This window comes from Micromonospora sp. CNZ309, assembly GCF_002846525.1.
This window is the reverse complement of sequence record NZ_PJNG01000001.1, coordinates 4,260,543-4,314,856: the sequence shown is the minus strand read 5'-3', so window position 1 is coordinate 4,314,856 and position 54,314 is coordinate 4,260,543. Positions and strand designations below refer to the sequence as shown.

63 protein-coding genes and 1 riboswitch (2 of these 64 cut by a window edge) are annotated in these 54,314 nt (G+C 72.3%); of the genes, 52 read left to right on the top strand and 11 right to left on the bottom strand.

What is annotated here, in order from left to right; all coding sequences use genetic code 11:
* From fusA to CLT72_RS17785, 36 genes are all read left to right on the top strand, one after another.
* Window positions 1–1,725 carry the 3' portion of an elongation factor G gene (fusA, locus tag CLT72_RS17960; protein WP_088998348.1) on the top strand. The gene continues 372 nt to the left of window position 1, outside the view, so only the last 1,725 of its 2,097 coding nucleotides appear in the window; the start codon falls outside the window, past its left edge; its stop codon occupies window positions 1,723–1,725.
* A 219-nt stretch (window positions 1,726–1,944) separates the two neighbouring features.
* On the top strand, window positions 1,945–3,138 hold the full coding sequence (gene tuf, locus CLT72_RS17955) for an elongation factor Tu (RefSeq protein WP_088998349.1): 1,194 nt from the start codon (window positions 1,945–1,947) through the stop codon (window positions 3,136–3,138).
* Window positions 3,139–3,488: 350 nt separating this feature from the next.
* Window positions 3,489–3,797 (top strand): 30S ribosomal protein S10, encoded by a 309-nt coding sequence (gene rpsJ / locus CLT72_RS17950; protein WP_007073037.1) that lies wholly within the window; start codon window positions 3,489–3,491, stop codon window positions 3,795–3,797.
* Between the two features lie 11 nt (window positions 3,798–3,808).
* Window positions 3,809–4,474: a 50S ribosomal protein L3 gene (rplC, locus tag CLT72_RS17945; RefSeq protein ID WP_101412801.1), complete on the top strand. Its 666-nt coding sequence runs from the start codon at window positions 3,809–3,811 to the stop codon at window positions 4,472–4,474.
* Window positions 4,471–5,121, top strand: coding sequence for a 50S ribosomal protein L4 (rplD, locus tag CLT72_RS17940; RefSeq protein WP_101412800.1), 651 nt, complete (start codon window positions 4,471–4,473; stop codon window positions 5,119–5,121). The genes rplC and rplD overlap by 4 nt, the downstream gene beginning before the upstream one ends.
* Window positions 5,118–5,420 (top strand): 50S ribosomal protein L23, encoded by a 303-nt coding sequence (gene rplW, locus CLT72_RS17935; RefSeq protein ID WP_088998352.1) that lies wholly within the window; start codon window positions 5,118–5,120, stop codon window positions 5,418–5,420. Before rplD ends, rplW begins: the two co-directional genes overlap by 4 nt.
* 12 nt (window positions 5,421–5,432) lie before the next feature.
* Window positions 5,433–6,272 carry a 50S ribosomal protein L2 gene (gene rplB, locus CLT72_RS17930; protein ID WP_088998353.1) on the top strand — a complete coding sequence of 280 codons (840 nt, stop codon included), beginning with the start codon at window positions 5,433–5,435 and terminating at the stop codon, window positions 6,270–6,272.
* A 12-nt stretch (window positions 6,273–6,284) separates the two neighbouring features.
* The gene (rpsS, locus tag CLT72_RS17925; RefSeq protein ID WP_013735950.1) at window positions 6,285–6,566 is read left to right on the top strand and encodes a 30S ribosomal protein S19; all 282 of its coding nucleotides are present in this window, start codon (window positions 6,285–6,287) and stop codon (window positions 6,564–6,566) included.
* Between the two features lie 40 nt (window positions 6,567–6,606).
* Complete coding sequence (gene rplV / locus CLT72_RS17920) at window positions 6,607–7,074, top strand: 50S ribosomal protein L22 (RefSeq protein ID WP_088998354.1); 468 nt, start codon at window positions 6,607–6,609, stop codon at window positions 7,072–7,074.
* Window positions 7,074–7,931: a 30S ribosomal protein S3 gene (gene rpsC, locus CLT72_RS17915; RefSeq protein WP_088998355.1), complete on the top strand. Its 858-nt coding sequence runs from the start codon at window positions 7,074–7,076 to the stop codon at window positions 7,929–7,931. Before rplV ends, rpsC begins: the two co-directional genes overlap by 1 nt.
* Window positions 7,932–7,934: 3 nt before the next feature.
* Complete coding sequence (gene rplP / locus CLT72_RS17910; RefSeq protein ID WP_007465292.1) at window positions 7,935–8,360, top strand: 50S ribosomal protein L16; 426 nt, start codon at window positions 7,935–7,937, stop codon at window positions 8,358–8,360.
* On the top strand, window positions 8,360–8,596 hold the full coding sequence (gene rpmC, locus CLT72_RS17905; RefSeq protein WP_007073028.1) for a 50S ribosomal protein L29: 237 nt from the start codon (window positions 8,360–8,362) through the stop codon (window positions 8,594–8,596). The genes rplP and rpmC overlap by 1 nt, the downstream gene beginning before the upstream one ends.
* On the top strand, window positions 8,593–8,868 hold the full coding sequence (gene rpsQ / locus CLT72_RS17900; RefSeq protein WP_088998356.1) for a 30S ribosomal protein S17: 276 nt from the start codon (window positions 8,593–8,595) through the stop codon (window positions 8,866–8,868). Before rpmC ends, rpsQ begins: the two co-directional genes overlap by 4 nt.
* Window positions 8,869–8,965: 97 nt before the next feature.
* The gene (gene rplN, locus CLT72_RS17895; RefSeq protein WP_007465279.1) at window positions 8,966–9,334 is read left to right on the top strand and encodes a 50S ribosomal protein L14; all 369 of its coding nucleotides are present in this window, start codon (window positions 8,966–8,968) and stop codon (window positions 9,332–9,334) included.
* Window positions 9,331–9,651 (top strand): 50S ribosomal protein L24, encoded by a 321-nt coding sequence (gene rplX / locus CLT72_RS17890; RefSeq protein ID WP_172896341.1) that lies wholly within the window; start codon window positions 9,331–9,333, stop codon window positions 9,649–9,651. The genes rplN and rplX overlap by 4 nt, the downstream gene beginning before the upstream one ends.
* Window positions 9,651–10,220: a 50S ribosomal protein L5 gene (gene rplE, locus CLT72_RS17885; protein WP_088998357.1), complete on the top strand. Its 570-nt coding sequence runs from the start codon at window positions 9,651–9,653 to the stop codon at window positions 10,218–10,220. The genes rplX and rplE overlap by 1 nt, the downstream gene beginning before the upstream one ends.
* A gap of 1 nt (window position 10,221) precedes the next feature.
* Complete coding sequence (locus CLT72_RS17880; RefSeq protein ID WP_088998358.1) at window positions 10,222–10,407, top strand: type Z 30S ribosomal protein S14; 186 nt, start codon at window positions 10,222–10,224, stop codon at window positions 10,405–10,407.
* A 116-nt stretch (window positions 10,408–10,523) separates the two neighbouring features.
* The gene (gene rpsH, locus CLT72_RS17875) at window positions 10,524–10,931 is read left to right on the top strand and encodes a 30S ribosomal protein S8 (RefSeq protein ID WP_013288624.1); all 408 of its coding nucleotides are present in this window, start codon (window positions 10,524–10,526) and stop codon (window positions 10,929–10,931) included.
* A 16-nt stretch (window positions 10,932–10,947) separates the two neighbouring features.
* A complete protein-coding gene (gene rplF, locus CLT72_RS17870; protein WP_101412799.1) occupies window positions 10,948–11,490 on the top strand; it encodes a 50S ribosomal protein L6 in 543 nt (180 codons plus the stop codon).
* Window positions 11,487–11,876 (top strand): 50S ribosomal protein L18, encoded by a 390-nt coding sequence (gene rplR / locus CLT72_RS17865; RefSeq protein ID WP_088998360.1) that lies wholly within the window; start codon window positions 11,487–11,489, stop codon window positions 11,874–11,876. The genes rplF and rplR overlap by 4 nt, the downstream gene beginning before the upstream one ends.
* A 33-nt stretch (window positions 11,877–11,909) precedes the next feature.
* A complete protein-coding gene (gene rpsE, locus CLT72_RS17860) occupies window positions 11,910–12,524 on the top strand; it encodes a 30S ribosomal protein S5 (protein WP_007073019.1) in 615 nt (204 codons plus the stop codon).
* Window positions 12,524–12,706, top strand: coding sequence for a 50S ribosomal protein L30 (gene rpmD, locus CLT72_RS17855; RefSeq protein ID WP_012015110.1), 183 nt, complete (start codon window positions 12,524–12,526; stop codon window positions 12,704–12,706). The genes rpsE and rpmD overlap by 1 nt, the downstream gene beginning before the upstream one ends.
* Entirely contained in the window at window positions 12,706–13,149 is a 444-nt protein-coding gene (rplO, locus tag CLT72_RS17850) for a 50S ribosomal protein L15 (RefSeq protein ID WP_101412798.1), read from the top strand. The genes rpmD and rplO overlap by 1 nt, the downstream gene beginning before the upstream one ends.
* Before the next feature lie 233 nt (window positions 13,150–13,382).
* Window positions 13,383–14,711, top strand: a complete 1,329-nt coding sequence (gene secY, locus CLT72_RS17845) for a preprotein translocase subunit SecY (protein ID WP_088998362.1) — start codon at window positions 13,383–13,385, stop codon at window positions 14,709–14,711.
* On the top strand, window positions 14,712–15,365 hold the full coding sequence (locus tag CLT72_RS17840) for an adenylate kinase (protein WP_091627746.1): 654 nt from the start codon (window positions 14,712–14,714) through the stop codon (window positions 15,363–15,365).
* Between the two features lie 94 nt (window positions 15,366–15,459).
* Complete coding sequence (gene map, locus CLT72_RS17835) at window positions 15,460–16,311, top strand: type I methionyl aminopeptidase (protein WP_101412797.1); 852 nt, start codon at window positions 15,460–15,462, stop codon at window positions 16,309–16,311.
* 92 nt (window positions 16,312–16,403) lie between these two features.
* A complete protein-coding gene (locus CLT72_RS17830; RefSeq protein ID WP_199184594.1) occupies window positions 16,404–17,072 on the top strand; it encodes a DUF1707 SHOCT-like domain-containing protein in 669 nt (222 codons plus the stop codon).
* Window positions 17,073–17,589: 517 nt separating this feature from the next.
* Entirely contained in the window at window positions 17,590–17,811 is a 222-nt protein-coding gene (infA, locus tag CLT72_RS17825; RefSeq protein WP_007073013.1) for a translation initiation factor IF-1, read from the top strand.
* A gap of 93 nt (window positions 17,812–17,904) precedes the next feature.
* Window positions 17,905–18,018 carry a 50S ribosomal protein L36 gene (gene rpmJ / locus CLT72_RS17820; RefSeq protein WP_012184307.1) on the top strand — a complete coding sequence of 38 codons (114 nt, stop codon included), beginning with the start codon at window positions 17,905–17,907 and terminating at the stop codon, window positions 18,016–18,018.
* A 263-nt stretch (window positions 18,019–18,281) separates the two neighbouring features.
* The gene (rpsM, locus tag CLT72_RS17815) at window positions 18,282–18,662 is read left to right on the top strand and encodes a 30S ribosomal protein S13 (RefSeq protein WP_088998365.1); all 381 of its coding nucleotides are present in this window, start codon (window positions 18,282–18,284) and stop codon (window positions 18,660–18,662) included.
* Window positions 18,663–18,679: 17 nt separating this feature from the next.
* Window positions 18,680–19,087 (top strand): 30S ribosomal protein S11, encoded by a 408-nt coding sequence (gene rpsK / locus CLT72_RS17810; RefSeq protein ID WP_014440747.1) that lies wholly within the window; start codon window positions 18,680–18,682, stop codon window positions 19,085–19,087.
* Window positions 19,088–19,100: 13 nt separating this feature from the next.
* On the top strand, window positions 19,101–19,727 hold the full coding sequence (rpsD, locus tag CLT72_RS17805) for a 30S ribosomal protein S4 (protein ID WP_088998366.1): 627 nt from the start codon (window positions 19,101–19,103) through the stop codon (window positions 19,725–19,727).
* Window positions 19,728–19,825: 98 nt separating this feature from the next.
* Window positions 19,826–20,848: a DNA-directed RNA polymerase subunit alpha gene (locus CLT72_RS17800; RefSeq protein WP_013735931.1), complete on the top strand. Its 1,023-nt coding sequence runs from the start codon at window positions 19,826–19,828 to the stop codon at window positions 20,846–20,848.
* Window positions 20,849–20,882: 34 nt separating this feature from the next.
* Complete coding sequence (gene rplQ, locus CLT72_RS17795) at window positions 20,883–21,443, top strand: 50S ribosomal protein L17 (RefSeq protein WP_101412796.1); 561 nt, start codon at window positions 20,883–20,885, stop codon at window positions 21,441–21,443.
* 70 nt (window positions 21,444–21,513) lie between these two features.
* Window positions 21,514–22,344 (top strand): tRNA pseudouridine(38-40) synthase TruA, encoded by an 831-nt coding sequence (gene truA, locus CLT72_RS17790; RefSeq protein ID WP_101412795.1) that lies wholly within the window; start codon window positions 21,514–21,516, stop codon window positions 22,342–22,344.
* 104 nt (window positions 22,345–22,448) lie between these two features.
* On the top strand, window positions 22,449–23,501 hold the full coding sequence (locus CLT72_RS17785) for a P1 family peptidase (protein ID WP_250101735.1): 1,053 nt from the start codon (window positions 22,449–22,451) through the stop codon (window positions 23,499–23,501).
* A 94-nt stretch (window positions 23,502–23,595) separates the two neighbouring features.
* Here the strand turns inward: CLT72_RS17785 and CLT72_RS17780 are convergent, their stop codons facing one another.
* Entirely contained in the window at window positions 23,596–24,648 is a 1,053-nt protein-coding gene (locus CLT72_RS17780; protein WP_250101736.1) for a hypothetical protein, read from the bottom strand.
* Window positions 24,649–24,844: 196 nt separating this feature from the next.
* On the opposite strand from CLT72_RS17780, the gene CLT72_RS17775 reads away from it, so the two are divergent.
* From CLT72_RS17775 to CLT72_RS17765, 3 genes are all read left to right on the top strand, one after another.
* Entirely contained in the window at window positions 24,845–25,450 is a 606-nt protein-coding gene (locus tag CLT72_RS17775; RefSeq protein WP_088998371.1) for a class I SAM-dependent methyltransferase, read from the top strand.
* 41 nt (window positions 25,451–25,491) lie between these two features.
* On the top strand, window positions 25,492–27,171 hold the full coding sequence (locus tag CLT72_RS17770) for an ABC-F family ATP-binding cassette domain-containing protein (protein ID WP_101412793.1): 1,680 nt from the start codon (window positions 25,492–25,494) through the stop codon (window positions 27,169–27,171).
* A gap of 293 nt (window positions 27,172–27,464) precedes the next feature.
* Window positions 27,465–28,427, top strand: a complete 963-nt coding sequence (locus CLT72_RS17765) for an aldo/keto reductase (RefSeq protein ID WP_199184592.1) — start codon at window positions 27,465–27,467, stop codon at window positions 28,425–28,427.
* Window positions 28,428–29,137: 710 nt separating this feature from the next.
* Here CLT72_RS17765 and CLT72_RS17760 read toward each other — a convergent pair.
* Window positions 29,138–30,043, bottom strand: a complete 906-nt coding sequence (locus tag CLT72_RS17760) for a DUF559 domain-containing protein (protein WP_101412791.1) — start codon at window positions 30,041–30,043, stop codon at window positions 29,138–29,140.
* A 121-nt stretch (window positions 30,044–30,164) separates the two neighbouring features.
* Window positions 30,165–30,273: riboswitch (TPP riboswitch) on the top strand.
* Between CLT72_RS17760 and thiE the strand changes: the two genes are divergently transcribed.
* From thiE to thiC, 7 genes are all read left to right on the top strand, one after another.
* A complete protein-coding gene (gene thiE, locus CLT72_RS17755) occupies window positions 30,268–30,894 on the top strand; it encodes a thiamine phosphate synthase (protein ID WP_101412790.1) in 627 nt (208 codons plus the stop codon). (Overlaps the previous riboswitch by 6 nt.)
* Window positions 30,888–32,108, top strand: a complete 1,221-nt coding sequence (gene thiO, locus CLT72_RS17750; RefSeq protein ID WP_101412789.1) for a glycine oxidase ThiO — start codon at window positions 30,888–30,890, stop codon at window positions 32,106–32,108. The genes thiE and thiO overlap by 7 nt, the downstream gene beginning before the upstream one ends.
* A complete protein-coding gene (gene thiS / locus CLT72_RS17745; RefSeq protein ID WP_101412788.1) occupies window positions 32,099–32,299 on the top strand; it encodes a sulfur carrier protein ThiS in 201 nt (66 codons plus the stop codon). Before thiO ends, thiS begins: the two co-directional genes overlap by 10 nt.
* 4 nt (window positions 32,300–32,303) lie before the next feature.
* A complete protein-coding gene (locus CLT72_RS17740) occupies window positions 32,304–33,074 on the top strand; it encodes a thiazole synthase (protein WP_101412787.1) in 771 nt (256 codons plus the stop codon).
* Window positions 33,075–33,145: 71 nt separating this feature from the next.
* On the top strand, window positions 33,146–33,808 hold the full coding sequence (locus CLT72_RS17735; RefSeq protein WP_350820918.1) for a thiamine phosphate synthase: 663 nt from the start codon (window positions 33,146–33,148) through the stop codon (window positions 33,806–33,808).
* Window positions 33,805–34,593, top strand: coding sequence for a bifunctional hydroxymethylpyrimidine kinase/phosphomethylpyrimidine kinase (thiD, locus tag CLT72_RS17730; RefSeq protein WP_101412786.1), 789 nt, complete (start codon window positions 33,805–33,807; stop codon window positions 34,591–34,593). Before CLT72_RS17735 ends, thiD begins: the two co-directional genes overlap by 4 nt.
* Window positions 34,594–34,610: 17 nt before the next feature.
* Window positions 34,611–36,203, top strand: a complete 1,593-nt coding sequence (gene thiC / locus CLT72_RS17725) for a phosphomethylpyrimidine synthase ThiC (protein WP_101412785.1) — start codon at window positions 34,611–34,613, stop codon at window positions 36,201–36,203.
* A 141-nt stretch (window positions 36,204–36,344) separates the two neighbouring features.
* On the opposite strand, the gene CLT72_RS17720 is transcribed toward thiC, so the two are convergent.
* From CLT72_RS17720 to CLT72_RS17705, 4 genes are all read right to left on the bottom strand, one after another.
* Window positions 36,345–38,636: a hypothetical protein gene (locus CLT72_RS17720; RefSeq protein ID WP_486484273.1), complete on the bottom strand. Its 2,292-nt coding sequence runs from the start codon at window positions 38,634–38,636 to the stop codon at window positions 36,345–36,347.
* Between the two features lie 75 nt (window positions 38,637–38,711).
* The gene (locus CLT72_RS17715) at window positions 38,712–39,014 is read right to left on the bottom strand and encodes a cupin domain-containing protein (RefSeq protein ID WP_088998381.1); all 303 of its coding nucleotides are present in this window, start codon (window positions 39,012–39,014) and stop codon (window positions 38,712–38,714) included.
* The gene (locus CLT72_RS17710; protein ID WP_101412784.1) at window positions 39,011–39,961 is read right to left on the bottom strand and encodes an LLM class F420-dependent oxidoreductase; all 951 of its coding nucleotides are present in this window, start codon (window positions 39,959–39,961) and stop codon (window positions 39,011–39,013) included. The genes CLT72_RS17715 and CLT72_RS17710 overlap by 4 nt, the downstream gene beginning before the upstream one ends.
* 2 nt (window positions 39,962–39,963) lie before the next feature.
* Window positions 39,964–40,749 (bottom strand): ABC transporter ATP-binding protein, encoded by a 786-nt coding sequence (locus CLT72_RS17705; protein ID WP_088998383.1) that lies wholly within the window; start codon window positions 40,747–40,749, stop codon window positions 39,964–39,966.
* A 268-nt stretch (window positions 40,750–41,017) separates the two neighbouring features.
* Here CLT72_RS17705 and CLT72_RS17700 point away from each other — a divergent pair, with 268 nt between their 5' ends.
* Both CLT72_RS17700 and CLT72_RS17695 read left to right on the top strand, forming a co-directional pair.
* Window positions 41,018–42,049 carry an ABC transporter substrate-binding protein gene (locus CLT72_RS17700; protein ID WP_101412783.1) on the top strand — a complete coding sequence of 344 codons (1,032 nt, stop codon included), beginning with the start codon at window positions 41,018–41,020 and terminating at the stop codon, window positions 42,047–42,049.
* A 145-nt stretch (window positions 42,050–42,194) separates the two neighbouring features.
* Window positions 42,195–42,992 carry an ABC transporter permease gene (locus CLT72_RS17695; RefSeq protein WP_308220801.1) on the top strand — a complete coding sequence of 266 codons (798 nt, stop codon included), beginning with the start codon at window positions 42,195–42,197 and terminating at the stop codon, window positions 42,990–42,992.
* 57 nt (window positions 42,993–43,049) lie between these two features.
* Here CLT72_RS17695 and CLT72_RS17690 read toward each other — a convergent pair whose 3' ends face one another.
* Window positions 43,050–44,231 (bottom strand): ABC transporter substrate-binding protein, encoded by a 1,182-nt coding sequence (locus CLT72_RS17690; protein ID WP_101412781.1) that lies wholly within the window; start codon window positions 44,229–44,231, stop codon window positions 43,050–43,052.
* A 446-nt stretch (window positions 44,232–44,677) separates the two neighbouring features.
* Here CLT72_RS17690 and CLT72_RS17685 point away from each other — a divergent pair, with 446 nt between their 5' ends.
* From CLT72_RS17685 to CLT72_RS17670, 4 genes are all read left to right on the top strand, one after another.
* Complete coding sequence (locus CLT72_RS17685) at window positions 44,678–47,878, top strand: sensor histidine kinase (RefSeq protein ID WP_101412780.1); 3,201 nt, start codon at window positions 44,678–44,680, stop codon at window positions 47,876–47,878.
* Window positions 47,875–48,282 (top strand): roadblock/LC7 domain-containing protein, encoded by a 408-nt coding sequence (locus tag CLT72_RS17680; protein WP_067359650.1) that lies wholly within the window; start codon window positions 47,875–47,877, stop codon window positions 48,280–48,282. Before CLT72_RS17685 ends, CLT72_RS17680 begins: the two co-directional genes overlap by 4 nt.
* An 89-nt stretch (window positions 48,283–48,371) precedes the next feature.
* Window positions 48,372–48,737, top strand: a complete 366-nt coding sequence (locus tag CLT72_RS17675; protein WP_088998388.1) for a DUF742 domain-containing protein — start codon at window positions 48,372–48,374, stop codon at window positions 48,735–48,737.
* Window positions 48,718–49,341: a GTP-binding protein gene (locus CLT72_RS17670; protein WP_101412779.1), complete on the top strand. Its 624-nt coding sequence runs from the start codon at window positions 48,718–48,720 to the stop codon at window positions 49,339–49,341. Before CLT72_RS17675 ends, CLT72_RS17670 begins: the two co-directional genes overlap by 20 nt.
* Window positions 49,342–49,369: 28 nt before the next feature.
* On the opposite strand, the gene CLT72_RS17665 is transcribed toward CLT72_RS17670, so the two are convergent.
* The 4 genes in view from CLT72_RS17665 to CLT72_RS17650 are tightly spaced (at most 34 nt apart) and all read right to left on the bottom strand, a layout consistent with a single transcriptional unit that may run on beyond the window.
* Entirely contained in the window at window positions 49,370–50,458 is a 1,089-nt protein-coding gene (locus CLT72_RS17665) for a uroporphyrinogen-III synthase (protein ID WP_101412778.1), read from the bottom strand.
* Window positions 50,459–50,812: a nitrite reductase small subunit NirD gene (gene nirD / locus CLT72_RS17660; protein WP_374208862.1), complete on the bottom strand. Its 354-nt coding sequence runs from the start codon at window positions 50,810–50,812 to the stop codon at window positions 50,459–50,461.
* A 34-nt stretch (window positions 50,813–50,846) separates the two neighbouring features.
* Window positions 50,847–53,372 (bottom strand): nitrite reductase large subunit NirB, encoded by a 2,526-nt coding sequence (nirB, locus tag CLT72_RS17655; RefSeq protein WP_101412777.1) that lies wholly within the window; start codon window positions 53,370–53,372, stop codon window positions 50,847–50,849.
* Window positions 53,369–54,314: the 3' portion of an FAD-dependent oxidoreductase gene (locus CLT72_RS17650; RefSeq protein ID WP_101412776.1), read on the bottom strand. Its footprint extends 494 nt past the window's final position; only the last 946 of its 1,440 coding nucleotides appear in the window; its start codon lies off the right edge, out of view; it ends in the stop codon at window positions 53,369–53,371. The genes nirB and CLT72_RS17650 overlap by 4 nt, the downstream gene beginning before the upstream one ends.

Sequence of the window (54,314 nt, the reverse complement as noted above, 5' to 3'; positions counted from 1 at the left end):
AAGTACAACGTCCCCCGGATGTGCTTCGTCAACAAGCTCGACCGGACCGGTGCCGACTTCTTCCGCTGCGTGCAGATGATGATCGACCGGCTGAACGCCACCCCGCTGGTGCTCCAGATCCCGATCGGCGCCGAGTCCGACTTCATCGGCGTGGTCGACCTGGTCGAGATGCGCGCCCTCACCTGGCGCGGCGAGACCCAGAAGGGTGAGGACTACGCGGTCGAGGAGATCCCGGCTGACCTCGCCGACTCCGCCGCCGAGTGGCGCGAGAAGCTGGTGGAGACCCTGGCCGACGTCGACGACGCGGTGATGGAGAAGTACCTGGAGGGCGAGGAGATCTCCGTCGAGGAGATCAAGGCCGCCATCCGTCGGGCCACCATCGGCGGCAAGGCCAACCCGGTCCTCACCGGCACCGCCTTCAAGAACAAGGGCATCCAGCCGATGCTCGACGCGGTCGTCGCGTACCTGCCGTCGCCGCTGGACATCCCGGCGATCGAGGGTACGGCCACCGACGGCGAGACCCCGATGCAGCGCAAGCCGTCGAAGTCGGAGCCCTTCTCGGGCCTCGCCTTCAAGATCCAGACGGACAAGCACCTCGGCAAGCTCACCTACGTGCGGATCTACTCCGGCACGCTCGAGTCCGGCTCCCAGGTGGTCAACTCCACCAAGGACCGCAAGGAGCGGATCGGCAAGATCTACCAGATGCACGCCAACAAGCGGGAAGAGCGCAGCTCGGCCCAGGCTGGCGACATCATCGCGGTGCAGGGTCTGAAGCAGACCACCACCGGTGACACGCTGTGCGACCCGGCGAACCCGGTCATCCTGGAGTCGATGACCTTCCCGGAGCCGGTCATCGAGGTCGCCATCGAGCCGAAGACCAAGGCCGACCAGGAGAAGCTCAGCACCGCCATCCAGCGGCTGGCCGAGGAGGACCCGACCTTCCGCGTCAAGCTGGACGACCAGACCGGTCAGACGGTCATCTCCGGCATGGGCGAGCTGCACCTGGACATCCTGGTCGACCGGATGCGCCGCGAGTTCAACGTCGAGGCCAACATCGGCAAGCCGCAGGTGGCCTACCGCGAGACCATCCGCCGCAAGGTCGAGAAGGTCGAGTACACCCACAAGAAGCAGACCGGTGGTTCCGGCCAGTACGCCCGGGTGATCATCAGCCTGGAGCCGCTGCCGCTGGGCAACGACGCACCGACCTACGAGTTCGCCAACGCGGTGACCGGTGGCCGTATCCCCCGGGAGTTCATCCCGTCGGTGGACGCGGGCGCCCAGGACGCCATGCAGTACGGCATCCTCGCCGGCTTCCCCCTGGTGGGCGTCAAGCTCACCCTGGTGGACGGCCAGTACCACGAGGTCGACTCGTCGGAAATGGCGTTCAAGATCGCCGGCTCGATGGCGATGAAGGAGGCGGCCCGCAAGGCCGACCCCGCACTCCTCGAGCCGATGATGGCCGTTGAGGTCACCACTCCTGAGGAGAACATGGGTGACGTCATCGGCGACCTCAACTCCCGCCGCGGCATCATCCAGGCGATGGAGGAGCGCAGCGGCGCCCGCGTCGTCAAGGCTCTGGTGCCGTTGTCGGAGATGTTCGGCTACGTCGGCGACCTGCGGTCGAAGACCCAGGGCCGGGCTAGCTACAGCATGCAGTTCGACTCCTACGCCGAGGTTCCGTCCTCGGTCGCGAAGGAGATCATCGCCAAGGCGACGGGTGAGTGACCCTCACCTGACGTGATCGATGATCCGGGGCGGTCGCGGGAGGGTGCTCCCCGCCCGCGACCACCTCGGTCGGGATGCGTGAGACCGGGCCTGTAGGCTTCATCGCCGCAGAACCCACCAAAGCTCTCCGGCCGTCAGGCCGGAAAGGCTGTCGACAGAGTCCTAAGCGCCGACCGGCGCGCCGGGGCGAACGAACCAAGAAGTCCACAGGAGGACCCAGTGGCGAAGGCGAAGTTCGAGCGGACTAAGCCGCACGTCAACATCGGCACCATTGGTCACATCGACCACGGTAAGACGACGCTGACGGCGGCCATCACCAAGGTCCTGCACGACCAGTACCCGGACCTGAACCCGTACACGCCGTTCGACGAGATCGACAAGGCGCCGGAGGAGAAGGCCCGCGGCATCACGATCTCCATCGCGCACGTCGAGTACCAGACCGAGGCGCGGCACTACGCGCACGTCGACTGCCCCGGTCACGCCGACTACATCAAGAACATGATCACCGGTGCCGCGCAGATGGACGGCGCGATCCTGGTGGTGGCGGCGACCGACGGCCCGATGCCGCAGACCCGCGAGCACGTGCTGCTGGCCCGCCAGGTCGGCGTGCCGTACATCGTCGTGGCGCTCAACAAGAGCGACATGGTCGACGACGAGGAGCTCCTGGAGCTCGTCGAGCTCGAGGTCCGTGAGCTGCTGTCGAACCAGGACTACCCGGGCGACGACCTGCCGGTCGTGCGGGTCTCCGCGCTGAAGGCCCTCGAGGGTGACCCCGAGTGGACCGGCAAGCTGCTGGACCTGATGACCGCAGTCGACACCGCGATCCCGCAGCCGGAGCGCGAGACCGAGAAGCCGTTCCTCATGCCCATCGAGGACGTCTTCACGATCACCGGTCGTGGCACGGTCGTCACCGGCCGCGCCGAGCGTGGCGTGCTCAAGCCGAACGAGGAGGTGGAGATCGTCGGCATCCGCGAGAAGTCGATGAAGACCACCTGCACCGGCATCGAGATGTTCCGCAAGCTGCTCGACGAGGCCCGCGCGGGCGAGAACGTCGGTCTGCTGCTGCGTGGCATCAAGCGCGAGGACGTCGAGCGCGGCATGGTCGTCATCAAGCCGGGCACCACGACCCCGCACACGGAGTTCGAGGCGACGGTCTACATCCTCTCCAAGGAGGAGGGTGGCCGCCACACCCCGTTCTTCCAGAACTACCGTCCGCAGTTCTACTTCCGGACCACGGACGTCACCGGTGTCGTCACCCTCCCCGAGGGCACCGAGATGGTCATGCCGGGTGACAACACCACCATGACGGTGAAGCTGATCCAGCCCATCGCCATGGAGGAGAACCTCAAGTTCGCGATCCGCGAGGGTGGCCGCACCGTCGGCGCCGGGTTCGTCACCAAGATCATCAAGTGAGCTAGGTAACCCCGATTAGACCCGCCGCCGGTCGTGCGGCATACTAGTCAGGTTGCGTAACGACAGTTCGCTGCCTGTGTTCGGCTTTCGCTGAACCTCCGGGTGGCAGAGCAGTCGAGCGTAGGGTGGTTGGCGGCCAGTCCGCCAACCACCCTCGCGCGGCGTTCAGGTCGCGGTAGTGCGATCGGCGCCTTGACCCACCGCGCGGTCAGAGTCGCTCCGGAGTCCCGGGGCGGAGCCTGGCCCGAGGGCGCGACACGCCCGACCGCGGGGGTCGGCGAAGTGGGCCTGTGCCAGCCGGTACAGGCGCCCGCAACACAGCGGCATCGAGAGAAGGAACAGAAGCCACCATGGCGGGACAGAAGATCCGCATCCGGCTCAAGGCCTATGACCACGAGGTCGTCGACTCCTCGGCTCGGAAGATCGTCGAGACGGTGACGCGTACCGGGGCGCAGGTCGCGGGCCCGGTGCCGCTGCCCACGGAGATCAACCGTTTCTGCGTTATCCGCTCGCCGCACAAGTACAAGGACTCGCGCGAGCACTTCGAGATGCGCACGCACAAGCGGCTGATCGACATCATCGACCCGACCCCGAAGACGGTCGACTCGCTCATGCGCCTCGACCTGCCGGCTGGCGTCGACATCGAGATCAAGCTGTAGGGACCGGACAAATGGACAGGCAAGTCAAGGGGATCCTGGGCGCAAAGCTCGGCATGACCCAGGTCTGGGACAACAACCGTGTTGTCCCGGTGACCGTGGTCGAGGCCGGCCCGTGCGTCATCAGCCAGGTTCGTAGCGCCGACAAGGACGGTTACTCCGCGGTCCAGCTGGCGTACGGCACGATCGACCCGCGCAAGGTCAAGAAGCCGATCAGCGGGCACTACGCGAAGGCCGACGTCGCGCCGCGGCGCCACATCGTCGAGCTGCGCACGAGCGACGCCGCCGACTACTCGCTGGGCCAGGAGGTCACGGTCGAGGAGTTCCCGGCGGGGATGTCGATCGACGTGACCGGCAAGACCAAGGGCAAGGGCTACGCCGGCCCGATGAAGCGGCACGGCTTCCACGGTCTGCGTGCCAGCCACGGTGTCGAGCGCAAGCACCGCTCGCCCGGCTCCATCGGCGCCTGCGCCACCCCGGGTCGTGTCTTCAAGGGCACCCGGATGGCCGGCCGGATGGGTGGCGTGCGCTACACCGTCCAGAACCTGACCGTCCAGGCGGTCGACACCGAGAACAACCTCCTGCTCGTCCGTGGCGCCATTCCCGGCCCCAAGGGCGCGCTGGTCCTGGTCCGTACCGCGGCCAAGACCAAGGCGAAGAAGGGCGGTGCGGCCAAGTGACCACCGTTGACGTCCTCACCGTCGAAGGCTCCAAGAGCGGCTCCGTCGAGCTGCCCGCCGACATCTTCGACGTCCAGGCGAACGTCGCGCTGATGCACCAGGTCGTGGTGGCTCAGCTCGCGGCTGCCCGGCAGGGCACGCACAAGGTCAAGACCCGCGGCGAGGTCGCCGGCGGCGGCAAGAAGCCGTACAAGCAGAAGGGCACCGGTCGCGCCCGGCAGGGCTCGATCCGCGCGCCGCAGTTCGCCGGCGGTGGCGTCGTGCACGGCCCCGTGCCGCGCGACTACAGCCAGCGGACCCCGAAGAAGATGAAGGCCGCCGCCCTGCGTGGCGCCCTCTCCGACCGGGCCCGCGCCGGGCAGGTGCACGTCGTCGAGGCGTTCGTCTCGGGCGAGAAGCCGTCGACGAAGGCCGCTCTGGCCACGCTGGCGAAGCTGACCGAGGCCCGTCGGGTCCTGGTCGTGCTGAGCAGCACCGACGAGCTGAACTGGGTGTCGCTGCGCAACGAGCCGCGGGTGCACCTGATCGAGGCCGGCCAGCTCAACACGTACGACGTGCTGGTGGCCGACGACGTGGTCTTCACCAAGGACGCCCTGGACGAGTTCCTGGGTGTTCCCGCCGAGACCACCGAGGAGGGTGGCAAGTGAGCACGATCGCCGACCCGCGCGACATCATCGTGGCGCCGGTCGTCTCGGAGAAGAGCTACAGCGAGCTGAACCGCAACTGGTACACCTTCCTGGTGCACCCGGACGCGAACAAGACCGAGATCAAGATCGCGATCCAGCAGATCTTCGACGTCCGCGTCCTGACGGTCAACACGCTCAACCGCCAGGGCAAGCGCAAGCGGACCAAGACCGGTTTCGGGCAGCGTAAGGCCACCAAGCGGGCGATCGTGAAGCTGGCTGACGGTGACCGTATCGAGGCCTTCGGCGGCCCGGTCAGCTGAGGGGTGTAGACAATGGCTATCCGTAAGTACAAGCCGACGACGCCGGGCCGGCGTGGCTCCAGCGTCGCCGACTTCGCTGAGATCACCCGGTCGACGCCCGAGAAGTCGCTGCTGGCTCCGCTGCCGAAGAAGGGCGGGCGTAACGCCCACGGCCGGATCACCACGCGGCACCACGGTGGCGGTCACAAGCGCCAGTACCGTCTGATCGACTTCAAGCGGGTCGACAAGGACGGCGTGCCGGCGAAGGTCGCCCACATCGAGTACGACCCGAACCGCACCGCGCGCATCGCGCTGCTGCACTACGCCGACGGCGAGAAGCGCTACATCATCGCGCCGAAGGACCTGAAGCAGGGCGACCGCGTCGAGTCCGGCCCGGGCGCCGACATCAAGCCCGGCAACAACCTGCCGCTGCGCAACATCCCGGTCGGTACCACCATCCACAACGTGGAGCTGCGTCCGGGTGGCGGCGCCAAGCTGGCCCGCTCGGCCGGCGTCGGCATCCAGCTGCTCGGCCGTGAGGGCGTGTACGCGACCCTGCGTATGCCGTCCGGCGAGATCCGGCGGGTCGACGTCCGCTGCCGCGCCAGCATCGGCGAGATCGGCAACGCCGACCAGTCGAACATCAACTGGGGCAAGGCCGGCCGCATGCGGTGGAAGGGCAAGCGCCCGACCGTCCGTGGTGTCGCGATGAACCCGGTCGACCACCCGCACGGTGGTGGTGAGGGTAAGACCTCCGGTGGTCGCCACCCGGTCAACCCGCAGGGTAAGCCCGAGGGCCGCACCCGTCGTAAGGGCCAGCCGAGTGACCGGCTGATCGTCCGCCGCCGCTACGCCACGCGTAAGCGCGGCTGAGGGAGATAAGACATGCCTCGCAGCCTGAAGAAGGGCCCGTTCATCGACGACCACCTGCTCAAGAAGGTGGAGACGCAGAACGAGAAGGGCTCGAAGAACGTCATCAAGACCTGGTCGCGGCGCTCGACGATCATCCCGGAGATGCTGGGCCACACGATCGCCGTGCACGACGGACGCAAGCACGTCCCGGTGTTCGTGACTGAGGCGATGGTCGGGCACAAGCTCGGCGAGTTCGCGCTGACCCGCACGTTCAAGGGTCACGAGAAGGACGACCGGAAGAGCCGTCGGCGCTGACGCCGCGGGCATACGGATAGAGGAACAAGGGGTTACAGCGATGCCAGGAAAGGGCGACGCTCCGGTGCTTCCGGGCGCGCGGGCGGTTGCGCGGCACGTGCGCATCTCGCCGATGAAGGCGCGCCGGGTGGTCAACCTCGTCCGCGGCCTGCCCGCGAAGGAGGCGCTCACGGTGCTGCAGTTCGCGCCGCAGGCTGCGAGCGAGCAGGTGTACAAGGTGCTCGCTAGCGCGATCGCCAACGCGGAGAACAACGAGCGGCTGGACCCCGACGCGCTGCTCGTCAGCGAGGCGTACGTCGACGAGGGCCCGACCATGAAGCGGTTCCAGCCGCGGGCGCAGGGCCGGGCGTACCGGATCCGCAAGCGCACCTGCCACATCACCGTCGCGGTCGAGGCGGTGGCGCCGGCCGCGCCGAAGAAGGCGGCCGCGAAGAAGGCGGCCCCGGCGAAGCAGGCGGAGCCGGCCGAGACGGCCGAGACGCAGAGCAAGACGGAGGGCGCCGAGTAATGGGTCAGAAGGTTCACCCGCACGGGTTCCGGCTCGGCATCTCGACCGACTGGAAGTCCCGCTGGTTCGCGGACAAGCTCTACAAGGACTACATCGGCGAGGACGTCAAGATCCGCCGCATGATGTCCAAGGGCCTCGAGCGCGCCGGCATCTCCAAGGTCGACATCGAGCGCACCCGGGACCGGGTCCGCGTCGACATCCACACCGCCCGGCCGGGCATCGTCATCGGCCGTAAGGGTGCGGAGGCCGACCGGATCCGCGGCGAGCTCGAGAAGCTGACCGGCAAGCAGGTCCAGCTGAACATCATCGAGGTGAAGAACCCCGAGTCGGACGCGCAGCTCGTCGCACAGGGTGTGGCCGAGCAGCTCTCCAGCCGGGTCAGCTTCCGTCGGGCGATGCGCAAGGCCATGCAGTCCGCGATGAAGAACCCGGTCTGCAAGGGCATCCGGGTCCAGGTCTCGGGCCGACTCGGCGGCGCCGAGATGAGCCGGACCGAGTTCTACCGCGAGGGCCGGGTCCCGCTGCACACGCTGCGGGCCAACATCGAGTACGGCTTCTTCGAGGCCCGTACGAGCTTCGGCCGGATCGGCGTGAAGGTCTGGATCTACAAGGGCGACGCGGTGCCGGGTCGCGAGACCCCGGCCGAGGCGCCGTCGCGCCCGCGCCGTGACCGTGGCGACCGTCCGGAGCGGCCGCGCCGTGGTCGGTCCGGCTCGTCCGGCACGACCGCCGGCGGGACCGAGGCCGGCAGGGCCGCCGCCGCGACGACCATCGCGCAGCAGGCCGAGACGCCGAGTGGTGACGCGGTGGATCCCGCCGCCGTCGCCGCCGCGGCAGAAACTCAGCAGGAGGGCTGACAGATGCTGATGCCGCGCAAGCCCCCGAAGGGCTTCCGCAAGCCGCACCACCCGGACCGCAGTGGCGCGTCCAAGGGTGGTAACCGGGTGGTGTTCGGCGAGTTCGGGATCCAGGCTCTCGAGCCGGCGTACGTGACCAACCGCCAGATCGAGTCGGCGCGTATCGCGATGACCCGCCACATCAAGCGTGGTGGCAAGGTCTGGATCACGATCTTCCCGGACCAGGCTCTCACCAAGAAGCCGGCCGAGACCCGGATGGGTTCCGGTAAGGGTTCGCCCGAGTGGTGGGTCGCCAACGTCAAGCCGGGGCGGGTTCTCTTCGAGATGTCCTTCCCCAACGAGCAGATCGCGCGAGAGGCGATGCGTCGCGCGATCCACAAGCTCCCGATGAAGTGCCGCATTGTTACGCGCGAAGTGGGTGAATCCTGATGGCAGCGGGCGTTAAGGCCTCCGAGCTGCGTGAGCTCTCCGAGGAGGAGCTGGTCACGAAGCTGCGTGAGGCCAAGGCGGAGCTGTTCAACCTCCGCGTGCAGGCCGCGACCGGCCAGCTGGACAACAACCGGCGGTTGCAGGTCATCCGTCGGGAGATCGCCCGGATCTACACGATCATGCGTGAGCGCGAGCTGGGTCTCTCGGCCGCGCCGACTGAGGTGACTGCATCATGAGCGAGAACACCACCGCCGCCGCGCGGGCCCGCCGCAAGGTGCGTGAGGGCCTCGTGGTCAGCGACAAGATGGAAAAGACCGTCGTCGTCGAGGTCGAGGACCGGGTCAAGCACGCGCTGTACGGCAAGATCATGCGCCGTACCAGCAAGTTGAAGGTGCACGACGAGCAGAACACCGCCGGCATCGGCGACCGGGTCCTGATCATGGAGACCCGGCCGCTGTCCGCCACGAAGCGGTGGCGGCTCGTGGAGATCCTGGAAAAGGCCAAGTAGCGAAGGCTCGAGCTCGCCCGGCGTCTGTCGGGCGCGGGTTCCGCCAGGCTCCGGCCGCCGAGCGCGGCCGGAGAACCGGCAGACATAGGAGATAGACGTGATTCAGCAGGAGTCGCGACTGCGCGTCGCCGACAACACGGGTGCCCGGGAGATCCTGTGCATCCGGGTTCTCGGTGGCTCGGGTCGGCGCTACGCGAGCATCGGCGACGTCATCGTGGCCACCGTCAAGGACGCGATCCCCGGTGCCGGTGTGAAGAAGGGCGACGTCGTCAAGGCCGTCGTCGTTCGCACCGCCAAGGAGCGGCGGCGGCCGGACGGTTCGTACATCCGCTTCGACGAGAACGCCGCCGTCATCATCAAGGACGGCGGGGACCCGCGCGGTACCCGTATCTTCGGCCCGGTGGGCCGGGAGCTGCGGGACAAGCGGTTCATGAAGATCATCTCTCTCGCGCCGGAGGTGTTGTGACCGTGAAGGTCAAGAAGGGCGACACGGTCGTCGTCATCGCCGGCAAGGACAAGGGTGCCAAGGGCAAGGTCATCGCGGCCTACCCGCGGCAGGACAAGGTCCTGGTCGAGGGCGTGAACCGGGTCAAGAAGCACACCCGCATCAGCACCACCCAGCGTGGCGCCAAGACCGGTGGCATCGTCACCCAGGAGGCCCCGATCCACGTCTCGAACGTGCAGGTCCTGGACTCCGACGGCAAGCCGACCCGCGTCGGTTACCGGATCGACGAAAACGGCCAGAAGGTCCGCATCGCGCGTAGCACCGGTAAGGACCTGTGATGACCACGGCTACCGAAACCAAGACCATGCCGCGCCTCAAGGAGCGGTACCGCAACGAGATCGTGGCGCAGCTGCAGGAGCAGCACCAGTACGGCAACCCCATGCAGGTGCCGCGGCTCGTCAAGATCGTCGTCAACATGGGTGTCGGCGAGGCCGCCCGGGACGCCAAGCTGATCGACGGCGCCGTGCGGGACCTGGCCACCATCACCGGCCAGAAGCCGCAGGTACGGCGGGCGACCAAGTCCATCGCGCAGTTCAAGCTCCGCGAGGGCATGCCGATCGGCGCGAAGGTGACCCTTCGCGGCGACCGGATGTGGGAGTTCCTGGACCGGCTGCTGTCGATCGCGCTGCCGCGTATCCGTGACTTCCGTGGCCTGGACGGGCGCAAGCTCGACGGGCACGGCAACTACACGTTCGGTCTGACCGAGCAGTCGGTGTTCCACGAGATCGACCAGGACAAGATCGATCGGCAGCGGGGCATGGACATCACGGTGGTCACGACCGCCACGACCGACGACGAGGGCCGGGCGCTGCTCAAGCTCCTGGGCTTCCCGTTCAAGGAGAACTGAGATGGCCAAGAAGGCGCTGATCCACAAGGCGGCCGCGAAGCCGAAGTTCTCGGTTCGCGCGTACACCCGCTGCCAGCGGTGCGGGCGTCCCAAGGCGGTCTACCGCAAGTTCGGTCTCTGCCGGGTCTGCATCCGGGAGATGGCCCACCGCGGTGAGCTGCCGGGCGTTTCCAAGGCTTCCTGGTAAGGGCGACCGCGTCCCGGCATCGCGCCGGGACCCTTGCACCGATCACGTATTGCTCTTCGCCGTAGGCCCGGGGCTTGAGGCCCCGGGAACCCCGGCGAGAAAGGCTGACGAAATCCATGACGATGACCGACCCGATCGCAGACATGCTCACGCGTCTGCGTAACGCCAACCAGGCGTACCACGACCGGGTGACGATGCCCTACTCGAAGATCAAGGCGAACATCGCCGAGGTCCTCAAGGCCGAGGGCTACATCGCCACCTGGTCGGTCGAGGAGCCCGAGGAGGGCGCCGTCGGCAAGCGACTGGTCGTCGAGCTGAAGTACGGCCAGAACCGGGAGCGGAGCCTGGCCGGCATCAAGCGCGTGTCCAAGCCCGGTCTGCGGGTTTACGCCAAGTCGGACGGGCTCCCGCGGGTGCTCGGCGGGCTGGGCGTGGCGATCATTTCGACGTCCCAGGGGCTGCTCACCGACCGGCAGGCCCGCAAGCGGAGCGTTGGCGGGGAAGTCCTCGCCTTCGTCTGGTAACGGGAGACAGGTAGAAATGTCGCGTATTGGACGTAAGTCGATCCCGGTGCCAGCCGGCGTCGACATCACGATCGACGGGCAGACCGTCAAGGTCAAGGGCCCGAAGGGCGAGCTCTCGCACACCCTGGCCGAGCCGATCACGATCGACCGGGCCGAGGACGGGCAGCTGAACGTCAACCGCCCGAACGACGAGCGCAAGGCCAAGGAACTGCACGGCCTCAGCCGTACCCTGGTCGCCAACATGATCGTCGGCGTCACCGAGGGCTACCGCAAGAGCCTGGAGATCGCCGGCACCGGTTACCGCGTGACCGCCAAGGGCAAGGACCTGGAGTTCGCGCTCGGGTTCTCGCACCCGGTGCACGTGCCCGCGCCGGACGGCATCACCTTCACGGTGGAGAAGCCGACGCTGTTCCACGTGGCCGGCATCGACAAGCAGCTCGTCGGTGAGGTTGCCGCCAACATCCGGAAGATCCGCCCGCCGGAGCCCTACAAGGGCAAGGGCGTGAAGTACCAGGGCGAGGTCATCCGCCGCAAGGCTGGAAAGGCAGGTAAGAAGTGAGCGCCACGCTGCTCAAGCGCCGCCGCGGCGTCGCCGCCAAGCGTGCCGTCGGGCGTGCGCGCCGGCACTTCCGGGTCCGCAAGAACGTCAGCGGCACCGCCGAGCGCCCCCGCCTCGTGGTCACCCGCTCCCTGCGGCACATCGTCGCCCAGATCGTGGACGACACCAAGGGGCACACCCTGGCGTCGGCCTCGACCCTGGACGCCTCGCTGCGCGGCACGGAGGGCGACAAGAGCGCCCTGGCCGGCAAGGTCGGCGCGCTGCTCGCCGAGCGGGCCAAGGCCGCCGGCGTCTCCAAGGTCGTCTTCGACCGCGGTGGCAACCGGTACGCGGGGCGGGTCGCCGCGCTTGCCGACGCCGCCCGCGAAGCCGGGCTCGAGTTCTAGAAACCCCGTCACGAGAGAGAAGGAAGGCTGCTGATGCCAGGTCAACAGCGCCGTGGCGGCGGGTCCGGTGGCAACGAGGGTGGTCGCCGCGACAACCGCCGTGAGGGCGGCCGCGGAAACGCGCCCGTCGAGAAGACCCCGCACCTCGAGCGGGTCGTCGCGATCAACCGCGTCGCCAAGGTCGTGAAGGGTGGTCGTCGCTTCAGCTTCACCGCCCTGGTGATCGTGGGCGACGGCGACGGCACCGTCGGTGTGGGCTACGGAAAGGCCAAGGAGGTGCCCGCGGCGATCGCCAAGGGCGTCGAGGAGGCCAAGAAGCACTTCTTCAAGGTGCCGCGTATCGCCTCCTCCATCCCGCACCCGGTGACGGGTGAGGCGGCGGCCGGCGTGGTGCTGCTCAAGCCGGCTTCCGCCGGTACGGGTGTCATCGCCGGTGGTCCGGTGCGCGCCGTGCTGGAGTGCGCGGGTATCCACGACGTGCTCTCCAAGAGCCTCGGTTCGTCGAACCCGATCAACATCGTGCACGCCACCGTGGCGGCGCTGAAGGGGCTCGAGTCCCCCGAGGCCGTCGCCGCCCGTCGTGGTCTGCCGGTCGAGGACGTCGCGCCGGCCGCCATGCTGGCGTCGCGGGCGGGGGTGGCTTCCTGATGGCTCGCCTGAAGGTCACCCAGGTCCGGTCCGAGATCGGGACCAAGCAGAACCAGCGTGACTCGCTGCGTTCGCTCGGTCTCAAGCGGATCAACGACGTGGTGGTCAAGGAGGACCGTCCGGAGATCCGCGGCATGATCTTCACGGTCAACCACCTCGTGAAGGTCGAGGAGGTCGAGTAATGACGATCAAGGTCCACCACCTGCGCCCGGCGCCCGGTGCCAAGACCGCGAAGACCCGCGTGGGTCGCGGTGAGGGCTCCAAGGGCAAGACCGCCGGTCGCGGTACCAAGGGCTCCAAGGCCCGCAAGAACATCTCGGCGGCGTTCGAGGGTGGGCAGATGCCCATCCACATGCGCCTGCCGAAGATGAAGGGCTTCAAGAACAAGTTCAAGGTGGTCTTCCAGGTGGTCAACCTGGACCGGCTCGCCGAACTGTTCCCGAACGGCGGCCAGGTCGGCCCCGTCGAGCTGGTCGAGGCCGGCGCGGTCCGTAAGGGCCACCCGGTCAAGGTCCTCGGCACCGGGGACCTGGGCGGGGTCGCTCTCCAGGTGTCGGCGCACGCGTTCAGCGCGTCGGCCAAGGAGAAGATCACCGCCGCCGGTGGCTCGGTCACCGAGCTGTAAGGGCTGTACGACCGTGGCGCCCGCTCAGTTGTCGAAACTGGGCGGGCGCCATGGTCTGCCTGGCATGTGTGCGCCGGGTAACATCGGATTCGGTTTATGTAGCCGGGCACATCTGCCCGGACCGGGATCGGGCTGTTAGAGTCCCTTCCCAGCCATGGATATCGGGCACTCGCCCGGCACCCACCCGCCCCGCCAGGGATCACCGGCGGCCCGCCTCGCGCAGGAGGAAGAAGTTGCTGTCCGCCTTTCTCAGTGCGTTCCGTACGCCTGACCTGCGCAAGAAGCTGCTGTTCACAGTAGGCATCATCGCGGTCTACCGGCTCGGGGCGACGCTGCCCAGCCCGGGTGTCTCGTACGGCAACGTCCAGAAGTGCATCGACGCCATGGAGAACGGCTCCACCGGCGTGATGAACCTGCTCAACCTCTTCTCCGGCGGAGCGCTGCTGCAGCTCTCGGTCTTCGCGCTGGGCATCATGCCCTACATCACCGCGTCGATCATCCTGCAGCTGCTGACCGTGGTGATCCCCCGGCTGGAGCAGCTCCGCAAGGAGGGCCAGTCCGGCCAGGCGAAGATCACCCAGTACACCCGCTACCTGACCCTGGGCCTGGGTGTCCTCCAGGCGTCGGCGTTCGTGGCGCTGGCCCGCTCCGGGCAGCTCTTCAACAACCAGTGCGACCAGTTCCCGATCATCCCCGAGGGGACCGGGATCCCGGACTGGCTGACCCTCAGCCTCCTGGTCATGACCATGACCGCCGGCACCGGCGTGGTGATGTGGCTCGGCGAGCTGATCACCGACCGGGGTGTCGGCAACGGCATGTCCGTCCTGATCTTCACCTCGATCGCCGCCCGGCTTCCCAGCGAGGGCTGGCAGATCAAGCAGACGGGCGGCTGGGGCAAGTTCCTGCTCGTCATCGCGCTGGTCCTGGTGGTCATCACGGCGGTCACCTTCATCGAGCAGGCGCAGCGCCGCATCCCGGTGCAGTACGCCAAGCGCATGATCGGCCGGCGGATGTACGGCGGCACCTCGACCTACATCCCGCTGAAGGTCAACCAGGCGGGTGTCATCCCGGTCATCTTCGGCTCGTCGCTGCTCTACCTGCCCCAGCTGGCGCTGCAGTTCTTCGACCAGAACGACCCGGGCAAGACCCAGACGTGGATCCAGAACAACCTGGTCGACCCGACCAGCCCGATCTACATCGCGGTCTACTTCCTGCTGATCATCTTCTTCACGTACTTCTACGTCTCGATCACGTTCAACCCGACCGAGGTCGCGGACAACATGAAGAAGTACGGCGGCTTCGTGCCGGGCATCCGCCCCGGCAAGCCGACCGCCGACTACCTCGACTTCATCCTCAGCCGGATCACGCTGCCCGGCGCCCTCTACCTGGGCATCATCTCGATCCTGCCGAACTTCTTCTTCATCTGGCTGGACAAGCAGCAGTACCTGAACTTCCCGTTCGGCGGCACCGCTGTGCTGATCATGGTCGGCGTCGGTCTGGAGACCACGAAGCAGATCGAGAGCCAACTCATGCAGCGGAACTACGAAGGGTTCCTGCGGTAGATGAGACTCGTTCTGGTTGGCCCGCCGGGTGCGGGCAAGGGCACGCAGGCCGAGTTCATCGCCGCGCACCTCTCGGTCCCGAAGATCTCGACCGGTGACATCTTCCGGTCGAACGTCTCGCAGGGCACGCCGCTCGGCGTCGAGGCGAAGCGCTACATGGACGCCGGCGAGCTGGTGCCCGACGAGGTCACCATCAACATGGTGCGGGACCGGCTCGCCGAGCCGGACGCCTCGGAGGGCTTCCTGCTCGACGGTTTCCCGCGGACCACGCCGCAGGCCGCCGCGCTGGACAAGCTCCTCGCCGACCTCGGCACCGCGCTGGATCTGGTGCTGGAGCTGGTCGTCGACGACGACGAGGTGATCCGGCGGCTCTCCGGCCGGCGTACCTGCCGGGGGTGCGGCAAGATCTGGCACGTCGAGTTCGACGCCACCTCGCGCGAGGGCATCTGCGACCGGTGCGGCGCCGAGCTGTTCCAGCGCGACGACGACAAGCCGGAGACCATCGCCACCCGCCTGCGGGAGTACGCGGACAAGACCGCCCCGCTGGTCGACTACTACGGCGCCCAGGGCAAGCTGGTGGGCATCGACGCCACCGGCCCGGTGGAGGACGTCACGGTCCGCGCCATCGACGCCCTGCGGTCGTACGGCGGCTGACGTCCCGCCGGGATCCCGGCGGATAGAGTGCGAAGAGCGGGGTACGCGCGACGTGCCCCGCTCTTCGGCATCGGCAACGAAAGGTAACGGCTCCATGCGTCGTCCCCAGCTGGACATCCAGCTGAAGACCCCTGACCAGATCGAGAAGATGCGCGCCGCCGGGCTGGTGGTCGCCGAGGCGCTGCGTCGGATGCGGGAGGCGGTCGCCCCCGGGGTCAGCACCGCCGACCTGGACGCCATCGCCGAGTCGACCATCCGCGAGGCGGGTGCCGTCCCCTCGTTCAAGGGCTACCACGGCTTCCCCGCGTCGATCTGCTCGTCCGTCAACGAGCAGGTCGTGCACGCGATCCCGTCGGCGCAGCAGGTGCTCCGCGACGGCGACCTGATCTCCATCGACTGCGGTGCCGTGCTCGACGGCTGGCACGGCGACGCCGCCATCACCGCCGGCGTGGGCGAGGTCGACCCGGCGCTGCTGAAGATGGCGTCGGTGGCCGAGGACGCCATGTGGGCGGGCATCGCGGCGGCGGCCCGCGGCGCGGCCAGCGGCAAGGGCCGGCTCACCGACATCTCGCACGCCGTGGAGGACGCGGTCCGCAAGGGCGGGCGCTACGGCATCGTCGACGGCTACGGCGGGCACGGCATCGGCACCGAGATGCACCAGGACCCGCACGTGCTCAACCACGGGCGGCCTGGCAAGGGACCGCGCCTGGTGCCGGGCATGGCGCTGGCCATCGAGCCGATGATCACGATGGGCTCGCCCCGGACGGTCGAACTCTCCGACGGCTGGACCGTGATCACCCGGGACCGGTCGATGGCGGTGCACGTCGAGCACACGATGGCGCTGCTTCCGGACGGCGTCTGGGTGCTGACCGCGCCGGACGGCGGACGCGCCCGGCTGGGCGAACTGGTCACCTCCCGCCAGCCGGCCGACTCGCCCGCGCGCTGAGCCCCGATCCGCCGCCCGTGCCGGCGCCCGAGCCGCCCGGAGCGGTCGGCGCGGCAAGCCCCGGGTGGAGGGGCGGTGGCATGCTTGCGGGCATGGAGGGACGCGACGGGATGCGGGCCGCCGACGCCGACCGCCAGGCGGTGGCGGAGCGGCTGCGGGTGGCCGTCGACGAGGGCCGGCTGGACCTGCACGAGTACGACGAGCGGTTGCAACGGGCGTACGCCTCGCGTACGTACGGCGAGTTGGACGCGCTGGTGACCGACCTGCCGGCCCCGGCGGCTCCGGCGGCGTCGGAGCTCGCCACGAGACCGGACGCCGTCCCCGCCCTGTCGGACGCCGTCCCCGCGCGGCCGGAAGGTGCCCGGTCGTCGTCGGTGACGGCCCGGTGGCTGGCCGAGGTCTGGCTGCCGTACCTGCGGGTGATCGCGATCGTGGTGACCGTCTGGGCGGTCACGTCCGCGCTCTCCACGGATCTGCTCTACTTCTGGCCCGCCTGGGTGGCCGGCCCGTGGGGAGGGGTGCTCCTGGTGCGCACGGTCGCCGGGCTCGTCGGTGGGGAGCCGCAGCGGCAGGCCGAGCAGCGGGAGCGGCGGCGCGAGCGCCGGCGGGCGAAGCGGGCGCGCAAGCGGGAGCTGGCTGCCGCCGAGGGGAACACCCGCGACCCGGAGCAGCCCCTGCCGCCGGCGGCCAGCGAGGAGCGCGTGGACCGGGAGCTGCCGGCCGCCAGCGAGGAGCGCCAAGGGCCGGTGTCGGCCGCCTAGGTCTGCTTCACGACCGTGACTGGCTGCGCCGGACCTCGACGGCTGGCGGTGTGGTCTCCGCGTCGCGATACCGCACAGGTATTTTTATGCCCAGCAGGTATCAGCCGTTGGGCGGCACTGGTTCATCGGGTCACGCGCCTTCCACAGCTTCAGGCGCCTCTCACGTCAGAACGCCGCCAGGATGCCTCCCGGACCCCACCACTTCTGAAACGCACCGTAGGGCGGAGGCGCGTACCGATAGCGGCCGTCCAGCGAAAACACCAGCGCGGCGGTCGGCGCGGAGGGGTTAATGGGCCGTTCTGTCCGATCCGACGCACCGATTTCCGGCCGGTTTGGCGACGGCCCGCAGGCGGGCGTACACTTTCTGATCGGCGCACAGCGTCCACTCCGGCATGCCCACCCTGCGCTTCGGTGGGAGTCGGAGCCGCGGCTGGCGCGGGCCATTCGATCTTGATCGGCGGTCCGTGTAAGACGTTGTGGGCCGTCCGGAGTAACCGACGTCAGGACAGCGGAGTACATGCCGAAAAAAGACGGAGCCATCGAGATCGAGGGTCGGGTCATCGAGCCCCTGCCGAACGCCATGTTCCGGGTGGAGCTCGCGAACGGCCACAAGGTGCTGGCTCACATCAGCGGCAAGATGCGGCAGCACTACATCCGTATCCTGCCGGAGGACCGGGTCGTCGTCGAACTCTCGCCGTACGACCTGACCCGCGGGCGCATCGTCTACCGCTACAAGTAAGCCTGACGACGGCCGGGACGTCCCCGTGTCCGTCTTCGACGTCCGGTGTCGCGCCTCGGCGCGTCGTCGGGCCAGATGGGAAGTAAGGCAACCGTGAAGGTCAAGCCGAGCGTCAAGAGGATCTGCAACAAGTGCCGGGTCATCCGCCGGCACGGCCGGGTCATGGTGATCTGCACCGACCCGCGCCACAAGCAGCGCCAGGGCTGAACCAGTTCCGCCCGACCGTGTGACAGCGGTCGGTCGACACCGGTCCAGGCCGCAGATCCAGACAACGAATCACATGCTCGTTCCAGCCGCGAGCGGTGCGCAGCGCGTACCTCATCGTGGTTGACCCCCGGTCGGAGGCCGGGGCCCGCTCGGGCAGCGACCGTCCCCGGTCGCCGGCGCACGACGCCGGTGGCGGAACGGTCGGTAGCGGGGTGGGACGGGTCCACACCTCCGCCAGAACATCACGAGGAGTACGCCCGCACATGGCACGTCTAGTCGGCGTCGACCTCCCCCGCGAGAAGCGGATGGAGATCGCGCTCACCTACATCTTCGGCGTGGGTCGCACCCGGGCCCTGGAGACGCTCTCTGCCACCGGCATCTCGCCGGACAAGCGCGTCCGGGACCTCACGGACGAGGAGCTGGTCCAGCTCCGCAACCACATCGAGGGCAACTACAAGGTTGAAGGCGACCTGCGCCGCGAGGTCGCCGCTGACATCCGCCGCAAGGTCGAGATCGGCTGCTACGCCGGCATCCGGCACCGCCGGGGCCTGCCCGTGCGTGGCCAGCGGACCAAGACCAACGCCCGGACCCGCAAGGGCCCGAAGCGGACCGTCGCCGGCAAGAAGAAGCCCGGCAAGAAGTAATAGGAGCGCACAGACTTATGCCACCGAAGGCTCGTGCCGGAGCCGCCGTCAAGAAGGTCCGGCGCAAGGAACGCAAGAACGTCGCCCACGGGCAGGCGCACATCAAGAGCACCTTCAACAACACCATCGTGTCCATCACGGACCCGACCGGTGCGGTCATCTCCTGGGCCTCGTCCGGCCAGGTGGGCTTCAAGGGCTCCCGCAAGTCGACTCCGTTCGCCGCGCAGCTGGCCGCCGAGGCCGCCGCTCGTCGGGCCATGGAGCACGGCATGCGCAAGGTCGACGTGTTCGTCAAGGGCCCCGGCTCCGGCCGGGAGACCGCCATCCGTTCGCTGCAGGCCGCCGGTCTCGAGGTCGGACAGATCTCCGACGTCACCCCGCAGCCGCACAACGGGTGCCGTCCGCCCAAGCGTCGTCGGGTCTGAGAGGTAGAGAGAGATGGCTCGTTACACCGGTGCTGACTGCCGCCGTTGCCGGCGGGAGAAGATGAAGCTGTTCCTCAAGGGCAGCAAGTGCGATGGCCCGAAGTGCCCGTTCGAGTCCCGGCCGTTCCCGCCCGGACAGCACGGCCGTGGCCGCACGAAGGAGACGGAGTACCTGCTCCAGCTCCGTGAGAAGCAGAAGGCCCGCCGCGTGTACGGCGTGCTGGAGAAGCAGTTCCGCGGCTACTACGAAGAGGCCGTCGGCAAGAAGGCCAAGACCGGTGAGGTTCTCCTTCAGATCCTCGAGTCGCGGCTGGACAACGTGGTCTACCGGGCCGGCTACGCCAAGTCCCGCGACATGGCCCGCCAGCTGGTCAAGCACGGCCACTTCACCGTGAACGGCAAGAAGGTCGACATCCCGTCGTACCGCGTCAAGGAGCACGACATCATCGAGGTCCGGGGCAAGAGCAAGGAGCTCACCCCGTTCATCGTGGCGCAGGCCGAGGCCGGCTCGAAGTCGGTTCCGGCGTGGCTGGAGGCTATCCCCAGCCAGATGAAGGTGCTCGTGCACTCGCTCCCGGCCCGCCAGGTCATCGACACGCAGGTCCAGGAGCAGCTGATCGTCGAGCTCTACTCCAAGTAGTCGGAGCTCGTTGCGGTGGCCCGTCCTTCCGGGGCGGGCCACCGGAACAGTTTGTCGTGGGCGTCATATGGCGGGCGCCCCGGAAGAGAAGAGAAGACATGCTCATCAGCCAGCGACCGACTCTCTCCGAGGAGTCGATCAACGAGACCCGGTCCCGGTTCACCATCGAGCCGCTGGAGCCGGGCTTCGGCTACACCCTGGGCAACTCGCTGCGGCGTACGCTGCTGTCGTCGATCCCGGGTGCGGCGGTCACCTCGATCAAGATCGACGGCGTGCTGCACGAGTTCACCACGATCCCCGGTGTCAAGGAGGACGTGGTCGAGCTCGTCATGAACATCAAGGAGCTCTGCGTCAGCTCCGAGCACGACGAGCCGGTCAGCATGTACCTGCGCAAGCAGGGCCCGGGCGACGTGACGGCGGGCGACATCCAGCCGCCGGCCGGCGTCTCGGTGCACAACCCGGACCTGAAGCTCGCCACCCTCAACGGCAAGGGCCGGCTCGACATGGAGCTGACCGTCGAGCGGGGTCGCGGCTACGTCACGGCTGCCCAGAACAAGCAGGCCGGCGCCGAGATCGGCCGGATCCCGGTCGACTCGATCTACTCGCCGGTGCTGAAGGTGACGTACCGCGTCGAGGCGACCCGTGTCGAGCAGCGGACCGACTTCGACCGGCTGATCATCGACGTCGAGACCAAGCCGTCGATGGGCCCGCGTACCGCGCTGGCCTCCGCCGGCTCGACGCTGGTGGAGCTGTTCGGCCTGGCCCGGGAGCTGGACGAGACCGCCGAGGGCATCGACATCGGGCCGTCCCCGCAGGACGCCCAGCTCGCGGCCGACCTGGCGCTGCCGATCGAGGAGCTGGACCTGACCGTCCGCTCCTACAACTGCCTCAAGCGCGAGGGCATCAACTCCGTTGGTGAGCTCATCGGGCGTACCGAGGCCGACCTCCTCGACATCCGCAACTTCGGTCAGAAGTCGATCGACGAGGTCAAGATGAAGCTCGCCGGGATGGGTCTGGGGCTGAAGGACTCGGCCCCGAACTTCGACCCGGCGCACGTCGTGGACGCCTTCGGCGAGGCCGACTACGACACCGACGACTATCGCGAGACCGAGCAGCTCTAGTCCGCGCTGCCGCCACACCTGAGGAGCACCAAGCATGCCCACGCCCACCAAGGGCCCCCGCCTCGGCGGCAGCCCCGCGCACGAGCGGCTGATGCTGGCCAACCTGGCCACCGCGCTGTTCCAGCACGGCAAGATCAAGACCACCGAGACGAAGGCCCGGCGGCTGCGTCCGCTGGCCGAGCAGCTCATCACCAAGGCCAAGCGCGGCGACCTGGCGTCCCGCCGGCGGGTGCTGGGCGTCGTCAAGGACAAGGACGTGGTCTACGCCCTGTTCGACCAGATCGCCCCCCGGTTCGCCACCCGCAACGGTGGCTACACCCGGATCGTGAAGACCGGTCCGCGCAAGGGTGACAACGCGCCGATGGCGATCATCGAGCTGGTCGAGGAGCTTCAGGTCGCCGAGCCGAAGGCGAACAAGAAGACCGCTGCCCGCAAGGCCGCGCAGCAGGACAAGGTCGAGGCGCTCGCCCCGGCCGAGGAGGCCCCGAAGCCGGACTCGGGCGACCAGGACGCCGAGGCGCCCGTGTCGGCGTCCGGCGACACCGCCGCCGCCCGCGAGGACAGCGACGAGGCCGGCGAGAACGACAAGGCCTGATCCAGGCCACCGTCGGGCCCGGCACCCCCACGTGGGGTGCCGGGCCCGACCCCGTGAGGCGGAGGTACGAGTGGACGAGCGCACCCGGCTGCGGCTGGACGTCGCGTACGACGGGTCGGGGTTCTCCGGCTGGGCGGCCCAGCCGACGCGGCGTACGGTCGCCGGGGTGCTCGTGGAGAACCTCGACCTGGTGCTCGGCGCGGGAACGGCGACCGGGCTGACCGTGGCGGGCCGCACAGACGCCGGGGTGCACGCCACGGGGCAGGTCTGTCACGTCGACCTGCCGAGCGCCGTGTGGCGCGAGCAGGACGGGCGGCTGCTGCGCCGACTGGCCCGACTGCTCCCCACCGACGTGCGGGTACGCGCGATGACCGAGGTGCCCGCCGACTTCGACGCCCGGTTCTCGGCCACCTTCCGCCGCTACGAGTACCGCGTGACCGACGCGCCGTGGGGCGCCGAGCCGCTGCGCCGGCACGAGATCCTGGCCTGGCCGAAGCCGCTGGACCTGACCGCGTTGAACGCCGCCGCCGCCGGGCTGGTGGGGGAGCACGACTTCGCCGCGTACTGCCGGCGCAAGGAGCACGCCACCACGCTGCGCGAGGTGACCCGGCTGGACTGGCGGCGGGACCCCGACGGCATCCTCGTGGCCACCGTGCAGGCCGACGCGTTCTGCCAGGCGATGGTGCGCAGCCTCGTCGGCGCCATGCTGGTCGCCGGGGACGGGCGCCGGCCGGTCGAGTGGCCGGGCAGCCTGCTGGCCCGCCGGGAACGCTCCAGCGAGGTGACCGTCGCGCCGGCGCACGGGCTGACCCTGGTCGCCGTCGGCTACCCCGGGGACCCGGCCGAGTACGCCCGCCGCGCCGAGGCGACCCGCCGGCTGCGCGTACCCGTGGAGGGCTGACCGCCCGGGGCCCGCCTCCCGGCCGCCGGGCCGGGCCCGGCCGGCGCCCGCACGGGCCGCGCGCCGGCCCGGCAGCGCATCGTCGACCTGAAGGAGTGGAAGCAGTGCAGGAGCCTCGCCGTTGCCGGGAACTCGGCATCGTCGTCGGAGCGATGCCGACGGGACCGCTGAACGCCGTGACCGACGTGCCCGGGGTCCGGGTGGGGCACACCACGCTGGTCGAGAGCGACGGCATCCGCAGCGGGGTGACGGCGATCGTGCCGGACCAGTTGACCGACCGCCGGTCGCTGCCGGCGGGCCTGTTCGTGGGCAACGGGCACGGCAAGATGGTCGGCGCGACCCAGGTCGCCGAGCTGGGCGAGATCGAGACCCCCGTGGTGCTGACCGCGACGCTGTCGACGTTCCGGGCTGCGGACGCGCTGCTCACCTACATGCTCGCGCAGCCGGGCCGGGAGACGGTCGGGTCGCTGAACCCGGTGGTGGCGGAGACCAACGACGGGTACCTGTCCGACATCCGGGCGCGGCCGGTGCGGGCGGAGCACGTCCTCGCCGCGCTGTCGGAGGCCAGCGGCGGGCTGCCCGCGGAGGGCGCCGTCGGCGCCGGTACGGGCACGGCCGCGCTCGGCTTCAAGGCGGGCATCGGCACGTCCTCGCGGCGCGCCGCGACCTCACGCGGCACGGTCACCGTCGGTGTGCTGGTGCAGGCCAACTTCTCCGGCGTGCTACAGGTTCTCGGGGTGCCGGTCCGGCCCGAGCAGGTGGGGGTGCCGACCCTGGCGCGCCCCGGCCGGCCCGAGCACCCGGGCAACTCCTGCGTCATCGTGGTCGCCACGGACGGCCGCCTCGACGCGCGCCAGCTGGGTCGCGTCGCCCGCCGGGCCATCTTCGCCATGGCGCGCGTCGGCTCGGACTTCGCCGGTGGCAGTGGCGACTACGCCCTGGCGTTCTCCACCGCGGACACGCAGACCCCGACGGCGCCGGAGTCCGACCTGGAACCGGTCTTCGCGGCGGTGCTGGAGGCCGTCGAGGAGGCGCTGCTGAACTCGCTGTTCATGGCGCGTACCACCGTCGGCGTCGAGGGGCGGGTCAAGTACGCCGTCCCGCACGACCGGATGCTCGACCTGCTCCGGGCGCACCGGGTCGAACTGCGGGCGTGAGCCGGGTCCGACGCGGGGGCGCGGCGACTGACCGGCCGTACGCCCGAGCGGGTGCGCGGCCGTGGGCCACGCACCCGTTCCCGTCGTGATCCGGTCAGTCTTCCCCGTCCTGGGTGCCGGTGTCGCCCGCGCCCTCGTCGGTCGGCTGGCCGGCCGTGCCGCCGGCGGCACGGCGCTCCAGCACGCCCCGGTTGAGGTGCAGCTCGATCATGTCGAAGAGGATCTCTCGGGCCTTCGTGTCGCCGGACCTGATCGTCTCGCCGTCGCTGCGGGCCACCACCGCGTACGCGAGATAGTGGCCGCGCACCTGCCAGCCGACGCGGGCCGGCGCGGTGGCGATCGCCGTGCTGTCCTCGTTGGCCGCCATGCCCCGGAACCGGCCCTCCCGCTCGTCGAGCAGCAGCCGGATGCGGTCGCGGGCGCGTTCGGCGTTGGCCCGGTCGGTCAGGTTGAACAACCCGGTGGTGACGAGATGGTCGCCGTCGGACGTCCGCAGCGTGGCCCGGACCACCTGGGTGCAGCCGAGGCGGACCAGCAGGTCGGCGACCTCACCGGTGGCCGCCACCGCGCAGCTGGCGCTGGACTGCGTCTTCAACACCCGGTAGGCGGGCTCGCCGTCGGCGACGACGAGCTGCCTGCCGGGGAAGAGCTCCTTGGCGGTCAGCGGCGCCTGGTCGGTGTCCCGGGAGTCGAGGGCCTGCGGCTCGACCCCGGCGGACTCGGCCACCTCCGGCTGGGCCGTGGGCGTGGCCTGCGGGTTCTTGCCGCGCTCGGCCAGCAGGGCGGCGGCGCCGAGGCCGCAGAGCGCGAGCAGCGCGAGGACGGCCGCGCCGCCGACCACGACCTGCCACAGCCGACCGCCGCCGCCCCGCTGCCGACCCGCCGACGTGGGCGGCTCGGCAGGCCCGGCCGGCGCGAGCGGCGGGGCCGGCGGGGGCGGCCCGACCGGCGCCTGCGCCTGCACGTGGGCGGTCAGCGGCGGCGACACCTGCGCGGCGGCGCGGACCGGCTCCTGGGCGGAGGGCAGCACGAGCCGGTTGGCGCGGGGCAGCGACGGCGTCGGGAAACGGGAGGGGGAGGGCCCGGCCGGGGGAGGCGGACCGGCACCGAGCACCGACCGGTCGGACCCGGGCTCCGGGGACTCCATGAATGCGTCCTCATCGGACTCGTACCGATACACCATGCCGCCCAGAGTAGGAGGCATTGTCCCTTTAGGGGTAAATAACGGGTAAATTGCGTGCGGGGTCGTTTCGTGCCGTGCCGCCGTCGCCGCGCCTCCCGGCGTGGGCCCGGGCCGCCGGGCCCACGCCGCCGGGCCGGGCGACGGTGCGAGAATTGCCGGCGTGACCGGCGAACACTACTTCACCGCTGAACCCACGACCGCCGCCAATCCGCGCGAGGTCGAGTTCTCCGTCGCCGGCCGCGACTACACCTTGGCCTCCTCCGCCGGCGTCTTCTCCGCCGCGCGCCTCGACCCCGGCACGGCCGTGCTGCTGCGCAAGGCCGAACTGCCGTCCGCGGAAACCACCGGCGCCCTGCTCGACCTCGGCTGCGGCTTCGGCCCGATCACCTGCGTGCTCGCCAGCTCCGCGCCGTCGGCGACCGTGTGGGCCGTCGACGTCAACGAACGGGCCCGCGAACTCACCGCGGCCAACGCGGCGCGGGTCGGCGCGGCCGACCGGGTGCGCGTCGCCGCGCCGGACGACGTACCGGCCGACCTGACCCTGGCCGAGATCTGGTCCAACCCGCCGATCCACGTCGGCAAGGACGAACTGCACGGGATCCTGCTGCGCTGGCTGCCCCGGCTCGCCCCGGACGGCGTCGCCTGGCTGGTGGTGGCCCGCTACCTCGGCGGTGACTCGTTGCAGCGTTGGCTGGTCGAGCAGGGCTGGCAGGTGGGGCGGCACGCCAGCCAGAAGGGCTACCGGGTGCTGCGGGTCACCCGGTAAATGGTTGGGCCGCCCGGCCCCTGCTCGGGCAGGATGCCGACGTGGGATACGTGGACGTGGCAGCGGTCGGGCACATCCTTCCCGACGGCCGGGAACTCTTCTCCGACGTGTCGTTCCGCGTCGGGGAGGGCGCCAAGGTCGCCCTGGTCGGGCCCAACGGCGCAGGCAAGACGACGCTGCTGCGGATGGTCGCCGGCGACCTGCCGGTGAAGACCGGCGCGATCGCGCGGGCCGGCGGGCTGGGCGTCATGCGCCAGTTCATCGGGATGATCGGCGACGAGTCCACGCTGGCCGACCTGGCGCTGTCGCTGGCCCCGCCGGCGCTGCGCGACGCCGGCCGCCGCCTGGCCGAGACCGAGGCGGCCATGCGCGCGGCCGAGATCCGCGGCAAGTACAGCACCGCCGCCGGCAAGGCCCAACTGGCGTACGCGGACGCGCTCGCGGCCTGGGGCGAGGTCGGCGGGTACGACGCCGAGGTGCTCTTCGACACGGTCGCCACCATCGTGCTCGGCCTGCCCTGGGACAGCGCCCGGGAACGGGGGGTCCGGACGCTCTCCGGCGGCCAGCAGAAGCGCTTCGCCCTCGAACTGCTGCTGCGCGGCCCCGACGAGGTGCTGCTCCTCGACGAGCCGGACAACTTCCTCGACGTGCCGGGCAAGCGCTGGCTGGAGGCACGGCTGCGCGATTCCGGCAAGTCGGTGCTCTACGTCTCGCACGACCGGGAGCTGCTCGCCCAGACCGCCGACCGGGTGGTCGCCGTGGAGGGCGGCAGCGCCTGGGTGCACCCGGGCGGCTTCGCCAGCTGGCACTCCGCGCGGGTGGCCCGGCACGCCCGCCTCGACGAGCTGCGCAAGCGGTGGGACGAGGAACACCAGAAGCTGCGCGAGCTGATGCTGATGTACAAGCAGAAGGCCGCGTACAACGACGGGATGGCGTCGCGCTACCAGGCCGCGCAGACCCGGCTGCGCAAGTTCGAGGAGGCCGGGCCGCCGCCCGTACCGCCGAAGGACCAGGACATCCGGATGCGGCTGACCGGCGGGCGGACCGGCAAACGCGCGGTCATCTGCGAGCAGCTCGAGCTCGACGGCCTGACCTTCCCGTTCGACCTGGAGATCTGGTACGGCGACCGGGTCGCGGTGCTCGGCGCCAACGGCACGGGCAAGTCGCACTTCCTGCGGCTGCTGGCCCGCGGCGGCAGCGACCCCGACCCCGCCAACGGCCCCGTCGACGGCGCCGCCGCGCTCGCCCCGGTGGCCCACGACGGGGTGGCCCGGCTCGGCGCGCGGGTACGCCCGGGGCACTTCTCGCAGACCCACGATCGGCCGGAGCTGACGGCGAAGACCCTCGTCGAGATCCTCTGGCGCGGCGACGAGCACCGGGCCGGCATGGACCGGCACGCCGCGATGGCGGCGCTGAGCCGCTACGAGCTGGCCGGGCAGGGCGACCAGCGCTTCGGCACCCTCTCGGGCGGGCAGCAGGCCCGCTTCCTGGTGCTGCTGCTGGAGCTGTCCGGCGCGACGCTGCTGCTGCTCGACGAGCCCACCGACAACCTCGACCTGGCCTCGGCGGAGGCGCTGGAGGCCGGGCTGACCGCGTTCGAGGGGACCGTGGTGGCGGTGACCCACGACCGCTGGTTCACCCGCACCTTCGACCGGTTCGTGCTGTTCCGGGGCGACAACGAGGTGGTGGAGACCCCGGAGCCGGTCTGGGACGTGGCGTGATCCCCGCCGACCCCGCCGCCGTCGCCCTTCCGTCCCCGTCACCGTCGCCCTCCCCGCCGCCGTCGCCCTTCCGTCCCCGTCACCGTCGCCCTCCCCGCCGCCGTCGCCCTTCCGTCCCCGTCACCGTCGCCCTCCCCGCCGCCGTCGCCCTTCCGTCCCCGTCACCGTCGCCCTCCCCGCCGCCGTCGCCCTTCCGTCCCCGTCACCGTCGCCCTCCCCGCCGCCGGCGTGCGCGGCTGACCAGGGCGGGTCGGTTGCCAGCTCCTCGGCGTGCGGCTCGTGGCCGGCATAGGGTGGATCTCGTGACAGAGATGACCTACCGCCGGTTGGGCGACTCCGGGCTCGTGGTGTCCGTGGTCGGCGTCGGCTGCAACAACTTCGGCCGCAAGCTCGACCTCGACGGCACCCGGGCGGTGGTCGACGCCGCGCTCGACGCCGGGATCAACTTCTTCGACAGCGCCGACATCTACGGCGAGCCGCAGGGCGGCTCCGAGGAACTGCTGGGCCAGGCGCTCAGGGGCCGGCGCGACGACGTGGTGGTGGCGACCAAGTTCGGCATGGACATGAACGGCATGAACGGCCCCGACTTCGGTGCCCGGGGCGCGCGCCGCTACATCGCCCGGGCGGTGGAGGCGTCGCTGCGCCGGCTCGGCACCGACCACATCGACCTGTACCAGATGCACGAGCCCGACCCCGGCACCCCGATCGACGAGACGCTCGCCGCGCTCGACGACCTCGTGCGCGCCGGCAAGGTCCGCTACCTGGGCAACTCCAACTTCGCCGGCTGGCAGATCGCCGACGCCGACTGGGTGGCCTCGTCGAACGGCCGGTCCCGGTTCGTCAGCGCGCAGAACCACTACAGCCTGCTGGAGCGTGGCGTCGAGGCCGAGGTGGTGCCGGCGTGCGAGCGGTTCGGCCTCGGGCTGCTGCCGTTCTTCCCGCTGGCCAACGGGCTGCTCACCGGCAAGTACAAGCGCAACGAGGCCCCGCCGGCCGGCAGCCGCCTCGCCGGTGGCGGCCGGTACGCGCAACGCCTCGCCGCCGCCGACTGGGACACCATCGAGGCGATCGAGGCGTACGCCGCCGAGCGGGGGCTGTCGATGCTCCAGGTGGCCATCGGCGGGCTGGCCGCCCAGCCGGCGGTGACCTCGGTGATCGCCGGCGCCACCACGCCGGAGCAGGTACGCGCCAACGCGGAGGCGGGCACCTGGCAGCCCACCGACGAGGACCTCGACGCCCTGCGCGCGATTCTCTGAGCCACGTCGACACCGTCCCGGTACCGCAGCCCTGCGCCACCACCCGCCCACCGGCCCACCCGCCCACCGGCCCGCCCGCCCGGCCGGCCCGCCGACCCGCCGGCCCGCCCGCCCGGCCGGCCCGCCGACCCGCCGGCCCGCCCGGCCGGCCGGCCCGCCCACCCGCCGGCCCGCCCGGCCGGCCCGCCCGCCCGCCGACCCGCCCGCCCGCCGACCCGCCGGCCCGCCCACCCGCCGGCCCGGCCGGCCGAGGGTGAGCTGCGGGGTCTGCGGGCGGCTGAGTGGAACGTCACGGGTGTCACCTGGCCCCGGAGACACCCACCATGTTCCACCGACGCTGACGCTGACGCTGACGCTGACGCTGACGCTGACGCTGACGCCGACGCCGACGCTGACGCCGGTGCCGGTGCCGGCGCCAGGGGCGGGGTGCAGCCCCCTACCGCGTGCCCGTGAGTGGAACGTCATGGGTGTCAAGGGGTGGAGGAGGCACCCATGGTGTTCCACCGGGCCGGCCGACCGTTCGGCCAGGCGACCGACCGGCCGCCCGGTCTGACCTGCCACCCGGTTACCGGGCGGCGATCGGGCCGGGCGGCCACCCGGTTACCGGGCGGCCATCGGGCCGGGCGGCCGGCCATTCCGGCCTACCGGCCGAGCAGTGGTCCGGCTGGCTGGCAGATGGGCCGGCCACCCCGTGGCGTGGCGTCGATGGGTCAGGTGGAGGTGTGGCGCTCGCGGAGGGCCTGGCTCACCAGGGCGGCGGTGCGGGCCCGGTGTCGGAGCACGTCGTCGGCGGTGAAGCGGAGGACGATCCAGCCGGCCGCGCGCAGCGCGTTCAGCCGGGCGACGTCCTGACGGAAGTGGGTGCGCTCCCGGTGGTGGTCGCCGTCGTACTCGACCGCGACGCGCAGGGCCGGCCACGCCAGGTCGACCCGGCCGACGAAGCGCCCGACGGCGTCGCGTACGTCGTGCTGGGCGATCGCGGGTGGTAGCCCCGCGTCGAGCAGGAGGAGCCGGAGACGGGTCTCCATCGGGGACTCGGCCAGCGGTTCCGCCAGGGCCAGGACCTCCCGCAGCAGGGACAGCCCGGGCCAACCGGGCCGCGCGTCGGCGTACGCGCGCAGCGTGGCGAGCTTCACCACCCGACGGTGCAGCAGCGCGTCCACGGCGACCAGAGCCTCGTCCCGAGGGGTCTGGCGGCCCAGGTCGAAGGCGGTGCGCAGGGGAGTGGTGACGGGCAGGCCGCCGAAGCGCGTACGGTCGGAGTCAGGCACCACGGATCGGGTCACCCGGAGACGAGGGTGGGGGTGCATCCGTGCGGCGCGTGGCAGCAGGACGGTGACCGGCGCGTCCCGGGCCAGCAGGTCGACGCCCCACAGGTACGCGGCGCTGCGGCCGGCGATCGCCCCGCCGATCGGCAGCGCCAGTGCGACCGCGTCGCACCACATGCGGTGGTCGTCGGCGCGGTAGCCGTCGCGGTGCACGTACACGTCAGGGTGGAGCCGCCGCCAGGACGGACCGCGCAGCATCGTCCAGGTCAGGAGGCCGTCGGCGATCGCGGTGCTGGCCCGGAACGGCAGGAAGGCCAGGCGGGGCGGTACCCGGGCGGCGGAGGGCATCCGGACAGCATCGCGTGACGGGACGGCCACGCGCCGCCCGTCCCTCGGGTTCGGGCGGTCGGTGTGAAATCCGCAGCTCGACCTTGGCGGATCCGGCGATCCGTCGTACGGTGACACCCGCAAGTGACCCACGGGAGCCCGGTACACCGGGCTGAGAGGGGGGCTGTGAGCCCCCGACCGTCGAACCTGATCCGGGTAATGCCGGCGCAGGGAGGAGTGTTGCCGTGCCGTCCCTCGGACGACTGCATCTCATCACCGACACCCGCCCCGGGCGGGATCCGCTCGCCGTGCTGCGGGCCGCCCTTCCGGTGGCCCGCGCGGAACTGGTCGTGCAGGTCCGGGTGACCGACGACGCCACCGACCGGGAGGCGTACGACCTGGCCCGCCGGGTCGTCGCGCTCTGCGCCCGGTACGACGCCGCCTGCCTGGTGAACGACCGGCTGCACGTGGCGCTGGCGGTGGGTGCCGCCGGTGGGCACGTCGGCGCGGACGACCTGCCGGTCGGGGCGGCCCGCCGGGTGCTCGGCGCGACGGCGGTGCTCGGCGCGACCGCCCGCGAGCCGGGTACGGCGGCCGAGGCGGTCGCCGCCGGAGCCAGCTACCTGGGCGTGGGCCCCTGCAACGCCACCAGCACCAAGGATGGGCTGCCGGCGCCGATCGGCCCGGCCGGGGTGCGCGCCGTCGCCGCCGCCGTGGACGTGCCGGTCGTCGCGATCGGCGGGGTGACCGCCGCCGACGTACCCGCGCTGCTGGCGGCCGGGGCGTACGGGGTGGCGGTGGTGGGGGCGCTCTCCGGGGCGGCCGATCCGGCCCGGGCGACGGCGGAGCTGCTGGGAGCCCTGGGGTGCTGAACCGGCCGGACGTCGCCGTGCTGGGGGCGGGACCGGTCGGGCTGGCGATCGCCTGGCGTTGCGCGCAGCGCGGACTGCGGGTCGTCGTGCACGATCCCGCCCCGGGCTCCGGCGCGTCCCGTGTGGCCGCCGGGATGCTCGCCCCGGTCGCGGAGGCGTACTTCGGCGAGCACGAGCTGACCGGGCTGCTGACCGCCTCCGCCGCCCGCTGGCCGGCGTTCGCCGCCGAGCTGACGGCCGCCACCGGCGTGGACGTCGGCTACCGGAGCGAGGGCACGCTGATGGTCGGGCTGACCGCCGACGACCTGGCCGAGGCGCGCCGGCTGTGGGCGCACCAGCAGGGGATCGGGCTGCCGGTGACGCCGCTGCGCCCGTCGGCGCTGCGGGACCGCGAGCCGGCGCTGGCCCCCCGGGTGCGCGGCGGGGCGTTCGCCGCCACCGACCACCAGGTCGACCCGCGCCGGCTGGTGCCGGCGCTGCGCGTGGCCGCCGAGCGGGCCGGCGCCGCGCTGGTGCCCGCCGCCGTGCGTGCCCTGTCCGACGTGGACGCCCGGGTCACGGTCGTCGCGGCCGGCTGCGGCGCGGCGGCCCTGACGGGACTGCCGGTGCGACCGGTGAAGGGGCAGGTGGTCCGGCTCCGCGCGCCCGGCGGCGGCGCGCCGGGCTTCCGGCACGTCATCCGGGGGTACGCCGACGGCGAGCACGTCTATCTCGTCCCCCGCGTCGACGGGGAGGTGGTGGTGGGCGCGACCGTCGAGGAGCGCTCCGACACCGACGTCTCCGCCGGGGCGGTGCTGCGCCTGCTCCGCGCCGCCGTCGACCTGCTGCCCGAGCTGGCCGAGTACGACCTGCTGGAGACCCTCGCCGGCCTGCGCCCCGGCACCCCCGACAACGCCCCGATCCTCGGCCCGCTGCCCGGCCGGCCCGGCGTGCTCGCCGCGACCGGGCACCACCGGCACGGCATCGTGCTCACGCCGGTCACCGCCGACCTGATCGCCGACCTGGTCGTCACGGGCGCGGTGGACCCGCTGCTCGCCCCCTTCACCCCGGCCCGGTTCGCGCCGTCCGCTGCCGCCGCACCGTCCGCACCCGCCGGGCCGGTTGTCGCCGCCGCGCCGTCCGCCGTCGGGCCTGCGGGATCCGCCGGGTCGGACGCCGCGGCGGCCGGGCGGGCCGGTCCTTTCGTACCCGAGGAGGAGCACACGTGGAACTGACGGTGAACGGCGCCGGGCGCGACCTGCCCGGCGGCTCGACGGTGGCGGACCTCGTCCGCGCGGTCACCGACCAGCAGCGCGGCCTCGCCGTCGCGGTCAACGGCGAGGTGGTGCCGCGTACGGGCTGGTCGGCGACCGTGCTGCGCGACGGCGACCGCGTCGAGGTGCTCAGCGCCGCGCAGGGCGGGTGACGGGGTGAGCTTCGACCTGGGTGGCGTGAGCTTCACGTCCCGGCTGATCCTCGGCACCGGCGGCGCGGCCAACCTGCGGGTGCTGGAGGACGCGATCCGCGCCTCCGGCACCGAACTGGTCACCCTGGCGCTGCGCCGGGTCGACACCGCCCCCGGCACCGCCGGCGGACTGCTGGACCTGCTGGACCGCTGCGGCGTGCGGCTGCTGCCGAACACCGCCGGCTGCTACACGGCGGGCGAGGCCGTCAAGGTGGCGCGCCTGGCCCGGGAGGCGTTCGGCACGGACTGGGTGAAGCTGGAGGTGATCGGCGACGAACGCACGCTGCTGCCCGACGGGGTGGAGCTGCTGCGCGCCGCCGAGGAGCTCGTCGAGGACGGGTTCGTGGTGCTGCCGTACACGTCGGACGATCCGGTCCTGGCACGCCGGCTGGCCGACGTCGGCTGTGCCGCGGTGATGCCGGCGGGCGCGCCGATCGGCTCCGGCCTGGGCGTGTCGAACCCGCACCACATCCGGCTGATCCGGCAGTGCGTCGACGTGCCCGTGATCCTGGACGCCGGCATCGGCACCGCCTCCGACGCCGCGCTCGCCATGGAGCTGGGCTGCGACGCCGTGCTGCTCGCCAGCGCGGTCACCCGCGCCGCCGACCCAGTGGCGATGGCCACCGCGATGCGGTACGCGGTCGAGGCGGGCCGGCTCGCGTACGGGGCGGGTCGCATCGCCCGACGCTTCCACGCGCTCGCCTCCACCCCCGACGAGGGACGGCCGGACCTGTGACCGCCAGCCCCGGTCCCGCTATCGCGGATCCTGGCACGGAAGGGCCCCTGGAGGGGCCGTTTCCCACCAGGATCTCGGGCGGGCCGGCCGGCGTCCTGCTGCTGACCGACCGGTGGCAGGCGCGGCGGCCGCTGGCCGAGGTCGTGGCGGGGGCGGCGGCCGGGGGAGTGCGGTGGGTGGTGCTGCGGGAGAAGGACCTGCCCCGGGCCGAGCGCGCCGCCCTCGCCGTCGACCTGCGCGCGATCCTCGCCGAGGCGGGCGGCACGCTGATCGTCGCCGGCCCCGACCCGCTCGGCGGGGACGCCGTGCACCTGCCATCGGCGGGACCGTACCCGCCGCCGCGCCTCGGCCTGGTGGGCCGCTCCTGCCACGACCGGGCGGAGCTGGCGCGCCTGACCACGGAGGACTACGCCACCCTCTCGCCCGTGTACCCGACGAGCACCAAGCCCGGCTACGGTCCACCGCTACGCCCGGACGGGCTCGGCGCGCTCATCGCGGTCAGCCCCGTGCCGGTCCTGGCGCTCGGCGGAGTGCAGAGCCCGGACCAGGTGGCCGCCTGCGTCGAGGCGGGTGCCGTGGGGGTGGCGGTGCTGGGCGCCGTGATGCGCGCCGACGACCCCGAGGCGGCGGCAGCCACCCTCACGGCAGCCGCCGCCACCGCGCAGCCTTCAAACGCGACGACCACGCAGGCCCCGCGCGAGCTCCCGTACGCGACCACGGAAGAGGAACGATGACCCCGACGACCGTGCTCACCATCGCCGGCTCGGACTCCGGCGCCGGCGCCGGCATCCAGGCCGACCTGAAGGTCTTCGCGGCCCTCGGCGCGTACGGCACCAGCGTGCTCACCGCCGTCACCGCGCAGAACACGCGGGGCGTCGACGCCGTGCTGCCGCTGCCGCCGCGCACGGTCACCGAGCAGCTCGACAGCGTGCTCGCCGACTTCGCCGTCGGGGCCGCCAAGACGGGCATGCTCGGCACCCCGGCGGTCGCCGACGCGGTGGCCGACGCCGCGAAGGACGGACGGCTGCCGCACCTCGTCGTCGACCCGGTGCTCGTCGCCACCAGCGGGCACCGGCTGGGCGTGGTCGCGGCCGTCGAGCGGCTGCTGCCGTACGCCGAGGTGGCCACGCCGAACTGCGCGGAGGCCGCGGCCATCACCGGACGCCCGGTGACCACGGTCGAGGAGATGGTCGCCGCCGCCGAGGCGCTCGCGGCCGGCGGCCCGGCGCACGTGGTGGTGACCGGCGGCGACGTGGACGCCGACGGTGAGGCGGTCGACGTGCTGCACGGCAGCGGTGTCACCACCCTGCTGCGCGGGCCCCGGGTCGACACCCGGCACAACCACGGCACCGGGTGCTCGTTCTCGGCGGCGATCGCCGTGCGGCTGGCCCTCGGCGACCCGGTGCCGACGGCGGTCGCCGCCGCCAAGGAGTACGTCTTCCGCGCGCTGACCGGCGCGCGGGACTGGGAGCTGGGCGCGGGACGCGGCCCGCTGGACCACTTCGGCTGGTCCGCTTGATCACCAGGGAGGCTGTCATGCAGGCACGTCGCAAGGTGTACGTGGAGGGGTCCCGGCCGGACGTGCGGGTGCCGTTCGCCGAGGTGGAACTGGCCGGCGACAACCCGCCGCTGCGGCTCTACGACACCTCCGGACCCGGTTCCGACCCGGAGGTGGGGCTCCCGCCGCTGCGCGGGGCGTGGATCGCCGAGCGCGGCGACGTGGCCCCGGTCCGGGGCGCGGGCACCCCGCTCGCGGGCGCCGACGGGCGGCGCCCCACCCAGCTCGCGTACGCGCGGGCCGGCGTGGTGACGCCGGAGATGGAGTTCGTGGCGATCCGGGAGGGGATGGCGCCGGAGTTCGTCCGCGACGAGATCGCCGCCGGGCGGGCCGTGCTGCCGCTCAACGTCAACCACCCCGAGTGCGAGCCGGCGATCATCGGCAAGGCGTTCCTGGTCAAGGTCAACGCCAACATCGGCACCTCGGCGGTCACCTCGTCGGTCGCCGAGGAGGTGGAGAAGCTGACCTGGGCGACCCGGTGGGGCGCGGACACGGTGATGGACCTGTCGACGGGCAAGCGGATCCACGAGACGCGCGAGGCGATCGTGCGGAACTCGCCGGTGCCGATCGGCACCGTGCCGATCTACCAGGCGCTGGAGAAGGTCGGCGGCGACCCGGTGAAGCTGAGCTGGGAGGTCTTCCGGGAGACCGTGATCGAGCAGGCCGAGCAGGGCGTCGACTACATGACGGTGCACGCCGGGGTGCTGCTGCCGTACGTGCCGCTGGCGGTGGACCGGGTGACCGGCATCGTCTCGCGGGGCGGCTCGATCATGGCGGCCTGGTGCCTGGCGCACCACGAGGAGAACTTCCTCTACACCAACTTCCGCGAGCTGTGCGAGATCCTCGCGCGCTACGACGTGACGTTCTCGCTCGGCGACGGGCTGCGCCCCGGCTCGATCGCCGACGCCAACGACGCCGCTCAGTTCGCCGAGCTGCGCACCCTGGGCGAGCTGACGAAGGTCGCCTGGGAGCACGACGTCCAGGTGATGATCGAGGGGCCCGGCCACGTGCCGATGCACAAGATCAAGGAGAACGTGGACCTCCAGCAGGAGTGGTGCCACGAGGCGCCGTTCTACACCCTCGGCCCGCTGACCACGGACATCGCCCCCGCGTACGACCACATCACGTCGGCGATCGGCGCCGCGATGATCGGCATGTTCGGCACCGCCATGCTCTGCTACGTGACCCCGAAGGAGCACCTGGGGCTGCCGGACCGCGACGACGTGAAGGCCGGCGTGATCGCGTACAAGATCGCCGCCCACGCGGCCGACCTGGCCAAGGGGCACCCCGGGGCGCAGGCGTGGGACGACGCGCTGTCGAAGGCGCGGTTCGAGTTCCGCTGGGAGGACCAGTTCAACCTGTCGCTGGACCCGGAGACCGCGCGCTCGTACCACGACGCGACCCTGCCGGCGGAGCCGGCGAAGACCGCCCACTTCTGCTCGATGTGCGGCCCGAAGTTCTGCTCCATGAAGATCACCCAGGAGCTGAAGGAGTACGCGGCACGCGGCATGAAGGACAAGTCGGAGGAGTTCCTCTCCTCGGGCGGCCGCGTCTACCTGCCGCTGGCCTGAGCGCCGAGACCGCCCGTCCGAGCTGTCGGAGAAGACGTTCCGTATCCCGCACGGCAGCGGGGGTCCGGGGTGGCTCTGCCGGAAGATCGGCGACGCCCGCCCTGCCCGGTCCTCCGGGCGGGGCGGGCGTCGTCGGCCGGGTCAGTCGCGGTGGTGGCGGCCGGTGGAACGCAACGACCGCCGGCCGTTCTCCTGCTCGGGCTCGTTGTCCGGGACCGGCCTGCTCAGGCCGGTGACCCAGTCCACGTACTCCTCGTCCTGCGCCGGCAGCGGCTCGGGCTCCTGTTCGGCCGGGGCCTCCTCGGCCCGGGACCGGTTGCGGCGGAACAGGCCCAGCCGGCCCCGGCCCCGCCCGGTGGGCTGCTCGGCCTCGCCGGGCGACGCGGATCCCGGTGACGCCTCCGCCCCGGTGGCGGCGCCGTTCGTCGGGGTGCTGTCGGCGGACGCCGGGGCGGGGCCGCCCCGGCGCGCGGTGGCGAGCGCCTCCCAGCTCGCGGCGCGGGCCAGGTCGGGCATCGGGGCCCGGTGGCGGGGCCGCGGCGTGCTCTCGGCGGCGGGTTCGGCGGCGGGCCGGGCGACCTCGGCCGTGTCGGCCTGGGGCCGGGGCGGGACCGGCCACGCGGGGACGGGCGGCGGCGCGGCGCCGGCAGCGGGGACCGTCGTGCTGTTCGCGGCGGCGTCCGCGCTCGCGGGGGCGTCCGGGGCGACGGGCTTCGGGGCAGCGTCCCCGGGCTTCGGGTCCGCAGTGGCGGGCGCCGGTTCCGCAGCGGTGGGCGCCGGTTCCGGAGTGGCGGGGGTCGGGTCCGGAGCGGCGGGGGTCGGGGCCTCGGCGGTGGGCGTCGGGTCCGCAGCTTCGGATACCGCCACGGGGGCGACCTGGCGCGTGGACCGGGGCTTGCGGGTACGGCGGGGCTTGGGCGCGCTCGCCGTGGCCGGCTGCCCGGCGACCGCTCCGGCCGGCTGCCCGGCGGGCGTGGATCCATCGGCCGGCTGCGCGGCCGACGTGCCCTCGGCCGGCTGCACGGCTGGCGTCGGGGGCTCGGCCGGCTGCGCCGGGGGAGTCGTCTCCCCGGCCGGGCGTCCGGCAAGTGTCGCCTCCCGGAGGGGCTGCCCGGCGGGCGTCGCCTCGGCGGGCGCCTCGAAGGCGGGTGACGCGTCGGCGGTGGGTGTCGCTTCCGTGGTGGCCGGGACGGACGGGGCCGTCGGGGCGTGGGCGGCGGCGTCCGGCGTACGGGCGGGTTCCGGTTCGGCCGGGCGCTCGGCTGCGGCCGGGGCGTCGGAGCCGGCCGTCCACTGCGGACCCGCGCCCGTCCGGGCGGCGGGGGCCGGGGCGATTCCTCCCCCGGCGGGCCAGTCCCAGTGCGGGGGGACGGCCCGGGGCTCCCGACCGTCGCCGGTGGCGGTGGTGACCGCGCCGGAGTCCGTGCCGCCGGCCCGGTCGGTGGTGGCCAGGGTGGCACCGGCCAGGTCGACCGTCTCCGGCTCGTCCCCGGCGGCGGACGCCGGGGCGTGCGGCAGGGCCGGACCGGCCGGCAACGGACGCAGGATGTCGGTCGGCTCGATGGCTCCGGTGGGAGCGGTGCGGGCGACCAGCGGCCAGCGCAGCAGCGCGGCGGCGGCCGACCCGAGGGCGCCGGCGGCCACCGCGAGCAGCGCCGCGTAGTACGGCGTGAGCTGGTAGCGGTCGGCGGTGTCGCCGGGACCGGCGGTCAGGTAGGCGAACGCGACCAGCACCGGCCCCGCCACTCCCGTCGCGCCGCTGACCAGCGGCGGGTGGCCGCGCCAGCGGGCCAGCCCGCCAGTCGCGGCGCCCGCCAGCAGGGCCACCAGCGGCAGGACGACCAGGGCCAGCCGCTGCGCCGTGCCGGCCTCGAGCGACGCCGGCTCCGGCACCCCCAGGCGTACGGTCTCCAGCGGCCCGGACAGCAGCGACGGCGTCACCGAGACCAGGGCCAGCAGCCAGACGGCGCCCGCGACGGCCGCCATGTTCCACCCCACCGGCGGCTGGAGCAGTACGGCGAGGGCAGCGCCCGCACCGACCACCGCACCGAGGACGGCGCAGATGCCGACGGCCCAGACGGGGTCCACCGTGACGAGTTCGGCCGCCCGGGCGGGCTGCATGCACAGCGGCGCGACGACGGTGGCGCCCAGTGCGGCGGCGCCGGCGACGGCGAGCAGGCGCCCGGTGCCGGCCAGCCCTCCGTCCCGGCGGGCCAGGCGCTCGGTGAGCACCGCGCCCACCACGGCGGCGTTGGCGGCGAACCAGCCCGCCCAGACGAGCTGGGCCGGCCACTGGTTGACGGTGGCGCCGGTGAAGGTGCCGGTGAGCCGGACGACGCCGAAGCCGAAGGCGATGCCGAGCTGACCGGCCCCGGCCAGCAGGCTCACCCCGAGCGCGGTGAGCAGCAGTCTGCCCCAGGTCCGAAAGGCCATGTCCGGCACGTTACGCACCTGTTGACCAGGCCGCCACCGGCGCGCCGCGAGCGGGGGTGACCCGCCGGCCGGCGGTTACTTCAGCTCGACCAGCCGGGCCAGGTAGGTCGTGTCGCCCACGTTGGTCAGCATGTGCACGGCGCCCGGGTCCCGGTAGACGACCCCGCCGGTCGGCTCGTCGGCGTCGATGAGGGTGCCGTCGATCGTCTGCACGACGTTCTTCGCCCCCTGGATCGCCACCACGAGGTACGGGTGGTCGTGCCGGTGCAGCGGCTGCCGTTCGCCCGGCTCCAGGCGGATGTGCCAGACCCGGACCCGGTCGTTCTCGTACACGATCTCCTGGCCCACCGGCCCGAGTTCGAGGTGCGCGTCGGTCATCGGGTTCCGTCCAGTCGGGGGAGCACCTCGGCGGCGATGAGCTCCAGGTGGTCGAGGTCGGCGAAGTCGATCAGCCGCAGGTGCACCCGGGTGGCGCCGATCGCGGCGAACTCGCCGATCCGGTCGACGAGCTGCGCGGGCGAGCCGACCACCGGGTCCTCCGGCGGCAAGGCGCTCTTGACGTGCAGCGGGGCGGCGCGGCGCTGGGCCTCGGCGTCGGTGCGGCCGATCGCCACCACGATCCCGGCGGAGAGGGTGAGCGGGGCACGCCCCGACTCGGCCCGGCCGGTGCGGTCGCAGGCCTCCCGCACCCGCTCGTACGCGACGGCGGTCTCCGCGACGGTCTTGAACGGCATGTTGAACTCGTCGGCGTACCGGGCGGCGAGTTCGGGGGTGCGCTTCGGGCCGCGACCGCCGACGATGATCGGCGGGCCGGGCACCTGCACCGGCTTCGGCAGGGCGGGAGCCTGGACCAGCCGGTAGTGGTCGCCGGTGAAGCTGTACGTCTCGCCCGGCGGCGTCCGCCACAGCCCGGTGACGATCTCCAACTGCTCGGCCAGCCGGTCGAAGCGTTCGCCGACGGCCGGGAACGGGATGCCGTAGGAGGTGTGCTCCCGCTCGTACCAGCCGGCGCCGATGCCGAGTTCGACGCGGCCGCCGCTCATCTGGTCCACCTGGGCCACCATCACGGCCAGCGGGCCGGGCGGCCGGAAGGTGGCGGAGGTGACCAGGGTGCCGAGCCGGATCCGGCTGGTCTCGCGGGCCAGCGCGGCCAGCGTGAGCCAGGCGTCGGTCGGGCCGGGCAGGGCCGGTTCGTCGCCCATCGCCTGGTAGTGGTCGGCGCGGAGGAAGCCCTCGAAGCCGCCGTCCTCGGCCAGCCGGGCGAAACGGAGCTGGTCGTCGTAGCTGGCGCCCCGGTGCGGCTCGGTGAAGACGGTGACCCGCATGCTCATCGTCCTTCCGCGCCGGCTGTCGCCGGCAGGTCCCGCTCCATGAGGAGTTCGTGCAGGTCGGCGCTGACGCGGGCGACGTCGGCCAGGTGCGCGTTGCGGCCCAGGGTGCGCGGTCGCGGGATGTTCACGTCGACCACCTTGCGGATCCGGCCGGGGCGGGGGCTGAGGACGACCACCCGGTCGGCCAGCAGCACCGCCTCGTCGATCGAGTGGGTGACGAACACGATGGTGGCCCCGGAGGTCATGTGTACGCGCTGCAGCTCGCCGGAGAGCTCCTCGCGGGTCAGCGCGTCGAGCGCGGAGAACGGCTCGTCCATCAGCATCACCCGGGGCTCGCCGATCAGCGACCGGCACAGCGACACCCGCTGCTGCATGCCGCCGGAGAGTTCGTGCGGCAGCCGCTTCTCGAAGCCGGCCAGCCCGGCGAGGTCCAGCAGCTCCCGGGCCCGGTCGCGGTGCTTGGCCCGCTTCCAGCCGAAGATCTCCACGGGGAGCAGGACGTTGTCCAGGACCGTGCGCCAGGGGAGCAGGGCCGGTCGCTGGAAGAGCATCGCGATGTCCGGCCGCGGCTTGGTGATCGGCGTACCGGCCACGGTGATGCTGCCGTCGCTGACGGGGAGCAGGCCGGCGATCAGGCGCAGCAGCGTGGACTTGCCGCAACCGGAGCGGCCGAGTACGGCGACGAACTCGCCGGCGGCGACGTCGAGGTCGATGCCGCGCAGCGCCTCGACGCGGCCGCTGCGGCCGTCGAAGGTGCGGGACACCCCGGAAAGCTGGATCATCTCCGGCGGCCTCCCTGAGTGGGCGATCAGCAGTCGCGGCCCAGGGTAACCGGCCCGTGTGGACGACATGTCGTCCGGGGTGGAAGCGAGGATTTTTCCGTAACGAAACCCATACGCCTGGCATTGTCGGGGTCGGTTTCTCGTACGCTGTCCACCGCTAAGAGTCCCCTCACGACGGTTGGTGTCGGCCCAACCCCTCGGCCGGCCCACCTAGACAACCCCTCCGGTGGCGGCGCGCCGCTCCGGTCGGAAAGGACATGGTGCACTGATGAGAAGGCTGACCCGTACGGTCGCTGCCGCTGCGCTGGCCACCGCCCTTGCCCTGGTCTCCGGGTGCAGCGGCGACTCGGACTCCGGCGCCGACACCAAGAGCGGCAACGGCACGGCGTTGGAGAAGGTGACCTACCTCACCTCGTTCGGCAACTTCGGCCGTGACTCCTACGCCTGGGTCGCGAAGGAGAAGGGCTTCTTCAAGGAGGCCGGGTTCGACGTCGACATCAAGCCGGGTCAGGGCACCAACGCCGTGATCGGGACAATCGTCGGCGGGCAGGCCCAGTTCGGCCCGATCGACCTCACCGGCGGTCTGCTCCAGTTCGGCAACGGCGCGGCCAAGGACTTCGTCGCGGTCGCCGCGATCCAGCAGCGCACCATGGCCGCCATCGCCACCGTCGAGGGCAAGGGCATCGCGTCGCCGAAGGACCTGGAGGGCAAGAAGCTCGCCGACACCGAGGGCTCCGTCGTCCGCAACCTCTTCCCGACGTACGCCCGGCTGGCCGGCGTGGACGCCAGCAAGGTGCAGTGGGTGCCCGGTCAGGCGCAGGCCCTGATGGGCATGCTCGGCTCCGGCACGGTGGACGGCATCGGCCAGTTCGTCGTCGGCCAGCCGACCATCGAGACGGTGACCAAGCAGAAGGCCGTCATGCTGCCGTACAGCAACGTGATGCAGGACCTCTACGGCAACGTGCTGATCACCTCCGCCAAGATCGCCAAGGAGAAGCCGGAGATGGTCAAGCGGTTCACCGCGGCCCTGATGAAGGGCCTGGAGTACGCGCTGACCAACCCGCAGGAGGCGGGTGAGCTGCTGAAGAAGAACGTCGACGCCGCCAACCCCGCCGCGGCCGCCGCCGAGCTCCAGCTCATGGCCGGCTACGTGCGCTCCAGCAACTCCGGCACGCAGCTCGGCACGCTGGACAGCGGCCGGGTCGCCAAGAGCATCGCGATCCTCCAGGGCGCCGGTGCGCTCAAGCAGAACATCACCCCCGACCAGATCATCGACTTCAGCCTCGCGCCGAAGGCCTGATCGACGCCGACCGCGGCACGGGGGTGCGGTCCACCGGGGCGACCCGGTGGCCGCACCCCCGTCGCGTGCCGGCCCGGCCGGCAGGAGAGGAGAACCTGTGACGGAGACGACCGTTACCCGGTCCGGCCACGTCGGGAAGAAGCCCGTGGGCGCCGGCGCGCCCCCGCGCCGGTCCGGCGTACGCCCGGCGGCCGTCGGGCTGCCGCTGCTCGGTGCCGTGATCACGCTGGCCGCCTGGTGGCTGGTCACGTCCGGCCTGCAACTCGTGCACCCGGTCGCGCTGCCCCCGCCGCAGGCGGTGTGGCAGGCGATGGTGGCGGGGAACGACGTGCTGCTGCCGGCACTGGGCGTGACCACCACGATGACCGTGGTCGGCTTCCTGCTGTCGGCGGTGGCCGGGGTGCTGATCGGGATGGCCCTGGCCGGTTCCCGGCGGGTCGAGCGGATGTTCGCGCCGCTGCTGGTGGCGGTCAACGCGGTGCCGAAGATCGCCCTGGGCCCGCTGCTGGTGGTCTCGGTCGGCTGGGGCACGAAGCCGATCCTGACCATGGTGTTCCTGCTCTGCTTCTTCCCGGTCGTGCTCTCCACGGCGACCGGCCTCACCACCACCCCCAACGACCTGGCCGAGCTGGCCCGCTCGCTGAACGCCTCGTGGTGGCAGGCGTTCCGCAAGGTGCGCTTCCCCGCCGCGCTGCCGCAGATCTTCGTCGGGCTCAAGGTGGCGATGCCGCTGGCCGCGATCGGCGCGGTGATCGGCGAGTTCTATTCGGACAAGCCGGGGCTGGGCTACCAGATCCTGCAGTACAACGGCATCGGCGACACCGCGACCGCCTGGGCGGCGATCGTGTTGATCGCGCTGATGAGCATCCTGCTCTACAGCGCGCTGTCCCTGGTCGAGCGGCTCGCCCTGCCGTGGGTGCGCGCCACCACCTCGGCCCGCTGACCCGCTCGTGCAGCCCTCGGTGTGGCCCGCCGGAGAACGGCGGGCCACACCGGCCGGTCAGCTCGCGAGGCGCCAGCGCCCGTTGCGCGCCACCAGGGTGGTGAGGGCCTGCGGCATCAGGCCGGAGTGGTTGTCCGGGGTCATCCGGATGGGCCCGGAGAGACCGTCCAGCTGGGTCGTCTCCAGCACGTCCCGGATGCCGTCGCGGTCGACCTCGCCGGGCTCGCCGCCCGAGCGCAGTTCGGCGTCGGCGATGAGCTGCACCGCGTCGGCCGCGAACGACGAGGATCCGTTGTAGCTGCCGAAGCGGGCGGTGTAGTCCTGGAACCACTGCCGGCGGGCCGCCTTCGCCGGGGTCGTGGCGATCACGTCGTCGATCACCATGGTCTGGGTGAAGACCAGCGTGGCGCGCTCGGTCGCCTTGGACGCGGCACCGAGGAAGAGGTCGCCGGCTGCCGCCGCGTCGAAGAAGAGGTCGCCCTCGAACTTGGCCTGCTGAGCGGCGGTGGCGGCCAGCGTCGCCTGCTCCGCCGGGGTCCAGACGACCAGCGCGTCCGGCTTCTTCGCGATCAGGTCCTTGACCTGCTGACCGACCTCGGTGTCGGTGGTGCGCACGGCCTCTTCGCGCACCAGCTTGACGCCGGCCTTCGCGAACTCGGCGCGCAGCGCGGTCGACCCCTCGCGGCCGTAGGCGTCGTCGCTGTGCAGCACGCCCGCCTTGCGTACGCCCTTGCGGCGCATCTCGCCGGCGAGGGCGGCGGCGCTGTCGGCCGCGTTCGGGGAGAGCTTGAACACGTACCGCCGTTCGGCGACCGGGGTGGACACGGCGCTGGACGCCGCGAGCGCAATGGTGGGAATTCGCTTCTCGTTGATGGTGCGTACGGCACCGACGGCGCATTCGTTGCAGCCGCCCATGATGATGGCGCTGACTTGGGAATCAGCGCTGAAGTCACCGATGTTGCGCAGCGACTCGCTCGCGTCCGACCGGTTGTCCTTCACCCGCAGCTCGACCTTCCGGCCGTTCAGCGCACCGGAGGAGTTCAGCTGCCCGACCTTCAGTTCCAGCGCCCGCTGGTACGCCTTGCCGACCGGCGCGGCGGCACCGGAGAGTTCGAGGTCCGCGGCGATGACGATGGGACTGGTGTCCTTCTCGTCCGCCCCGAACTGGCAGCCGGTGAGCGTGGTGGCCAGCACGGCCGATGCGAGCGCGGCGGCGGTCGCGGAGCGGATGGGGCTCAACTCAGTCCTCCAGATGCGGCCCGGGCGATACCCGGTCACCGCCGGGTTGTCCGTCCTCAGTAGAGGAACGGGATCGGTCTGCCGTACGGTGTGCGCGAAGCGTGCAAAACCTTGCCAACGCCGGACCCCTGCGGTCAAGCGGAGCGTCCGAAGCGTTTCGGGACGCGTATCCCACATGGTGGGGCAGCGGGAAGTTTGCAAACGCTTACTAATACGACACGGATGACCACTCTGGAGTTACATGCCCTGTTCACGGGCATGGAGAATTGAAGGTATTAGTTGACCGGATCACGGGATGCGTGCCCTCCGACCGTTTCCTACCCCGCTGTGGCTTCCCAAACAGGATCACTTCTGATGAAATCGCGGCCGTGCCGCGTGTGGCGCAGTCCGCTGCACCGGGCGCGAGTCGGCGGGGCAGGCGTGGAAGAAACGACGGAGGCGATGTCGTGAGCACCGGACCGACGACCCTGCCCGCGAGTGGCGACACCGATCAGCCGAAGCGGCGTCGGCTGCCCCGGCTCCGCGACGTGCGGATCCGCTCCAAGCTCGCGCTGATCCTGGTCGTGCCGGTCGCCGCGGTGCTCGCGCTGGCGACGGTCCGACTCGTCGCGGTCGGCGAGAACACCTTCGACGCCAACCAGGCCCGGGCGCTGACCGCGCTCTCCGTCGACGTCTCCGCCCTGACGCAGGACCTGCACGCCGAGCGGATGGCCGCGGCGGCCTTCCTGTCGACGCCGCAGCAGAAGGCCGACGCCTACAACCTGCGGGTGCGCAGCACCGACGAGCGGGTCGCGGCGTACCGGGCCGAGCGCGGTCGCATCGATGACCTGCCGTCCGCCGTGCGCGAGCGGCTGGCGACCATCGACGAGCACCTGGAGACGCTCGCCGCCACCCGGCAGGAGGTGCTGGACCGCCAGCAGATGGCGGTCGCCGAGGCGGCACTGCGCTACGGCGTCATCATCACCGACCTGGTCGCGTACGGCGACGGGCTGGCCCAGCTGCCCGGCGACGAGCGGCTCGCGGACGCCCGGCGCGCGGTCGCCGCGTTCGCCCGCGCCAAGGCGGCCGTCGCCGAGGAGCAGTCGGTCGCCTTCACCGCCCTGATCAGCGGCCGGCTCGACGAGGAGCAGTTCTCCTCCTTCGTCGCCACGCTGACCAGCCAGCAGGAGGCGCTGGGCGCCTTCACCCTCGCCGCCGACCCGACCCAGCGGGCCCTGGTCGAGAGCACGGTCTCCGGCGACGCGGTCACCCTCGCCGACCGGGTGGCCGCCGACATCACCCGCTCGGTCGGGCAGCCCTCCCTGGTGACCGCCCAGGACGCCACCGCCGCCATCGGCGCCGTCAACGACCTGATGCGGTGGGCCGAGATCCGGCTCCAGGACCGGCTGCTCAGCCAGGCCGACCAGGCCCGCTCGGACGTCATCCGGCAGGCCATCATCGAGACGGCGCTGGTGCTGCTCACCCTCATCGTCGCCGTGACCCTCGCCGTGGTGCTGGCCCGCTCGCTCAACCACTCGCTGCGCCGGCTGCGGGAGGGCGCCCTCTCGGTGGCGAACCACGACCTGCCGGACGCGGTCAAGCGGCTGCAGAACGTCGGCAACGTCGGCGACGGCGGCGTCGAGGAGATCGTCCGGGAGGTACGCGACCCGATCCAGCTCAACAACCGCGACGAGGTGGGCCAGGTGGCGCTCGCCTTCAACGTCGTGCACCGCGAGGCGGTCCGGGTGGCGGCCGAGCAGGCCGCGCTGCGTACCAGCGTCTCGGCGATGTTCCTCAACCTCGCCCGGCGCAGTCAGACCCTGGTCGACCGCATGATCGGTGAGCTCGACGCGATCGAGCGCGGCGAGGAGGACCCGAAGCGGCTCGCGCAGCTCTTCGAGCTGGACCACCTGGCCACCCGGATGCGCCGCAACGACGAGAACCTGCTCGTCCTGGCGGGCGCCGACTCCGCCGTGCCGCGCCGCGACGACGCCCTGCTGGTGGACGTGCTGCGGGCCGCCCAGTCCGAGGTGGAGCTCTACAACCGCATCGAGTTCGGCACCGTCGACACCGACATCTCGGTCGCCGCGCACGCCGTCAACGACGTGGTCCGCCTCGTCGCCGAGCTGCTCGACAACGCCACCCGCTTCTCGCCGCCGACCACCACCGTGGTCGCCGACGGCCGCCGGATCCGCGACTACGTCCTCATCCAGGTCGAGGACCGGGGTCTCGGCCTGACCGACGACCAGCTCGACTCGCTCAACCGGCGACTGGCCGCCCCGCCGAGCGTCGACGTCGCGGCGTTCCGGCTCATGGGTCTGGCCGTGGTCAGCCGGCTGGCCTCCCGCTACGGCATCCGGGTGGAGCTGCGCCGCAACGTGGAGGGCGGCACCGTCGCCCAGGTGACGCTGCCCGCCGCGACGGTCGTGCTACCGCCCGTGCACAGCCGGGACCAGCAGATCACCCGGCCCCGGCAGCCGCTCGCGGTCGAGCAGAACCCGCTCACCCCGGCCGGCCTCGCCGAGCCGGCCGGCGCCGGGCGTACCGCCTCGGCCACCCTGACCGACCAGTGGCGCTCCGCCGCCCCGGCACCGTGGCAGGCCCCGGAGCAGGCGCGGGACACCATGGCCCCGGTGCAGGCAGGTGGCCTGCCGGCGGCACCGCCGCCCGCCCCGCCGACGCCCCCGGCCCGGCCGGCCTTCGGCGGCGTCTCGGTCGGCACGCCGACCGTCGCGTACCCCACGGTCGAGGCGCTGCCCAAGCGCGTCCCCGGCGGGGAGGCCACGGCCCCGGGTGCGCCCGGGCTGCCGGTGGGCCCGATCGCCGGTTCGCCGGCCACCGCCGGGCTGTCGGCGGGTCTCGCCGGCTCCGACCAGGGCACCGGCCGTGGCCTCGGGGCCAACCTGGCCGCTACGGCCCCGCTCGCCCCCGCCCCGGCCGCGCCGATCACCCCGCGCCCCGAGCTGCCGGCCGAGGCGCCGATCTTCCGCGAGATGGAGGCGGTGTGGTTCCGGTCGCACGGTAACGACGCCACGGCCATCTTCACCCGCCCGGACTTCAGCCAGTCGCCCGCCGCCCAGCAGGCCGCCGGAGCGCCGAGTACCGCCGCGCCGAGCGCCGCCGCGCCGGCAGCCGCCCAGCCGGCACCGGCGCCCCGCGCGCCGCGGTTGCCCACGCGTACGCCGGGCAGCACCGACACCACCGCACCGACCGCGCAGCCGGCACCGCCGACCGCGCAGCCGGCACCGCCGACCGCGCAGCCGGCACCGCCGTCGTACACCCCGCCGGCCGCGGCGCGGCCCACCACGCCGGACACACGCCCCGCGGCGCCTCCCACCCCGCCTGCTGCGCCGGTCGCGGACCCGCCGCCGGCGGCGCCCGCGACCGACACGGACGCCTGGCGGACGGCGGCAGACGAGGGCTGGTCCCGGGCCAGCCGGGCGGCGGCCCCCGCCACCGCCGGCACCACCCGCTCGGGGCTGCCCAAGCGGCAGCCGCAGGCACAGCTCGTGCCGGGCGGGATCGAGCCCCGGGGCGGCCGCGACCGCAGCCGGCGTACCCCGGACGAAGTTCGGGGCCTGTTGTCGGCCTACCACCGCGGCGTGCAGCGCGGCCGGGCGGCCGGCACGGACCAGAACAGCACCTCGACCAAGGAGACGAGTCGATGAACAGGCCAGCGGCCATGCAGGACATGAGTTGGTTGCTCACCAACTTCGCCGACAGCGTGGCGGGAATCGCCCACGTGGTGGCGGTGTCCGCCGACGGGCTGCTGCTCGCCTCCTCGCGGGATCTGCCCGCGGACCGGGCGGACCAGCTCGCCGCGATCACCTCGGGCGTGGTCAGCCTGACCGAGGGCGCCGCCCGGATGTTCAGCGCCGGCGGCGTGCTCCAGACGGTCATCGAGATGGACAGCGGCTACCTGTTCCTGATGTCGATCAGCGACGGCTCGTCGATGGCCGTGCTGGCGGCCCGCAGCTGCGACGTCGGTCAGGTGGGCTACGAGATGGCGCTGCTGGTCGAGCGGGTCGGTGCGGCGCTGGTGCCGCTGCCCCGGGACGCGGTGCGGTCCTAGCGGGACGCGACGTGCGGGCCGTACGTCGTCAGGAACGAGAAGATCCGGTGCCCGACCAGGGGCCCGGCCGGGAGAGGAGGTGATCGTCGATGGACCAACGGCGCGTGGACCCACGTGGTGCGCTGGTACGGCCGTACGCGGTCACCCGCGGCCGGACCGAGGCCCGGATGGACATCGCCCTGGAGGCGGTCCTGACGGCCAGCGCGACCCAGGCTGCGGAGGCCCGCTTCGCGGGGCACGACAAGCACCGCATCGCCACCGTCTGCGAGGGCCGGGCACAGTCGCTGGCCGAGATCTCCGCGTACACCCGGATGCCGCTGGGCGTCACCCGGGTGCTGGTCGCCGACATGGTGGCCGAGAGCCTGCTGACGCTACACACTGCCGCTCCCGCCGAGGGGTTCGAGGAGCGGATGGAAATCCTTGGAAGGGTGCTAAGTGGACTTCGCAGGCTATGACCCCGCCGGGGCCCGCCGAGACCGGGGAATCATCTCCGCGAAGATCGTGGTCGCGGGCGGCTTCGGCGTGGGCAAGACGACGCTGGTCGGCGCGATCTCGGAGATCACCCCGCTGAGAACCGAGGCGGTGATGACCGCTGCCGGCGTCGGCATCGACGACCCGTCCAAGGTGCCGGGGAAGCAGACCACCACGGTCGCCATGGACTTCGGCCGGATCACCATGGCCGAGGACCTGATCCTGTACCTCTTCGGCACGCCGGGTCAGACCCGGTTCTGGTTCATGTGGGACGAGATCATCAAGGGCGCGGTGGGGGCGGCCGTGCTGGTCGACACCCGCCGGATCACCGACGCCTTCGCGCCGCTCGACTACTTCGAGAACCGCCGGCTGCCGTACGTCGTGGCGTTGAACCGTTTCGACGGCGCGCCGCAGTACGAGCTGGAGGAGGTCCGCGAGGCGCTGGCCATCTCGCCGGACGTGCCGCTGGTGCTGACCGACGCCCGGCACCGGGACGCCGTCAAGCAGGTGCTCGTGACCGTCGTGGAGCACGCCATGCTCCGCCTGGAGGCCGAGCACGGCCGGGGCTACCCGGCGCCGGTCGGCTGAACGGGACGGCCACCGTCTCCGGGTCGCGTCAGTCGACCCGGAGACGGTAGCCGCGCTTGACGACCGTCTGCACCACGCGGGGCGCGCGTAGCCCGGCGCGCAGCCGGGCCACCGCCATCTCCACGGCGTGCTCGTCCGCGCCGCGCGGCAGCGTGCGCAGCAGGGCCGTCCGGGACAGCACCCGACCCGGCGAGCCGCACAGCGCCCGCAGCACCGCCATCGGCGCCGGCGCGAGCGGGCGCAGCTCCCCGTCGACCACGGCGGCGTGCCCGCGCAGCGTGAGCAGGTGACCGGCCACCTTCAGGGTGACCGTCCGGCGCGGCAGCTCGTCGACGATGGTCCGGACCAGGGCACCCAGGCGGGCCCTGGCCGGCGCGCTGACCGGCACCCCGCGCCGCAGCAGCGGCTCCGCGGTGACCGCGCCCACGCAGCTGGCGAGCACGTCGCCCCGGAACGAGTCGAGCACCGCGTCGCAGCGGTCCCCGGCGGCGCGCAGCAGCGCCTCGGCCGCCGGGGCCGAGGTGAAGGTGACCGCGTCGACGAGCCGGCCGGCGACCAGGTCGATCAGGCGGTGCAGCGGGGCCGGGTCGGTCGGTGGCGCCCACCGGTAGACGGGCACCTCGATCACGGTCGCCCCGGCCGCCTCCAGCGCCAGCGTGCACTCCGGCTGCCGCTCGCCGTGCAGCTGCATGGCGACCACCTGCCCGGCCACCCCGCGCCGGCACAGGTGCTCGACCACCTCGTCGCAGCTCTCCGAGTCGGGCGACCACTGGTCGTGCAGGCCGGCGGCCCGGATGGCCCCGCGCGCCTTGGGACCCCGCGCCACCACGTACGCGTCGGCGAGCACGCCGCGCAGCGGCTCGGCCAGCCCCCAGCCCTCGGCCGCCTCCAGCCAGCCGCGCATCCCGATGCCGGTGTTGGCCATGAGGACGTCCGGCGGCCGGTCCAGGCAGGCCCGGGTGGCCTCACGCAGGTCGGTGTCGTCGGCCAGCGGCACGATCCGCAGGGCCGGGGCGATCACCACCCGGGCGCCCCGCCGTTGCAGCAGCGCGGCGAGTTCGTCCCGTCGCCGGTCGGCGGTCACCCCGATGGTGAAGCCGGCCAGTTCGTCGCGCATTCACCCCTCCCGTCGCAGCCGCACCTCGACCAGGCCGTCCCGGCAGCGCACGTCGTGCCGGGGCACGGCGACGCCGGGCAGGTCGAGGCACGCGCCGGTGCGCAGGTCGTACACCTGCTTGTGCAGCGGCGACGCGACCGTCGGCGCCCCGCCCCGGCTGCCGACGATCCCGCGCGACAGCACGTACGCGCCGGCGACGGGATCGAGGTTGTCGATGGCGAAGAGCCCGTCGGCGGTGCGGAACAGCGCCACCTGCACGCCGTCGACGAGCGCGGCGACGCCCCGCTCCGGCTCCAGCCGGTCGAGCGGGCAGACCGGCACCCAGGTGCGCGTCGTCGTCATCGTGATGGTCATCGCCGTACCTCCAGCAGTCCGGGCGTCGTGGTGGTCATCGCCATACCTCCGGCATGCCGAGCGCGACCGGTTGCCGGACCCCGTCGGCCGGCGTACGGCCCGCCGGGACGGGTTGGCCCCGCTCCAGCGCGAACGTGATGGACGGGTCGGGCACGTCGGGGGCGTTGACGAAGGAGGCGAACCGGCGCAGCCGTACGGGGTCCTCCAGCACGTCGCGCCACTCGTCGGAGTACGACTCGACGTGCCGGGCCATCGCGGCGTCGAGTTCGGCGCAGAGGCCGAGCGAGTCGTCCACGACGACGGCGCGCAGGTGCTCCAGTCCGCCCTCCATCGCCTCGATCCAGGCGGCGGTGCGTTGCAGGCGGTCGGCGGTGCGGACGTAGTACATCAGGAACCTGTCGATCAGCCGGACCAGCGCCTCCGTCGACAGGTCGGTGGCGAAGAGGTCGGCGTGCCGGGGCCGGAAGCCGCCGTTGCCGCCGACGTAGAGGTTCCAGCCGGTCTCGGTGGCGATGACGCCGAAGTCCTTGCTGCGTGCCTCGGCGCACTCGCGGGCGCAGCCCGACACCGCCGACTTGATCTTGTGTGGGGCGCGCAGCCCCCGGTAGCGCAGCTCCAGGGCGACGGCCAGCCCGACCGAGTCCTGCACCCCGTACCGGCACCACGTCTCGCCGACGCAGGACTTCACCGTGCGCAGCGCCTTGCCGTACGCGTGGCCGGACTCGAAGCCGGCGTCGACCAGCCGGCGCCAGATCTGGGGCAGCTGCTCGACCCGGGCCCCGAACAGGTCGATCCGCTGCCCGCCGGTGATCTTCGTGTAGAGCCCGAAGTCGCGGGCCACCTCGCCGATCACGATGAGCTTCTCCGGGGTGATCTCCCCACCCGGGATCCGGGGCACCACCGAGTAGCTGCCGTCGCGTTGCAGGTTGGCCAGGAAGTGGTCGTTGGTGTCCTGCAACGACGCCTGTTCGCCGTCCAGCACGTGCCCGGTGCCCAGCGAGGCGAGGATCGAGGCGACCACCGGTTTGCAGATGTCGCAGCCGCGACCCCGGCCGTGCTCGGCGACGAGCTGCGAGAAGGTACGGATCCCGCGCACCCGCACGATGTCGAACAGCTCCTGCCGGCTGGCGTCGAAGTGCTCGCAGAGCGCGCTGGACTGCCGCACCCCGGCGGCGTCGAGGAGCTGCTTGAGCATCGGCACGCAGGAGCCGCAGCTCGTACCCGCCCGGGTGCACGCCTTCAGCGCCGGCACGTCCGCGCAGCCACCGGCGATCGCGTCGTCGATGTCGGCGCGGGTCACCGCATTGCAGGAGCAGACCTGGGCGGTGGCGGGCAGCGCCCCCGCGCCCCCGCCCGGCGCGCCGGCGGGGGCCAGCAGCGCCAGCGGGGGAGCGGGCAGCGGGCCGCCGACGCTGGCCCGCAGCGTCGGGTAGGCGCTCGCGTCGCCGACCAGCACCCCGCCGAGCAGGGTCTGCGCGTCGTCGGAGAGGACCAGCTTGGCGTAGACCCGGGTGGCCGGGTCGGTGAACGTCACGTCGAGGCAGCCCGGCGTGGTGCCGTGCGCGTCGCCGAACGAGGCCACGTCCACGCCGAGCAGCTTCAGCTTCGCGGCGGTGTCCGCCCCGGGGAAGGTGGCCGCCCCGCCGACCAGCCGGTCGGCGACCACCTCGGCCATCGCGTACCCGGGGGCGACCAGGCCGTGGCAGGTCCCGTCGACCGCCGCGCACTCGCCGACCGCCCAGATCCGCCCGTCGGCGCTGCGGCAGGCGTCGTCGACCAGCACCCCGCCGCGCGGGCCCAGGGCGAGACCGGCCGCCTGGGCCAGCTCGTCGCGGGGACGGATGCCGGCGGCGACCACCACCAGGTCGGCGTCGACCACGGTCCCGTCGGCCAGCTCCAGCCCGGCGACCGCGCCGTCGGGCCCGGGCCGCAGCGCGGTGGTGGCGACGCCCAGGTGGGTCGCCACGCCCAGCTCGTCGACGTAGCGGCGCAGCATCGCGCCGCCGGCAGTGTCGACCTGCACGGGCATCAGCCGGGGCGCGAACTCCACCACGCTGGCGTCGAGCCCGAGCAGCCGCAGCGCGTTCGCCGCCTCCAGCCCGAGCAGCCCGCCGCCGATGACCGCACCGGTGCGCCGGCCCCGCGCGTACTCCCGGATCGCCGCCAGGTCGTCCAGCGTGCGGTAGACGAAGACCCCGGGCAGGGTCGCGCCGGCCACCGGCGGTACGAACGCGGACGAGCCGGTGGCCAGCACCAGGGCGTCGTACGGGTGCTCGCCGGTCGCGGTGCGGACCAGCCGCCGCTCCCGGTCGATCTGCGTGGCCGGCTCGCCCAGGCGCAGCTCCACCCCGTCGTCGGGGGTGTGCAGGTTCAGCTCCTCGGCGTCGACCCCGTCGAAGAAGGCCGAGAGCCGCACCCGGTCGTACGCCGGGCGGCTCTCCTCGGCGAGGACGGTGACCCGCCACCGCCCCTGCGGGTCGCGGGCGCGCAGCGCGTCGACGAAGCGCTGCCCGACCATCCCGTTGCCGACGACCACCAACCGACTGCTTCGCTCGCTCATGACGTCACCTCCACCGATTCCACTTCCGACAGCCAGTCGACGATGCCGGCGACGGCGTCCCGGCAGCCGCCGCATCCCGTACCGGCCCGGGTCGCGGCGACCACGGCGTCGACCGTCCGGGCCCCGGAACGCCAGCAACCCACCAGCGCCCCCTTGCTGACGTCGTTGCACCGGCAGACGGTCGCCGCGTCCGGCATCAGCGCCGGGGTGGCGGCCGGCGCTGCTGTCGCCGCGCCGAACGACCGGCCGAGCAGCAGGGAACGCCGGTCGGCCGGCACCGGTTGGCCCCGGTCGAAGAGCTGGATGACCGTGCCGACCGCCGGGTTGTCGCCGAGCAGGATCGCGGCGGTCAGCCGCTCGTCGCGGATGCGCAGCCGGGCGTACGTGCCCCGGGCCGGGTCGGCGAAGGTCAGCTCCTCGCCGGTCCCGCCGTCGCCCGGGTCGCCCATGGCGGCGAGGTCGATGCCGGCCGCCTTGAGCCGGGTCACCGCCGGCCGGGGCCGGTAGCGGGCGCCCGGGTCCTCTCCGGTGAGCAGCTGCGCCACCACCCGGGCCTGCGCCCAGGCCGGGGCGACCAGCCCGGTGAGGGCACCGTCGTGCTGGGCGCAGTCGCCGATCGCCGAGATCCGCGGGTCGCTGGTGCGCAGCCGGTCGTCGACCAGCACTCCCCGCTCGACGGCCAGCCCCGCCGAGGCGGCGAGGGCGGTGTCGGGGCGTACCCCGCAGGAGAGGACCAGCAGGTCGGCGGCGAGCGAGCGGCCGTCGGCCAGGTCGAGGCGTACCCCGTCGGCGTCCGCGACCACCTTCGTGGCCGACACGGCCAGGTGGGTGGTCACCCCGAGGCCCGCGAGGGTGTCGGCCAGCACGGCCGCGCCGGCCGGGTCGAGCTGCCGTTCCATCAGGTGCGGCACCGGGTGCACCACCCCGACGGTCAGGCCCCGG

Excerpts from the sequence above, each read along its gene's own strand:
- rpsJ (WP_007073037.1), top strand. The coding sequence starts at position 3,489 with ATGGCGGGACAGAAGATCCGCATCCGGCTCAAGGCCTATGACCACGAG.
- rplC (WP_101412801.1), top strand. The coding sequence starts at position 3,809 with ATGGACAGGCAAGTCAAGGGGATCCTGGGCGCAAAGCTCGGCATGACC.
- rplB (WP_088998353.1), top strand. The coding sequence starts at position 5,433 with ATGGCTATCCGTAAGTACAAGCCGACGACGCCGGGCCGGCGTGGCTCC.
- rpsS (WP_013735950.1), top strand. The coding sequence starts at position 6,285 with ATGCCTCGCAGCCTGAAGAAGGGCCCGTTCATCGACGACCACCTGCTC.
- rplV (WP_088998354.1), top strand. The coding sequence starts at position 6,607 with ATGCCAGGAAAGGGCGACGCTCCGGTGCTTCCGGGCGCGCGGGCGGTT.
- rpsC (WP_088998355.1), top strand. The coding sequence starts at position 7,074 with ATGGGTCAGAAGGTTCACCCGCACGGGTTCCGGCTCGGCATCTCGACC.
- rplP (WP_007465292.1), top strand. The coding sequence starts at position 7,935 with ATGCTGATGCCGCGCAAGCCCCCGAAGGGCTTCCGCAAGCCGCACCAC.
- rpmC (WP_007073028.1), top strand. The coding sequence starts at position 8,360 with ATGGCAGCGGGCGTTAAGGCCTCCGAGCTGCGTGAGCTCTCCGAGGAG.
- rpsQ (WP_088998356.1), top strand. The coding sequence starts at position 8,593 with ATGAGCGAGAACACCACCGCCGCCGCGCGGGCCCGCCGCAAGGTGCGT.
- rplE (WP_088998357.1), top strand. The coding sequence starts at position 9,651 with ATGACCACGGCTACCGAAACCAAGACCATGCCGCGCCTCAAGGAGCGG.
- CLT72_RS17880 (WP_088998358.1), top strand. The coding sequence starts at position 10,222 with ATGGCCAAGAAGGCGCTGATCCACAAGGCGGCCGCGAAGCCGAAGTTC.
- rpsH (WP_013288624.1), top strand. The coding sequence starts at position 10,524 with ATGACGATGACCGACCCGATCGCAGACATGCTCACGCGTCTGCGTAAC.
- rplF (WP_101412799.1), top strand. The coding sequence starts at position 10,948 with ATGTCGCGTATTGGACGTAAGTCGATCCCGGTGCCAGCCGGCGTCGAC.
- rpsE (WP_007073019.1), top strand. The coding sequence starts at position 11,910 with ATGCCAGGTCAACAGCGCCGTGGCGGCGGGTCCGGTGGCAACGAGGGT.
- rpmD (WP_012015110.1), top strand. The coding sequence starts at position 12,524 with ATGGCTCGCCTGAAGGTCACCCAGGTCCGGTCCGAGATCGGGACCAAG.
- rplO (WP_101412798.1), top strand. The coding sequence starts at position 12,706 with ATGACGATCAAGGTCCACCACCTGCGCCCGGCGCCCGGTGCCAAGACC.
- CLT72_RS17840 (WP_091627746.1), top strand. The coding sequence starts at position 14,712 with ATGAGACTCGTTCTGGTTGGCCCGCCGGGTGCGGGCAAGGGCACGCAG.
- map (WP_101412797.1), top strand. The coding sequence starts at position 15,460 with ATGCGTCGTCCCCAGCTGGACATCCAGCTGAAGACCCCTGACCAGATC.
- CLT72_RS17830 (WP_199184594.1), top strand. The coding sequence starts at position 16,404 with ATGGAGGGACGCGACGGGATGCGGGCCGCCGACGCCGACCGCCAGGCG.
- infA (WP_007073013.1), top strand. The coding sequence starts at position 17,590 with ATGCCGAAAAAAGACGGAGCCATCGAGATCGAGGGTCGGGTCATCGAG.
- rpsM (WP_088998365.1), top strand. The coding sequence starts at position 18,282 with ATGGCACGTCTAGTCGGCGTCGACCTCCCCCGCGAGAAGCGGATGGAG.
- rpsK (WP_014440747.1), top strand. The coding sequence starts at position 18,680 with ATGCCACCGAAGGCTCGTGCCGGAGCCGCCGTCAAGAAGGTCCGGCGC.
- rpsD (WP_088998366.1), top strand. The coding sequence starts at position 19,101 with ATGGCTCGTTACACCGGTGCTGACTGCCGCCGTTGCCGGCGGGAGAAG.
- CLT72_RS17800 (WP_013735931.1), top strand. The coding sequence starts at position 19,826 with ATGCTCATCAGCCAGCGACCGACTCTCTCCGAGGAGTCGATCAACGAG.
- rplQ (WP_101412796.1), top strand. The coding sequence starts at position 20,883 with ATGCCCACGCCCACCAAGGGCCCCCGCCTCGGCGGCAGCCCCGCGCAC.
- CLT72_RS17780 (WP_250101736.1), bottom strand. The coding sequence starts at position 24,648 with ATGGAGTCCCCGGAGCCCGGGTCCGACCGGTCGGTGCTCGGTGCCGGT.
- CLT72_RS17760 (WP_101412791.1), bottom strand. The coding sequence starts at position 30,043 with ATGCCCTCCGCCGCCCGGGTACCGCCCCGCCTGGCCTTCCTGCCGTTC.
- thiD (WP_101412786.1), top strand. The coding sequence starts at position 33,805 with ATGACCCCGACGACCGTGCTCACCATCGCCGGCTCGGACTCCGGCGCC.
- thiC (WP_101412785.1), top strand. The coding sequence starts at position 34,611 with ATGCAGGCACGTCGCAAGGTGTACGTGGAGGGGTCCCGGCCGGACGTG.
- CLT72_RS17720 (WP_486484273.1), bottom strand. The coding sequence starts at position 38,636 with ATGGCCTTTCGGACCTGGGGCAGACTGCTGCTCACCGCGCTCGGGGTG.
- CLT72_RS17715 (WP_088998381.1), bottom strand. The coding sequence starts at position 39,014 with ATGACCGACGCGCACCTCGAACTCGGGCCGGTGGGCCAGGAGATCGTG.
- CLT72_RS17710 (WP_101412784.1), bottom strand. The coding sequence starts at position 39,961 with ATGCGGGTCACCGTCTTCACCGAGCCGCACCGGGGCGCCAGCTACGAC.
- CLT72_RS17705 (WP_088998383.1), bottom strand. The coding sequence starts at position 40,749 with ATGATCCAGCTTTCCGGGGTGTCCCGCACCTTCGACGGCCGCAGCGGC.
- CLT72_RS17700 (WP_101412783.1), top strand. The coding sequence starts at position 41,018 with ATGAGAAGGCTGACCCGTACGGTCGCTGCCGCTGCGCTGGCCACCGCC.
- CLT72_RS17680 (WP_067359650.1), top strand. The coding sequence starts at position 47,875 with ATGAACAGGCCAGCGGCCATGCAGGACATGAGTTGGTTGCTCACCAAC.
- CLT72_RS17675 (WP_088998388.1), top strand. The coding sequence starts at position 48,372 with ATGGACCAACGGCGCGTGGACCCACGTGGTGCGCTGGTACGGCCGTAC.
- CLT72_RS17665 (WP_101412778.1), bottom strand. The coding sequence starts at position 50,458 with ATGCGCGACGAACTGGCCGGCTTCACCATCGGGGTGACCGCCGACCGG.
- nirD (WP_374208862.1), bottom strand. The coding sequence starts at position 50,812 with ATGACCATCACGATGACGACGACGCGCACCTGGGTGCCGGTCTGCCCG.
- nirB (WP_101412777.1), bottom strand. The coding sequence starts at position 53,372 with ATGAGCGAGCGAAGCAGTCGGTTGGTGGTCGTCGGCAACGGGATGGTC.